General features: G+C 40.2%; 53 protein-coding genes and 2 pseudogenes (1 of these 55 running past the window's edge). 43 read left to right on the top strand and 12 right to left on the bottom strand.

Annotation, left to right across the window (positions count from 1 at the left end; translation table 11 throughout):
• Positions 1–372: 372 nt before the first annotated feature.
• The 7 genes from R2B72_RS10705 to dnaA all read right to left on the bottom strand — a co-directional run bounded on the left by R2B72_RS10705 (position 373) and on the right by dnaA (position 10,340).
• Positions 373–1,479 carry an HD-GYP domain-containing protein gene (locus tag R2B72_RS10705; protein WP_318616521.1) on the bottom strand — a complete coding sequence of 369 codons (1,107 nt, stop codon included), beginning with the start codon at positions 1,477–1,479 and terminating at the stop codon, positions 373–375.
• 116 nt (positions 1,480–1,595) lie between these two features.
• Positions 1,596–4,136, bottom strand: coding sequence for a DNA gyrase subunit A (gyrA, locus tag R2B72_RS10710; protein ID WP_318616522.1), 2,541 nt, complete (start codon positions 4,134–4,136; stop codon positions 1,596–1,598).
• A 30-nt stretch (positions 4,137–4,166) separates the two neighbouring features.
• Positions 4,167–6,089, bottom strand: a complete 1,923-nt coding sequence (gyrB, locus tag R2B72_RS10715; protein WP_318616677.1) for a DNA topoisomerase (ATP-hydrolyzing) subunit B — start codon at positions 6,087–6,089, stop codon at positions 4,167–4,169.
• 89 nt (positions 6,090–6,178) lie between these two features.
• Positions 6,179–7,303, bottom strand: a complete 1,125-nt coding sequence (recF, locus tag R2B72_RS10720; protein WP_318616523.1) for a DNA replication/repair protein RecF — start codon at positions 7,301–7,303, stop codon at positions 6,179–6,181.
• Positions 7,293–7,532 carry a S4 domain-containing protein YaaA gene (gene yaaA, locus R2B72_RS10725; protein WP_318616525.1) on the bottom strand — a complete coding sequence of 80 codons (240 nt, stop codon included), beginning with the start codon at positions 7,530–7,532 and terminating at the stop codon, positions 7,293–7,295. Before yaaA ends, recF begins: the two co-directional genes overlap by 11 nt.
• 156 nt (positions 7,533–7,688) lie before the next feature.
• Positions 7,689–8,825 carry a DNA polymerase III subunit beta gene (gene dnaN, locus R2B72_RS10730; protein ID WP_318616526.1) on the bottom strand — a complete coding sequence of 379 codons (1,137 nt, stop codon included), beginning with the start codon at positions 8,823–8,825 and terminating at the stop codon, positions 7,689–7,691.
• 165 nt (positions 8,826–8,990) lie between these two features.
• Positions 8,991–10,340, bottom strand: coding sequence for a chromosomal replication initiator protein DnaA (dnaA, locus tag R2B72_RS10735; protein WP_318616527.1), 1,350 nt, complete (start codon positions 10,338–10,340; stop codon positions 8,991–8,993).
• A 625-nt stretch (positions 10,341–10,965) separates the two neighbouring features.
• On the opposite strand from dnaA, the gene rpmH reads away from it, so the two are divergent.
• The 11 genes from rpmH (at position 10,966) to R2B72_RS10790 (ending at position 21,040) form a co-directional block, all read left to right on the top strand.
• A complete protein-coding gene (gene rpmH, locus R2B72_RS10740; RefSeq protein ID WP_239389984.1) occupies positions 10,966–11,100 on the top strand; it encodes a 50S ribosomal protein L34 in 135 nt (44 codons plus the stop codon).
• A gap of 67 nt (positions 11,101–11,167) precedes the next feature.
• A complete protein-coding gene (gene rnpA, locus R2B72_RS10745; RefSeq protein WP_318616528.1) occupies positions 11,168–11,512 on the top strand; it encodes a ribonuclease P protein component in 345 nt (114 codons plus the stop codon).
• 102 nt (positions 11,513–11,614) lie between these two features.
• Entirely contained in the window at positions 11,615–12,379 is a 765-nt protein-coding gene (yidC, locus tag R2B72_RS10750) for a membrane protein insertase YidC (protein ID WP_318616529.1), read from the top strand.
• Positions 12,376–13,131 (top strand): RNA-binding cell elongation regulator Jag/EloR, encoded by a 756-nt coding sequence (gene jag / locus R2B72_RS10755; protein ID WP_318616530.1) that lies wholly within the window; start codon positions 12,376–12,378, stop codon positions 13,129–13,131. Before yidC ends, jag begins: the two co-directional genes overlap by 4 nt.
• 196 nt (positions 13,132–13,327) lie before the next feature.
• Entirely contained in the window at positions 13,328–14,713 is a 1,386-nt protein-coding gene (gene mnmE, locus R2B72_RS10760) for a tRNA uridine-5-carboxymethylaminomethyl(34) synthesis GTPase MnmE (protein WP_318616531.1), read from the top strand.
• Between the two features lie 26 nt (positions 14,714–14,739).
• Complete coding sequence (mnmG, locus tag R2B72_RS10765; RefSeq protein ID WP_318616532.1) at positions 14,740–16,629, top strand: tRNA uridine-5-carboxymethylaminomethyl(34) synthesis enzyme MnmG; 1,890 nt, start codon at positions 14,740–14,742, stop codon at positions 16,627–16,629.
• Between the two features lie 44 nt (positions 16,630–16,673).
• Positions 16,674–17,390, top strand: coding sequence for a 16S rRNA (guanine(527)-N(7))-methyltransferase RsmG (gene rsmG, locus R2B72_RS10770; RefSeq protein ID WP_318616534.1), 717 nt, complete (start codon positions 16,674–16,676; stop codon positions 17,388–17,390).
• A gap of 277 nt (positions 17,391–17,667) precedes the next feature.
• A complete protein-coding gene (gene noc / locus R2B72_RS10775; RefSeq protein ID WP_318616535.1) occupies positions 17,668–18,543 on the top strand; it encodes a nucleoid occlusion protein in 876 nt (291 codons plus the stop codon).
• A 128-nt stretch (positions 18,544–18,671) separates the two neighbouring features.
• Complete coding sequence (locus R2B72_RS10780) at positions 18,672–19,433, top strand: AAA family ATPase (RefSeq protein ID WP_318616537.1); 762 nt, start codon at positions 18,672–18,674, stop codon at positions 19,431–19,433.
• A complete protein-coding gene (locus R2B72_RS10785) occupies positions 19,426–20,265 on the top strand; it encodes a ParB/RepB/Spo0J family partition protein (protein WP_318616538.1) in 840 nt (279 codons plus the stop codon). The genes R2B72_RS10780 and R2B72_RS10785 overlap by 8 nt, the downstream gene beginning before the upstream one ends.
• Positions 20,266–20,332: 67 nt before the next feature.
• Positions 20,333–21,040: a DUF554 domain-containing protein gene (locus R2B72_RS10790; RefSeq protein ID WP_318616539.1), complete on the top strand. Its 708-nt coding sequence runs from the start codon at positions 20,333–20,335 to the stop codon at positions 21,038–21,040.
• Here the strand turns inward: R2B72_RS10790 and yyaC are convergent.
• Positions 21,035–21,592 carry a spore protease YyaC gene (gene yyaC / locus R2B72_RS10795; RefSeq protein WP_318616540.1) on the bottom strand — a complete coding sequence of 186 codons (558 nt, stop codon included), beginning with the start codon at positions 21,590–21,592 and terminating at the stop codon, positions 21,035–21,037. The genes R2B72_RS10790 and yyaC overlap by 6 nt on opposite strands.
• Before the next feature lie 79 nt (positions 21,593–21,671).
• Between yyaC and R2B72_RS10800 the strand changes: the two genes are divergently transcribed.
• The 3 genes from R2B72_RS10800 (at position 21,672) to ychF (ending at position 23,950) form a co-directional block, all read left to right on the top strand.
• Positions 21,672–22,526 (top strand): mechanosensitive ion channel family protein, encoded by an 855-nt coding sequence (locus R2B72_RS10800; protein WP_318616541.1) that lies wholly within the window; start codon positions 21,672–21,674, stop codon positions 22,524–22,526.
• A 24-nt stretch (positions 22,527–22,550) separates the two neighbouring features.
• On the top strand, positions 22,551–22,748 hold the full coding sequence (locus R2B72_RS10805; protein WP_318616542.1) for a DUF951 domain-containing protein: 198 nt from the start codon (positions 22,551–22,553) through the stop codon (positions 22,746–22,748).
• A gap of 101 nt (positions 22,749–22,849) precedes the next feature.
• On the top strand, positions 22,850–23,950 hold the full coding sequence (gene ychF / locus R2B72_RS10810) for a redox-regulated ATPase YchF (protein WP_318616544.1): 1,101 nt from the start codon (positions 22,850–22,852) through the stop codon (positions 23,948–23,950).
• A 170-nt stretch (positions 23,951–24,120) separates the two neighbouring features.
• On the opposite strand, the gene R2B72_RS10815 is transcribed toward ychF, so the two are convergent.
• Positions 24,121–24,684, bottom strand: coding sequence for a DUF3267 domain-containing protein (locus R2B72_RS10815; RefSeq protein ID WP_318616545.1), 564 nt, complete (start codon positions 24,682–24,684; stop codon positions 24,121–24,123).
• A 144-nt stretch (positions 24,685–24,828) separates the two neighbouring features.
• Here R2B72_RS10815 and rpsF point away from each other — a divergent pair, with 144 nt between their 5' ends.
• From rpsF to rlmH, 16 genes are all read left to right on the top strand, one after another.
• Positions 24,829–25,116, top strand: a complete 288-nt coding sequence (gene rpsF, locus R2B72_RS10820; protein ID WP_318616547.1) for a 30S ribosomal protein S6 — start codon at positions 24,829–24,831, stop codon at positions 25,114–25,116.
• Between the two features lie 57 nt (positions 25,117–25,173).
• Positions 25,174–25,707 (top strand): single-stranded DNA-binding protein, encoded by a 534-nt coding sequence (ssb, locus tag R2B72_RS10825; RefSeq protein WP_318616548.1) that lies wholly within the window; start codon positions 25,174–25,176, stop codon positions 25,705–25,707.
• A 163-nt stretch (positions 25,708–25,870) separates the two neighbouring features.
• Positions 25,871–26,107 carry a 30S ribosomal protein S18 gene (rpsR, locus tag R2B72_RS10830; protein WP_318616549.1) on the top strand — a complete coding sequence of 79 codons (237 nt, stop codon included), beginning with the start codon at positions 25,871–25,873 and terminating at the stop codon, positions 26,105–26,107.
• Between the two features lie 208 nt (positions 26,108–26,315).
• Entirely contained in the window at positions 26,316–27,254 is a 939-nt protein-coding gene (locus tag R2B72_RS10835; RefSeq protein WP_318616550.1) for a YybS family protein, read from the top strand.
• A 12-nt stretch (positions 27,255–27,266) separates the two neighbouring features.
• Entirely contained in the window at positions 27,267–29,240 is a 1,974-nt protein-coding gene (locus R2B72_RS10840; protein ID WP_318616551.1) for a DHH family phosphoesterase, read from the top strand.
• On the top strand, positions 29,240–29,686 hold the full coding sequence (gene rplI / locus R2B72_RS10845) for a 50S ribosomal protein L9 (protein ID WP_318616552.1): 447 nt from the start codon (positions 29,240–29,242) through the stop codon (positions 29,684–29,686). Before R2B72_RS10840 ends, rplI begins: the two co-directional genes overlap by 1 nt.
• A gap of 19 nt (positions 29,687–29,705) precedes the next feature.
• Entirely contained in the window at positions 29,706–31,061 is a 1,356-nt protein-coding gene (dnaB, locus tag R2B72_RS10850; RefSeq protein WP_318616554.1) for a replicative DNA helicase, read from the top strand.
• 332 nt (positions 31,062–31,393) lie between these two features.
• Positions 31,394–32,866, top strand: a complete 1,473-nt coding sequence (locus R2B72_RS10855; RefSeq protein WP_318616556.1) for a peptidoglycan DD-metalloendopeptidase family protein — start codon at positions 31,394–31,396, stop codon at positions 32,864–32,866.
• A 291-nt stretch (positions 32,867–33,157) separates the two neighbouring features.
• The gene (yycF, locus tag R2B72_RS10860; RefSeq protein WP_318616558.1) at positions 33,158–33,868 is read left to right on the top strand and encodes a response regulator YycF; all 711 of its coding nucleotides are present in this window, start codon (positions 33,158–33,160) and stop codon (positions 33,866–33,868) included.
• Positions 33,869–33,873: 5 nt separating this feature from the next.
• Entirely contained in the window at positions 33,874–35,703 is a 1,830-nt protein-coding gene (walK, locus tag R2B72_RS10865; RefSeq protein WP_318616559.1) for a cell wall metabolism sensor histidine kinase WalK, read from the top strand.
• Positions 35,694–37,025 carry a YycH family regulatory protein gene (locus R2B72_RS10870; RefSeq protein WP_318616561.1) on the top strand — a complete coding sequence of 444 codons (1,332 nt, stop codon included), beginning with the start codon at positions 35,694–35,696 and terminating at the stop codon, positions 37,023–37,025. Before walK ends, R2B72_RS10870 begins: the two co-directional genes overlap by 10 nt.
• Positions 37,012–37,821: a two-component system regulatory protein YycI gene (locus R2B72_RS10875; protein ID WP_318616563.1), complete on the top strand. Its 810-nt coding sequence runs from the start codon at positions 37,012–37,014 to the stop codon at positions 37,819–37,821. Before R2B72_RS10870 ends, R2B72_RS10875 begins: the two co-directional genes overlap by 14 nt.
• A 12-nt stretch (positions 37,822–37,833) precedes the next feature.
• Positions 37,834–38,622, top strand: coding sequence for an MBL fold metallo-hydrolase (locus R2B72_RS10880; protein WP_318616564.1), 789 nt, complete (start codon positions 37,834–37,836; stop codon positions 38,620–38,622).
• Between the two features lie 103 nt (positions 38,623–38,725).
• On the top strand, positions 38,726–39,955 hold the full coding sequence (locus R2B72_RS10885; protein WP_318616565.1) for a S1C family serine protease: 1,230 nt from the start codon (positions 38,726–38,728) through the stop codon (positions 39,953–39,955).
• 160 nt (positions 39,956–40,115) lie between these two features.
• The gene (locus tag R2B72_RS10890) at positions 40,116–40,280 is read left to right on the top strand and encodes a CxxH/CxxC protein (RefSeq protein ID WP_318616566.1); all 165 of its coding nucleotides are present in this window, start codon (positions 40,116–40,118) and stop codon (positions 40,278–40,280) included.
• 79 nt (positions 40,281–40,359) lie between these two features.
• Positions 40,360–40,839: a 23S rRNA (pseudouridine(1915)-N(3))-methyltransferase RlmH gene (rlmH, locus tag R2B72_RS10895; protein WP_318616568.1), complete on the top strand. Its 480-nt coding sequence runs from the start codon at positions 40,360–40,362 to the stop codon at positions 40,837–40,839.
• 306 nt (positions 40,840–41,145) lie between these two features.
• Here rlmH and R2B72_RS10900 read toward each other — a convergent pair whose 3' ends face one another.
• Positions 41,146–42,327, bottom strand: coding sequence for a GGDEF domain-containing protein (locus tag R2B72_RS10900; protein WP_318616570.1), 1,182 nt, complete (start codon positions 42,325–42,327; stop codon positions 41,146–41,148).
• An 82-nt stretch (positions 42,328–42,409) separates the two neighbouring features.
• Between R2B72_RS10900 and R2B72_RS10905 the strand changes: the two are divergent.
• From R2B72_RS10905 to R2B72_RS10935, 7 genes and pseudogenes are all read left to right on the top strand, one after another.
• A pseudogene (locus R2B72_RS10905) lies at positions 42,410–43,195 on the top strand (AraC family transcriptional regulator); the annotation flags it as partial.
• Between the two features lie 349 nt (positions 43,196–43,544).
• Positions 43,545–45,089, top strand: a complete 1,545-nt coding sequence (locus tag R2B72_RS10910; protein WP_318616571.1) for a malate:quinone oxidoreductase — start codon at positions 43,545–43,547, stop codon at positions 45,087–45,089.
• Between the two features lie 243 nt (positions 45,090–45,332).
• The gene (locus R2B72_RS10915) at positions 45,333–46,352 is read left to right on the top strand and encodes a LacI family DNA-binding transcriptional regulator (protein ID WP_318616572.1); all 1,020 of its coding nucleotides are present in this window, start codon (positions 45,333–45,335) and stop codon (positions 46,350–46,352) included.
• A gap of 75 nt (positions 46,353–46,427) precedes the next feature.
• A complete protein-coding gene (locus R2B72_RS10920; protein WP_318616573.1) occupies positions 46,428–48,524 on the top strand; it encodes an amylo-alpha-1,6-glucosidase in 2,097 nt (698 codons plus the stop codon).
• A 51-nt stretch (positions 48,525–48,575) separates the two neighbouring features.
• The gene (locus R2B72_RS10925) at positions 48,576–49,835 is read left to right on the top strand and encodes an ABC transporter substrate-binding protein (protein WP_318616575.1); all 1,260 of its coding nucleotides are present in this window, start codon (positions 48,576–48,578) and stop codon (positions 49,833–49,835) included.
• 270 nt (positions 49,836–50,105) lie between these two features.
• A complete protein-coding gene (locus R2B72_RS10930; protein ID WP_318616678.1) occupies positions 50,106–50,966 on the top strand; it encodes a sugar ABC transporter permease in 861 nt (286 codons plus the stop codon).
• Positions 50,967–50,978: 12 nt separating this feature from the next.
• A complete protein-coding gene (locus tag R2B72_RS10935; protein ID WP_318616577.1) occupies positions 50,979–51,806 on the top strand; it encodes a carbohydrate ABC transporter permease in 828 nt (275 codons plus the stop codon).
• Positions 51,807–51,865: 59 nt separating this feature from the next.
• On the opposite strand, the pseudogene R2B72_RS10940 reads toward R2B72_RS10935, so the two are convergent.
• Positions 51,866–51,982, bottom strand: a pseudogene (locus R2B72_RS10940) (ECF transporter S component); the annotation flags it as partial.
• A 185-nt stretch (positions 51,983–52,167) separates the two neighbouring features.
• Between R2B72_RS10940 and R2B72_RS10945 the strand changes: the two are divergent.
• From R2B72_RS10945 to R2B72_RS10955, 3 genes are all read left to right on the top strand, one after another.
• Positions 52,168–52,617: an ATP-binding protein gene (locus R2B72_RS10945; RefSeq protein ID WP_318616579.1), complete on the top strand. Its 450-nt coding sequence runs from the start codon at positions 52,168–52,170 to the stop codon at positions 52,615–52,617.
• Positions 52,618–52,823: 206 nt separating this feature from the next.
• Entirely contained in the window at positions 52,824–53,204 is a 381-nt protein-coding gene (locus R2B72_RS10950) for a VOC family protein (protein WP_318616581.1), read from the top strand.
• A gap of 92 nt (positions 53,205–53,296) precedes the next feature.
• Complete coding sequence (locus R2B72_RS10955) at positions 53,297–53,779, top strand: methylated-DNA--[protein]-cysteine S-methyltransferase (protein WP_318616583.1); 483 nt, start codon at positions 53,297–53,299, stop codon at positions 53,777–53,779.
• 127 nt (positions 53,780–53,906) lie between these two features.
• On the opposite strand, the gene R2B72_RS10960 is transcribed toward R2B72_RS10955, so the two are convergent.
• A complete protein-coding gene (locus R2B72_RS10960) occupies positions 53,907–54,494 on the bottom strand; it encodes a GNAT family N-acetyltransferase (RefSeq protein WP_318616585.1) in 588 nt (195 codons plus the stop codon).
• Positions 54,495–54,618: 124 nt separating this feature from the next.
• Here R2B72_RS10960 and R2B72_RS10965 point away from each other — a divergent pair, with 124 nt between their 5' ends.
• The 3 genes from R2B72_RS10965 to R2B72_RS10975 all read left to right on the top strand — a co-directional run.
• On the top strand, positions 54,619–55,065 hold the full coding sequence (locus R2B72_RS10965) for a DUF4183 domain-containing protein (protein WP_318616586.1): 447 nt from the start codon (positions 54,619–54,621) through the stop codon (positions 55,063–55,065).
• Between the two features lie 90 nt (positions 55,066–55,155).
• The gene (locus R2B72_RS10970) at positions 55,156–55,476 is read left to right on the top strand and encodes a DUF4183 domain-containing protein (RefSeq protein WP_318616588.1); all 321 of its coding nucleotides are present in this window, start codon (positions 55,156–55,158) and stop codon (positions 55,474–55,476) included.
• A 282-nt stretch (positions 55,477–55,758) separates the two neighbouring features.
• On the top strand, positions 55,759–57,671 hold the 5' portion of the coding sequence (locus R2B72_RS10975; protein WP_318616589.1) for an EAL domain-containing protein. It continues 448 nt past the right edge of the window; 1,913 of the gene's 2,361 nt are visible here — the first part of the coding sequence; its start codon is at positions 55,759–55,761; its stop codon lies off the right edge, out of view.

Here is a 57,671-nt window from a genome sequence, read left to right on the forward strand (position 1 = left end):
ACTTAGAAACGTTTTGCTCGAATGCGTTAAGCACTCTCGCTATATTTCATTGACGTTTTGCTGTTCAGTTTTCAAGGTTCATGTTGATATTGTTTGTCGCTGTTATTTCGTAAGCAACTTTTATATCATATCAAGTTACGCTTCACATGTCAACAACTAATTTCAATTTCTTTTTTTGTTGTTTTCATTAATCTGTGGGGCAACGTTTATTACTATACCACCTCCTCTTTTAAAATGCAATACTTATTTCAAAATAACTTTCAATCTCCTACTAACCAATACAACTGTCGCCACGCGAAGCTTTTCTGACGACTTCACGTGGTAGTGACTGCTTTTTGAATACTCTATAGTAGGGATACTTTAAAGCAAGTTTTAAATCAATACTTTCTCTATGGCAATATGACGATTTGTAGTGAGGTCCAAAATCGTACCATCTACACTTTTCTTGATCATTGGACGTAATCTTGCATCACGATGAACAAACACTACTTCTCCTACCTCACCACTGGTCAATCGCACACGTGTTCCAATTGAAAGATTGCCTACTAGATCTAGTAATGCTTGCACAACCTTAATATCGAACTTTCCAAACTCTTCTTCCTTTATCATCTCAATCACTTTAAATGGGGATTCCTTTGCACGATGAATCCGTTCCGATGTCATTGCATGAAAAACATCTGCTACCGCAAGTACTTGTGAAAATACAGTAACTTGATCCATTTTGTCTCCACGCGGGTAGCCACTTCCATCAAGACGCTCGTGATGCTGTAAGATAGCTAGCTTCATTTCTTGGCGTAAAAGGGGGGTATCTTGGATCATCTGGTAGCTATACACTGTGTGTTTTTTCACTTCATTAAATTCATTTTTTGTAAGAAATGCCGCCTTTTCTGTAATGGATGGATCAATTTTGGCCATTCCACAGTCTGCCAAAACACCAGCAAGTCCAAGTTGTAGAACCTGCCCTTTCGGGAATCCCATCTGTGAACAAATAGCAGATGCTAATATCCCAACAGCAATTGAATGGTGAGACATATAGTCTTTAGGATCCGACATATCATTTAAAATGGTTAATACCCTTTTTTGATTGGAAAACTCCTCCAATAAAGGAATTGCTATCGAACGAACTTTTGCAATATCTGGTCGTATGCCTGACCGCCATCCAATAAATTCTTTTTTATAACTTTGGACTGCTCGGCCATACTGTATTTGTATGTCCAGTTGCTCCATCGGTATTTTGGCGAGAATATCATCTGGGTCTACTGGATTTTCTTGATTAACTTTATGTACTTGTTCTTTTTTCACAACAAGGCGTTCATGAATTTTAACCTTTTGCACACCAAAAACCTGCAAAATCTCTATATGCTCAAGTGAAACTTCAGTATCTTTTCTAACGATTGGATAGATTGTGTTTACGAAAATATCTTCACTTATTACAAGACCAGGACGTAAATCACTCGTTTTGATATATGTGTCTGTCATCAAGGCTCCCCACTTTCACCTCATAGTTCCCTTTATCATACTCTAAACATTTCAATTAAACGATAAAAAAAGTTATTGAAATGACTGACTCAGCCACTTCAATAACTTCTTCATGTTCAAGATTCGCTATCTTCGTCTTTTTCTACGATTGGCGACACTGTTAAATCTTCTTTAGCCTCCGAAAGAGTTTCACCTTCTAAGACTTGATTGTCGTCAAGCTCTTCATCGTCTTCTTTTTCTACTTTAGCAACAGTCGCAACAAGTTCGTCTTCACCTAATCGGATTAGACGTACTCCTTGTGTGCTTCGTCCGATAACAGAAATATCCTCGATATCCATACGGATTAAAATACCATGGATTGTGATTAACATAAGATCCTCTGTACCATCTACTGTCTTCATCGCCACAAGTAAACCGTTACGCTCAGTGACATTCAATGTTTTTAATCCGTAACCGCCACGCGATTGAATACGGTATTCCTCTTCAGGCGTACGTTTTCCGAAGCCTTTTTCTGTCACAACTAGAATTTCATCGCCCTCGTGCACGATATCCATGCCGATTGTAATGTCACCTTCGCGTAAACGAATACCACGTACGCCGCCAGCTACCCGTCCCATAGAGCGGATTTCTACTTCGTTGAATTTAATCAACATCCCATCTTTCGTACCGATGGCAATATTGTCTTCACCGTTCGTCATTTTGACTCCAATAAGTTCATCATCGCCACGTAGCGTTAGCGCAATCAAACCATTTGATCTGATATTAGCAAACTCTGTAACAGGTGTGCGTTTGACGATACCACTACGAGTCGCAAAGAATAAGTACTTATCTTCCTCAAACACTGCGACAGGAATCATTGCTGTTACTTTTTCATCTTTGTCTACACCTAGTAGGTTGATGATCGGTAATCCTTTGGCAGTCCGGCTGAATTCAGGCACTTGATAGCCTTTTGTCCGGAATACCCGCCCTCTACTCGTAAAGAATAGAATTGTATCATGCGTCGATGTATTCAAAAGATGCTCGACGAAGTCATCGTCATTCGTACCCATTCCTTGAATTCCACGACCACCTCGACGTTGGCTTCGGTAGGTATTAGCAGGCAGACGTTTAATATAACCGTTATGTGTAAGTGTCAATACTGAATTCTCGACTGGAATAAGATCTTCGTCCTCAATCATTTCAGCTCCGCCTAGCGTGATTTCCGTTCTGCGTTTATCTTCAAAACGGGTTTTCACTTCTAGTAATTCTTCACGAATAATTTCAAGCAGTTTCATTTCATCGGAAAGAATAGCGCGAAGTTCTGCCATTAAGAGCTGTAGTGCTTCATATTCACTTTCGATTTTGTCCCGCTCGAGTCCTGTCAAACGTTGGAGACGCATATCAAGGATAGCTTGCGCTTGACGGTCAGATAAATCAAATTGATCCATCAATCCTACTTTTGCTTCATCTGTTGTTTTAGATGCGCGAATAAGAGCGATGATTCTATCAATATTATCAAGTGCTATACGCAGTCCTTCCAAAATATGTGCACGATCTTCCGCTTTTTTCAGGTCATACTGTGTCCGTCTACGAATGACGACTTTTTGGTGCTCTAGGTAATGATATAAAATTTCTTTTAGTGCAAGAACTTTTGGCTGGCCATCGACGAGCGCAAGCATATTGACACCAAAGCTAGATTGCAATGCCGTCTGCTTGTATAAATTATTTAACAATACATTAGCATTAGCATCACGGCGCACTTCAATTACGATACGCATGCCTGTACGGTCTGATTCGTCTGCCAAATACGTGATACCATCGATTTTCTTATCTCGTACTAATTCTGCAATTTTTTCAATAAGTCGCGCCTTATTTACTTGGAACGGCAACTCACTAACAATAATGGTTTCTCTGCCATTTGATTTCTGTTCAATTTCAACTTTACCGCGAATAATGACAGAACCTTTTCCTGTTTCATAAGCTCTTCTTATTCCACTACGGCCAAGTATAATCCCTCCAGTAGGGAAATCAGGGCCTGGAATAATTTCCATCAATTCTTCTGTCGTCACGGCGGGATTATCCGCTAATGCTATAACGGCGTCAATCGTTTCTCCAAGATGATGCGGTGGAATATTTGTTGCCATTCCGACCGCTATACCTGTTGTCCCGTTGACAAGCAAATTTGGATAACGGCTTGGTAAAACAACCGGTTCTCTTTCCTGTTCATCATAGTTATTTTGATAATCGACAGTATCTTTATTAATATCCCGAAGAAGTTCCATTGCAATACGTGACATACGAGATTCTGTGTATCGCATCGCTGCTGCCCCGTCGCCATCAACGGAACCGAAATTGCCGTGACCGTCGACGAGCATATATCGATAGTTGAAATCCTGAGCCATCCGTACCATCGTCTCATATACAGCACTATCACCATGTGGGTGATACTTACCGATAACATCTCCGACGATACGTGCAGACTTCTTATGTGGTTTATCGGCGGTATTTCCAAGATCCTGCATTGCATACAAAATACGACGGTGCACTGGTTTCAAACCATCCCTTACGTCTGGGAGGGCACGTGAAACAATGACACTCATTGCATAGTCAAGGAATGAAGTTTTCATTTCCTTACTAATGTTGATGCCTTGGACACCACGTTTCGGCATATCTGCCATGTTGTTAGACTCCTTTCAGCTCAACGTTCCTCAAGTATCTATATTTGTAACATACATTGCATTGTCTTCGATGAATTTACGACGAGGTTCAACGTCGTCTCCCATTAGGTGTTGGAATGTTAAATCTGCATCAAAGGCATCTTCAAGTTCAACTTGCAGCAATGTACGCTGCTCTGGATCCATCGTCGTATCCCATAATTGTGTCGCATCCATCTCACCAAGACCTTTATAACGAGTAATGACAGGTTTTGGCGTAGGCGACATCCGACCTAGGATTTCTTCAAGTTCTTCTTCTTTATAGCAATATTCTTCAGTTTTCCCTTGTTTCACACGGTAAAGTGGCGGCTGGGCAATGTAGACGTAGCCAGCTTCAATAAGTGGTCGCATGAAACGGAAGAAGAAGGTTAGTAACAGTGTACGAATATGTGCACCATCGACATCCGCATCAGTCATAATGACAAGTTTGTGATAACGTGCCTTCGAAAGATCGAATTCTTCTCCTATCCCAGTCCCTAGTGCTGTAATCATTGCACGGATTTCTAAGTTACCTAAAATACGATCTAGTCGTGCCTTTTCGACATTCAAGATTTTTCCTCGAAGCGGAAGAATGGCTTGGAAATGGCGGTCGCGTCCCATTTTTGCTGAACCGCCCGCCGAGTCACCTTCAACGATATACAGCTCGCTTATCCCCGGATCACGTGATGAACAATCGGCTAATTTACCTGGCAAGCTAGAAACTTCGAGTACAGACTTACGACGTGTAAATTCACGCGCATTTTTTGCCGCAATACGTGCTCGTGCTGCCATGAGGCTTTTATCAATGATTTGACGCGCAGTCGTTGGATTTTCAAGTAAGAACCGTTGGAATCCTTCCGAGAACAGTGAATTCGTAATTGTGCTCACTTCAGAGTTTCCTAGTTTCGTCTTTGTTTGCCCTTCAAACTGTGGATTCGGGTGCTTGATGGAAATAATAGCCGTCAAACCTTCGCGAACGTCATCGCCTGATAAATTTGGGTCTGCTTCTTTTAGTGCTCCATTTTTTCGAGCGTAATCATTGATTACACGTGTAAGTGCGGTTTTGAAGCCCGACTCATGCGTACCGCCTTCATAGGTATTGATATTATTCGCAAATGAAAACAGATTTTCGGCATAGCCAGCATTATATTGCATAGCAATTTCGATTGAAATGCCATCTCTTTCACCTTCGATGAAAATTGGATCTTCATGGATCGGTTCTTTGTTTTTATTCAAATGTTCGACGTAGGACTTGATACCGCCCTCATAGTAATAAGTATCAGTGCGCGCTTCATCATCTCGCTCATCTGTAATCGTAATACGCAGGCCCCGATTTAGATAAGCAAGCTCACGCAAACGATGTGCCAGAATATCGTATTCATATACTGTTGTTTCAGTAAAAATTTCTGGATCGGCTTTAAAACGGATTCTTGTCCCCGTTTCGTCAGTCTCGCCAATTACGTTCAGTTCTTCTACCACATCACCACGTTCAAACTTAATGAAATGAACTTGACCATCAAGTTTGACAAATACTTCAGTCACTTCAGACAAAGCATTGACAACAGACGCACCTACACCGTGTAAGCCACCTGATACCTTATAGCCTCCACCACCGAATTTACCTCCAGCATGAAGCACAGTCATAATGACTTCCACAGCAGGACGCCCAGTAGATTCTTGGGTACCAACCGGAATTCCACGACCGTTATCGTCGACACTTATCCAGTTATCTTTTTCTATTGTTACTCCGATATGATCACAGTGTCCCGCAAGTGCCTCGTCAATACTATTATCAACGATTTCCCATACAAGATGGTGAAGTCCTCTCGAACTAGTTGTCCCGATATACATACCTGGACGTTTGCGGACAGCCTCGAGTCCCTCTAAGACTTGGATCTGATTCGCATCATAAGCTGTCTGCAACTCTTTCTCTTCCATTGCCAAACTGTTCACCATTCCTTTCTGAACGTCTAACATCTATCCATTTTCGTGCATTGTAAAAATTAATTAAGTGAAGATAACGGTAATCATTGTCCCTTTTTTTTAGCCACTACGCCTGCCGTTACTTCAAAGATATCTGCTTGTCGAATTGTGTCATGGTCAATCCCTGCCACGTTCGTCGTTGTAACAATCGTTTGAACTTGCCCTTGAATGGTATTCAAGAGGTGAGATTGCCGGTAATCATCAAGTTCAGACAGAACATCATCGAGAAGGAGGATAGGTGTTTCTCCGACTTCTTGCTTAACTAGCTCGATTTCGGCAAGTTTAAGGGACAGCGCCGTCGTCCGCTGCTGTCCCTGTGAACCATAAGTCTGAATATCATATCCGTTCACAAAAAAGTGAAGATCGTCACGATGTGGTCCAACCAATGTCATCCCACGTTCTAGCTCGCGACGCTTTACTTCAAGCAACTTTTGACCGAATATAGATTCCATTTGTTCAACAGTCTGTCCTGAATCAAACTCTTTTAGTGTTGCATAAGCGACTTCAAGTGATTCAATTCCACGAGAAATTCCATTGTGGATTGGTTCCGCCCATTGTTGTAAAAGTTGCATGAAGTAAAATCTTTTACGAATAATTTGTACAGCTACTTGAATATACTGCTCTGTATAAACATCAAACATGACATCATTAAGATCCAATTTCCCCCGATTGTTTTTCAAAATAGCATTACGCTGTTTCAGGATCTTTTGGAATGTTAACAGGTCATGTAAATAGGTTGGTGAAATTTGGCCAATTTCCATATCAAGAAATCGTCTGCGTACCTGAGGGCTCCCTTTTACAAGATTCAAATCCTCTGGTGCAAACATGACGACATTCAATTGACCAATGTACAAGCTTAGGCGGTTTTGTTCTAGATGATTGACTCGCGCTTTTTTGCCTTTTTTCGACAAGATTAATTCTAACGGCAGTCGTCCATACTTTCGTTGAATGTCTCCTTCTATTTTACCATATTCTTGGTCCCAGCGTATTAATTCACGATCATTCGATGTTCGATGGGATTTTGCCATTGAAAGTACATAAATGGCTTCCATCACGTTAGTCTTCCCTTGCGCATTTTCACCAATCAACACATTAATATGCGGAGAAAATGATAAATCGAGTGTTGCATAGTTCCGGTAATCAGTTAATGCAAGTCGTTCAATGTGCATCCGTTTGCTCAGTTAAAATGTCATGTATTTTATATCTGCCAACGCCAGGAACATTAACAACATCGCCATGACGAAGTTTTTTACCTCGGCGTTGCTCTGCTTCACCATTGACATAGACAGTATGTTCTTCTAAAAACCATTTAGCCATGCCTCCAGAACTGATTGCATCTGTCATTTTTAATAATTGACCGAGCGTTATGTACTCAGTATCGATCGTTAGGTTTTCCATTGGACCCCAACCCTTCGCAAATTAGTGTATCCCTCTATTTTAGCCGACTTTCGCTTGGATATCAATTACGCCAGAGTGTAATTGATATCCATACTTTGAAACCTTTGTTGAATAAAAATAAAAAGGATAGTCAAATGAGTGACTATCCTTCGAAGTTTAATATGTTCTGACTGGTAGAATCAGCTGCAAAATAGAATCATCATCCACTGATTTTAAAATGAAAGGTCGCATAGCTCCTGTAAATTGAATCGCTACATCTTGGCCATCAATTGCTTTCAATGCATCCATCATATATTTAGCGCTAAAGGAGATTTTAAGCTCTTCCCCTGTAATACTAATTGCCTCTACCAGTTCTTCAACCTTCCCTACTTCAGGTGAATTTGAAGAGATTTCAATAACTTTTCCTTCGTCTGTTGAAAATCGGACAATATTATTCCGTTCTTCACGAGCTAGAAGAGAGGCTCTGTCAATCGCTTGAAGAAGCAGACGTCCATTGACAGTTACTGTTGTTTTGTATTCAGAAGGAATCAAACGTGAAGTATCGGGATAATTGCCTTCTAGTAAACGCGAGTAAAATAGCACATTTCGAGTTTTGAACAATACTTGCTGATCTGCAATGACTATATCCACAAGTTCGCTATTATCAGGCAAAATCTTATTCAATTCTTGAAGACTTTTTCCGGGGATAACAACACTGAAAGGAACTTCTGGCATTTCTTCAGGCACTGTTAGTCTTCTCGCCAATCTGTGACTATCTGTAGCAACGCAAGAAAGTCCACCGTCTTTTGCTTCCCAATGAACGCCCGTCAATATGGGTCTTGTTTCTTGCTGGGACACAGCAAATACTGTTTCACGAATGACTGATTTCATCAGATCCGATGGTAATGAAAAGAGATACTCGTCTTTTACCTCGGGTAAGACTGGGTAATCCTCTGCATCTGATCCGATTAGATGGAATTCAGTTTTACCTGATTGAATATGCGTTTGAAGTCCATTGACAACTTCTATCGTTACATCATTTGTTGGGAGTTTTCGTACAATCTCACTAAAAACTTTTGCCTGTAATACAATACTTCCTTTTTCAAAAACACGTATGATTTGTTCTCCGTTTTCTTCGGCAGGAATAAACGTACAGATCGTAATATCAGAATCACTACCTGTCATTGTCATTCCTTTATCATCCACATCAATTTTTATACCCGTCAAAATTGGAATAGCAACTTTGTGACTGATTGCTTTCATTACATCACTTAATCCATCGATTAATCGATCTCTCATGATTTCAACTTTCATTCTATACCCTCGCTTATATAGTATTAATGTTTAATAAATTAGTAGTAATAGTAGTAGGGGCTGTGGAAATGTGGATAAGCCACTTATTCCTCGGCCTATTAAGGTTTTCCACATGTGCATAAACTGTTTATGAGCATGCATCCCTTATTCTATGTTATACACAGGTCATCCTCTACCAAGTGCATTACGTACATCTTGGATATCTTGTTGAAGTCCTTGATCGTCTTTCAGCATTTTGCTGATTTTTTCATGTGCATGAATCACAGTTGAATGATCTCGGCCACCAAATTCAGAACCGATTTTAGGTAATGAGGAATCCGTCAATTCTCGTGATAGATACATGGCAATTTGGCGTGGAAAAGCAATGGATCGTGTTCTTTTTTTTGCTGTAAAATCCTCTAATCGAATGTTGAAGTGCTCTCCAACAGCCTTTTGGATGTCGAGAATGGTTACGGTACGAGGTCGCGAATTTGGAATAATATCCTTTAACGCTTCGGCAGCAAGATCTGTATTCATATCTGTATTGACAAGGGATGAATAGGCAACGACACGTATAAGTGCGCCTTCAAGTTCACGTATGTTCGAGTCAATCTGGTTGGCAATGTATAGCATGACTTCGTTGGGGATATCAATAAGTCCATCTGCCTTGGCCTTTTTACGCAAGATGGCAATCCGAGTTTCTAGATCCGGAGGGGCTATGTCTGTAATAAGACCCCATTCAAAGCGCGATCTAAGTCGATCTTCAAGTGTTGGAATTTCTTTTGGTGGTCGGTCACTTGAAATGACAATCTGTTTTGATTCCTCATGAAGTGTATTGAATGTATGGAAGAATTCTTCTTGTGTTTGTTCTTTTCCAGCAAGGAATTGAATATCATCTATTAAAAGTACGTCTACGTTCCGATAACGATTCCGGAATTCGACAGCTTTGTTATCGCGGATTGAGTTGATGAATTCGTTCGTGAATTTTTCAGAAGAAAGATAAACTACTTTTGCTGATGGGTTTTGTTCGAGTACATAATGTCCAATTGCATGCATTAAGTGGGTCTTTCCAAGCCCAACCCCTCCGTAGATGAACAATGGGTTATAAGCTTTTGCAGGTGCTTCAGCTACTGCAAGTGATGCAGCATGGGCAAAACGATTTCCTGAACCAATTACGAATGTATCGAATGTGTATTTAGGATTGAGCATACCAGGTGCTGTTACCGCCGGAGCTGTTTCAATGGGCTTCACGGTTGGTTTAGGTACCATAAAATCATTTTCTACCATATCTTCTGGAACGACAAAATGAATGATTCGATCTTCACCAGTCAGTTCAGATAAGATGCCAGTAATCAGATGTACATAGTGAGTTTCAAGCCATTCTTTTGCGAATGAATTTGGTACGGCAATTGTGACGTTTTCTTCGCCATACGACATGAGTTTTGTCGATTTAAGCCAGGTTTCAAAACTAGGCCTTGAAATTTTCTGCTCAACTTTCGACAATACTTCGCTCCATAATTCTTCTAAGTGTTCCAATCTCTTGCCTCCTTTACAGTAAAAAATCCGTGATATCCGCTAGAGGCTTTATTTGCATTCAGGTAGTGTTTGAACACTTTCTGAATAAAAGGCTTCTTGCATGTATCACGTAATTTATAGAAATGGGGTCTTTTGCTGAATTCAAATAAAACCCGAGGATATGTATTATACACAGTTTCCACTCGTGTGGATAACAATTATACAAAAATGTTGAAAAAATTATCCACAACCTATCAACAAGTGTGGATAACAAAATCGCTATAAAATTATGTGCACAACAAAATCCATCTCATTGTATCAGGAATCGGAACGGATTACAAGGATTCTTCAGTCTTATCCACAAGGCTTACAAATGTGGATGAAACCTTTATCCACAGGCCTTAATATGTGAAAAACGTGTCGATAAGGTATGTGGATAAAAAAAGTTCCGTGAAATAGTATGCACACGGTCATCGCAAGAAATTTGACGAAGGTGTGGATAACTAATTAACATAAGCGTAACAACAAATGTATGTATCAATTTTTTGTTCAATAAAAAAAGGTTGACTTTTACTGTGAAATACCGATATACTATTCAAGACTGTCATGTAGTAAACAGACAATCACGCAGGAGGTGTCTTAAACAATGAAACGTACATTCCAACCAAATAAACGTAAACGTAGTAAAGTTCACGGCTTCCGTGCGAGAATGAGCACGAAAAGCGGACGTAGAGTTCTTGCAGCTCGTCGACGCAAAGGAAGAAAAGTGCTTTCAGCATAAGGCCACTGCCTCAGTGGTCTTTTTTTCTATTGAAAATCAAATTTAAGTGACGAAGTAGGTGTGTTTTATGAACAAACGTCAACGAATAAAGAAAAATGAAGAGTTCCAGCACGTTTTTAAAAAAGGAAAATCAGTCGCCAACCGGCAATTTGTTGTTTATTCATATAGGAAGGAACAGCAGCCGGAATTTCGAATTGGCCTTTCCGTTAGTAAGAAGGTTGGGAACGCAGTCACACGAAACCGTATTAAACGTTATTTAAGGCAGTCTTTCCTAGAAATGAAAGACGAATTACGGAATGATATGGATTATGTCATCATCGCCAGGCATCAGGCGGCCACACTTGATTTTCATGAAACCAAAAAAAGTTTGCAACATGTTTTACGTATCGCACGTGTACTAAAGAAGAAGTAGAAGGATACAATTTAAAATGATAAACTTGAAATAGCTTCAATAAAAAGGCGAATGGTATTTCATTTGCTTCCAAGGAAAAAGATATGATTTGGGGGAACCAATTTGAAAAAGAAGGTAGCGTTACTTTTAATGCTGACAGCATTATCGGTATTCCTAGCGGGATGTTCTGAATTCAATCAGCCAATCTCTGTAGACAGTGAAGGATTTTGGAACAAGTATATTGTTTGGCCGCTTGTGTCGTTAATAATAGTTTTCAAAGATTTACTGGGGACATATGGGTGGGGAATTGTTGCAGTTACAATCATCATTCGACTTGTCTTGCTTCCATTAATGATTAAACAAACGCAAAGTTCGAAGCGAATGCAAGAAGTTCAGCCGGAACTCAATGCATTGAAAGAAAAGTACAAGTCAAAAGATGCCGTTACGCAACAGAAGTATCGCGAAGAAATGCAAAAAGTAATGTCTGAACGAAAAATCAATCCAGCAGCGGGTTGTTTACCGGTTCTTATCCAAATGCCAATCCTTTTTGGCTTCTATCATGCCATCAGTCGTATGAATGTTACGTATGATATCGGTAAATTCCTATGGTTTGAACTTGCAGCACCAAGTATTACGCTTGCAGTAATTGCAGGACTTATGCAGTTCATCGTATTGCGGACAGGCCCGGCAATGGGGAATCCCCAAATGAAGGTAATGATGTATATCATGCCATTTATGATCATGATTTTCGGTTCATTCTTACCAGCTGCACTTGCACTGTATTGGGTAATCGGAAATATCATTTCAGTTATTCAAAATATCTTTATTTACAAACCATTTAAGAAAGAAGAAGTGGAGCCTGTAAAAGTAGGAGGGAAAAGAAAATGACAAGGATGACGCGAAGGGGAGCCACAGTTGAATTGGCGATCTCGTCAGCAGTAGCAGCACTCGGCGTTACACGTAACGAAGTTGAAGTTAAAGTGATCGATCAAGGGAGAAAAGGATTTCTTGGTTTTGGTGCAAAAGAAGCTGAAGTGACCGTAACGGTTATACATGTAGACGAACCTTCCGTCCTTGAAAAAATTGTCATACCCGAAGCGCCTATTATTGATTTGAAAGAAGAAATCGTTATCGAATCAACTATAGTGGCCCCGCAACAACAAGTACCAGTCGAAGAATTATCTGCTGAAGCGGCCATTAAAGAAACAGAAAATTATTTGCAACAGATTGCAATCGGTATGGGAATTGAAGATATTCAAGTCAGCCATGAAATCGACGGTAAATACGTCACTTTCCAATTGGAAAGTGCAAAAGCTGCACTTTTAATCGGAAAACGAGGGCAAACCTTGAATGCACTTCAACAACTAGCCCAGCTTGTTACAAATAAATCAGCCGATCAATTCAAAGTAGTTCGAGTCGATGTAGGCGATTATCGGGAACGTCGTGAACAATCACTAGAACAACTGGCCGATCGAATGGCTGATAAAGCTGTACGAACGGGACGAAAAGTACAACTGGAGCCAATGCCTTCTTACGAAAGAAAAGTAATCCATAATGCGTTGTCGAATCGCTTGGATATCGAAACGTATTCGGAAGGTAAAGATCCATTTAGATATCTCGTCATCGAATCCGTACGATGATATAATAATTTCTCGCGAAGACGTAGCTGTCTTTGCGAGTTTTTTATTTTAATGAAATAAAGTTGAAACTTATCCACATATTTAGGCTCCTCACGCTAGAAGGATTAGCCGTTTTGTGATACTATATTATGTTAGATAGTCATGTTCGAAAATGGTTTATCCACATGTGAATAACTAAGCTAGGAAGGTGAAGAATGTGCATTTTGATACAATAGCCGCGGTTTCAACTCCGATGGGGGAAGGCGCGATTGCCATCGTCAGACTCAGCGGAGACGAAGCTATTCAAATAGCAGATCGCATTTTCCGTTCTCCGTCAGGAAAAAAGTTAATTGAAGAACAATCACATACAATCCATTATGGTCATTTGGCAAATCCCTCCACAGGCGAGGTTGTTGAAGAGGTAATGGTTTCTCTTATGAAAGCACCAAAAACATTTACACGTGAAGACGTGATTGAAGTGAATTGTCATGGAGGCCTTGTCGCTGTTCAACGGGTGCTCCAACTAGTGTTAAAAGAAGGTGCCCGTCTTGCTGAACCGGGTGAGTTCACAAAACGTGCATTCCTTAATGGACGAATTGACTTGTCACAGGCGGAGGCAGTCATGGATTTGATCCGAGCGAAAACGGACCGTGCCATGAATGTTGCGCTGAACCAAATGGAAGGAAAACTTTCACGGTTAATTGGCGACTTACGACAAGCACTTCTTGAAACATTAGCGCAAGTCGAAGTGAATATCGATTATCCAGAGTATGATGATGTCGAAGAAGTAACAATCCCTCTCATGATTGAAAAAGGGACATGGGTAAAAAATGAAATTGATCAATTATTACGTACGTCATCCCAAGGAAAAATTCTTCGGGAAGGGCTATCTACCGTTATTGTGGGCAGACCGAATGTGGGTAAATCTTCGTTGCTAAATAGCCTCGTTCAAGAAAATAAAGCAATCGTAACTGACATAGCAGGGACGACGCGTGATATTATTGAAGAGTACGTCAATGTTCGAGGTGTTCCGCTTCGTCTTGTCGATACTGCTGGAATACGGGAAACCGAAGACATCGTGGAACGAATAGGTGTTGAGAGGTCAAGGCAAGTACTAAAGGAAGCCGATTTAATTTTACTTGTTTTAAATAGTTCTGAAGAGCTTTCTATAGAAGATGAGCGCCTTTTTGAAGCGATAGCGGGAATGGATGCCATTATTGTCGTTAATAAAACCGATCTTCCACAGAAAATTGATTTAGCGAAAGTGAAAGATCTCTCGGCTAATGGAAAGCTCGTTACTACATCCCTTTTGAAAGATGAAGGGATCGATGAATTAGAAGAAGCAATTGCTGGGCTCTTTTTCGAAGGAAATTTAGAGTCAGGGGATTTCACATATGTATCCAACGCAAGACATATCGCATTGCTACACAACGCGCGAGCAACTATTGAAGATGCAATAGGCGCAGCTGAAGCAGGTGTTCCAGTCGATATGATACAGATTGATGTCATACGGACATGGGAAATTCTCGGTGAAATTATCGGGGATACTGTCCAGGAAAGTTTAATTAACCAGTTGTTCGCACAATTTTGCCTCGGAAAATAACAAATAGAAAGAAGGAAGAGAAGAACATGCCACAATTCGAAGCAGGCACGTTCGATGTTATTGTCATTGGGGCCGGTCATGCCGGTGTTGAGGCGGCATTATCCGCTGCCAAAATGGGTGCATCGACGCTTGTACTAACAATGAATCTCGATATGATTGCTTTTATGCCTTGTAATCCTTCACTTGGCGGTCCTGCAAAAGGGATTGTCGTACGTGAAATTGATGCACTTGGCGGTGCAATGGGGAAAGTAATTGATAAAACACACATCCAAATGCGGATGTTGAATACAGGAAAAGGACCTGCTGTACGTGCACTTCGTGCGCAAGCCGATAAGGTCCTTTATCAACAAGAAATGAAACGTCTTCTCGAAGAACAGGACAATTTAACGCTCCATCAAGGAGTCGTGGAAGAATTAATTGTCGAAGATAATGAAGTAAAAGGTCTGATCACGCAAGTAGGGGCATTATACCGCGCCAAGACGGTGATTGTCACAACGGGTACATTCCTACGCGGAGAGGTTATTATCGGGGACTTGAAATATTCAAGTGGCCCGAATAATCAAATGCCTTCCATAAAACTGGCAGATAATATTCGAGAACTCGGATTCGAGATGGTGAGATTCAAAACAGGTACGCCACCACGCGTCAATAGTCGAACAATCGATTACAGTAAAACTGAAATCCAACCAGGTGATGATGTACCGCGTTCTTTCAGTTTTGAAACAACTGAATTCATTATGGATCAATTGCCATGCTGGCTCACGTATACATCGCCGAGAACACATGAAATTATTAACGAAAACCTTCATTTATCGCCGATGTATTCGGGGGTCATTAAAGGGAAAGGGCCTCGTTATTGCCCGTCTATTGAAGATAAAATTGTGCGTTTTGCCGATAAATCACGTCATCAGATTTTCCTTGAACCTGAAGGTCGAAATACCAAAGAAGTGTATGTCCAAGGATTATCAACAAGCTTACCTGAACATGTCCAAAGACAGCTGATTGAAAGTGTTCCAGGACTTGAAAAGGCTGAAATGATGCGTGCTGGTTATGCGATTGAATATGATGCAATCGTTCCAACACAATTATGGCCGACACTTGAAACAAAAAAGATTCGTAATTTATATACAGCAGGCCAATTGAATGGTACATCTGGTTATGAAGAGGCGGCAGCACAAGGAATCATGGCTGGGATTAACGCAGCTTCACGCGTTCTAGGGAAGGCGGAGTGCGTCCTAGGCCGTGCAGATGCATATATAGGTGTTTTGATTGATGACCTTGTCACAAAAGGTACAAGCGAGCCATACAGGCTTCTAACATCACGTGCAGAATACCGACTATTGCTACGCCACGATAATGCAGATTTACGCTTAACTGAAATAGGGTATGAACTTGGCATGATTAGTGAAGAACGACATGCAGCTTATCTTCTGAAGAAACAACATATCGAAGAAGAAATTGATAGATTACGCAAAATATCGATTAAACCTGACGAGCTTGTTCAGGGGATTATTCGTGAAACGGGTGGTACTGAACTAAGAGAACCGATGAAAGCTGCGGATCTTTTGAAGCGCCCGGAAATAAATTATAGCCAAATTGAACGGATTGTTCCTCCAACAGAAAAAAATTCTGAAGAAGTGGAAGAACAAGTCGAGATTTTTATTAAGTATGAAGGTTATATTGAAAAATCAATGCAGCAAGTAGAGAAAATGAAAAAGATGGAGAACAAGAAAATACCAGAGAATATTGATTACAATGCAATATCTGGTATCGCGACGGAGGCAAAAAGTCAGTTGAATGAAGTTAGACCTTTGTCCATCGCGCAAGCATCTCGAATATCCGGCGTTAACCCGGCTGACATTTCAATTCTTCTCGTCTATATCGAACAAGGGAAGATTGCCAAAATTTCGGGATAAGTAATGATGGTCTTACGCTTTTCTTTTACAAGGGGGATATTTAATTGAATGAAGAGCAATTTGTACAAGCATTGAAGGAACAAGGCATCGAATTGAATGAAACGCAAATAGCGCAATTTGCTAAGTATTTTGAGCTACTTGTAGAGTGGAATGAAAAAATGAACTTAACGGCTATCACAGATGCACCGTCAGTTTATTTGAAACATTTCTACGACTCAATTTCTGCTGCTTTTTACATTGATTTTAATGGACGAAAAACAATCTGCGATGTCGGAGCTGGAGCCGGTTTTCCAAGTATTCCTTTGAAAATTTGCTTCCCTGACCTCGATGTAACCATAGTCGATTCATTAAATAAGCGGATTGGATTTTTGGGGACATTGGCAGAGGAGCTTCAACTTACAAATGTGAATTTTGTCCATGCGAGAGCAGAAGATTTCGGACAGAACCCATTGTATCGTGAAAATTTTGATATGGTTACTGCGCGCGCGGTTGCACGCCTGTCAGTACTCGCTGAATTATGTGTGCCTCTCGTTAAATTAGGTGGAATCTTTATTTCCATGAAAGGCGCCGCTGCGGACGATGAACTTTCAGATGCCAAAAAATCACTTGCCATTCTCGGCGCACTTATCAAGGAAGAACACTCATTCAAGCTACCAGTTGAAAACAGTGAACGAAATATCTTTGTTTTTGATAAAGAAAAGAAAACGCCTAAAAAGTATCCACGTAAACCAGGTGTTCCAAATAAAACACCGATACAATAAATTACGCCTTGGCGTAATTTAGTCTGGATTTTTTTCAAGCTTGGGGCCTACAGGAAGTAGGTCATGCAGTCGTTGCGACAGGATGTCGCGTACTTAGACTGCCTTCTTAAGCTCCACTAAAAAATCCATGACATACGCCGGGGGCTTTATCAGGGAGGAATTGAACTGCATTGCTTCCTGATAACCTGTTTCACGTGGAACATAATCAAAAAGGATAAATTATCCCTATGATGAAGCAATCAAAATAGGGAGTAGTCTTGAAAAGGTGGTGCCGGGAATGAAAAGTCCTTTTTCACGTTTTTTTGGAGGTGGAGATAAAGAAATAGCAATGGCTATGGAGATAGATCCACTAGTAAGCGAAGGTAATCATCAAGAGAAAATCGAACAAGTGAAAATAGAATCTATAAAACCGAATAAATATCAGCCGCGCACAATTTTTTCAGAAGAGAAGATTGAAGAACTTGCTCGGACCATTCACATCCATGGTGTTATTCAACCGATTGTGATCCGAAAGATTGACGACGCGTATGAAATTATCGCTGGAGAACGAAGATATCGTGCGATGAAAAAACTCGGATGGTCAGAAGTTCCAGCAATCATTCGGGAGCTTGACGATAAAGAAACAGCATCGATTGCGCTTATCGAAAACTTACAACGTGAAGAATTGACTGCAATTGAAGAAGCATTTGCTTATGAAAAGCTCATTGAACTTCATTCATTAACACAAGAAGCGTTGGCGCAAAGACTTGGAAAAGGTCAATCGACTGTTGCAAATAAGTTGAGATTATTGAAGCTGCCAGAAGAAATTAAAACTGCTATCTTAACGAAGGAGCTGTCAGAGCGACATGCACGTGCGCTAATTCCTTTAAAAGAAAGTGATTTGCAGCTACGACTCTATAAAGAAATTATCGAGCAACAATTGAATGTCAAACAGCTTGAAGCTAGAATTCAACAATTGTTAAATCCTGAAGAGGAAAAAGAAAAAAGAAAAGCCCCGAGGAGAAAGTCAGTCAGTAAAGATGTCCGCATCGCAGTTAATACGATTAGACAATCACTAGTTCTTGTAACAAAGAGTGGAATTGATTTGAAAACTGAAGAAGAAGATTCCGAAGACTTTTACACAATTACGGTAAAAATTCCAAAGAAAAAATGATAAAAAACTCTTGCTTACTAAAAGCAGGAGTTTTTTTACTACACTTTTCCCCACTTGCAATGGTTTTTTTGATAAACTAGTAGTTAGAATAGATTGAAACTTAAAGAGCAGGAAAGCGGGTGCAGACTTTGGGGAGAATTATAGCGATTGCCAACCAAAAGGGAGGCGTCGGAAAAACGACAACATCCGTAAATTTAAGTGCTTGTCTTGCACATATAGGGAAGAAAGTCTTGTTGATTGATACTGATCCACAAGGTAATGCGACAAGCGGGGTAGGTGTGAACAAAGGAGAAGTTCAGAAATGTATTTATGATATTTTAATTGATGATGTTGATATTAAAGACGTCATCCGTTCAACGAAAGTGGAGAATCTAGATATTATACCTGCTACTATTTCATTGGCGGGAGCGGAAATTGAACTAGTATCCACCATTTCAAGAGAAGTACGGATGAAACACGCCATACAGGAAGCTAAGGATTTGTATGACTATATCATCATCGATTGTCCACCTTCCCTTGGATTATTAACGATCAACGCATTAACGGCGTCAGATTCAATTATTATTCCCGTTCAGTGCGAGTATTATGCACTTGAAGGGTTGAGCCAATTATTAAGTACAGTACGACTCGTTCAAAAACATTTGAATGAAGGCCTAATGATTGACGGCGTTTTACTGACAATGTTTGATGCACGGACAAATTTAGGTATACAAGTAATAGATGAAGTGAAAAAGTATTTTCAAGACAAAGTGTACAAAACAATCATTCCACGAAATGTACGGTTGAGTGAAGCACCGAGTCATGGGGAACCTATTATTATTTATGATTCAAGATCCCGTGGAGCGGAAGTATATTTAGAGCTGGCGAAGGAAGTGGTACACAATGGCTAAAGGCCTTGGAAAAGGTTTAAATGCTTTATTCCCTGGGGAGTCGCTGACGAAAGCAGAGTCAGTGGAACAAATTCATGTGAAAAGTATTAAAGCAAATCCGTATCAACCGAGAAAAGTATTTGATGACAATGCCATACAAGAATTAAGTGCATCAATTAAAGAACATGGCATTCTTCAACCAATTATTTTGAGGAAAACAGGTTCTACATATGAAATCGTTGTAGGTGAAAGACGTTTTCGGGCAGCTAAACTAGCGGGTCTTGAAGAAGTACCGGCAATCATTCGGGTATTAACGGATGAAGAAACAATGGAGTGGGCAATTCTTGAAAACTTGCAAAGGGAAGATTTGACGCCTATTGAAGAAGCGGAAGCCTATCACAGCCTCATGGATAATCTTGGACTTACTCAAGAACAGCTGGCTTTTCGATTAGGTAAGAGTAGACCGCATATTGCAAACCATGTACGTTTGCTTTCTTTACCCGAGAAAATCAGGAATTACATTTCTGAAAGTAAATTATCGATGGGGCATGGACGTACATTGCTTGGTCTTCGAAAAAAAGAACAAATACCTCTTGTGGCAGAACAAGTCTTAAAAGAAGGACTTAATGTTCGACAACTTGAAAAACTTGTCCAAAAACTGAATGATGATGTTCCACGTGAAACAAAAACAGAGAAGAAACAAGATCTATTTTTAGCTGAACGCGAATCAAATTTACGTGATTATTTCGGAACAAATGTAACCATTAAAAAGACCAAAAGTAAGGGGAAAATAGAAATAGAATTTTTCTCTGAAGACGACCTTGAACGTATACTTGAATTATTGAACGAGTAAGTACATACCTATTTTGCGAAGTGTGCAAAATAGGTATTATTTTTAAGTTAATGAATGGAAGTGGAGTATGGTTTTATTCGGGACAATTGCAAATGCTCTTTTAATAATTATGGGAGCATTCATAGGAAGGTTTTTACATAACATACCGGAGCGGATGAAAGAGACGGTCATGTATGGAATAGGGTTAGCAGTCGCTGTAATTGGCATACAAATGACATTTGAAAGTACACAAATTTTGATTGTTATTATTAGTATTGTCCTTGGTGCAGTCGCTGGCGAATGGATGGATCTTGATGCCAAAATAAATCATCTTGGACAGTGGATGGAAAGTAAAATGCCTAAAAATAAAAAAGGCCCTGGTATTGCACAGGGATTTGTTACAGCGACATTGATATTTGTCGTAGGATCAATGGCGATTATTGGAGCAATAGATAGTGGATTGAGAAATGATCATGATGTGCTCCTTTTGAAAGGGATTATTGATGGTTTCACATCGATTATTTTGAGTTCTACATTAGGAATAGGCGTAGCTTTCGCTGCTGTCCCAGTATTTCTTTATCAAGGAATTATCACGTTATTTTCAACACAAATTAGCCGTTTTGTATCGGATGAATTACTTAACTTCTTCATTTCGGAAATGACGGCGACAGGCGGATTAATGATTTTGGCTATTGGGTTGAATTTGATTGGTTTAACAAAAATTAGAGTTGCCAATTTAATTCCGGGTATTGTCGTAGTTGGAGTAATTGTCACAATAGTTCATGTTCTCTCATGACTTGTGACGACTATAAGCTAGTTGAAGCGCTCTAGCAACAATACGGCTCATTTCGAATGAAAGATGGAGCCGCGTGCTTTGCAAGACCGCATGTTCCATGAAGCCAGCAATATTCACGACGCCTTTAATAGACAAGTCACCAACAGGGGGAAGCTCTTTGCCGACTGCCTTGCCGGGATGGATAGGGCCGCTATGGAGAATGAGCTGACCGATGGAAGTTCCTTGACCGAGGCAGGCATCAATAGCAACGATGAAAGCAGAAGGGTTGTCCAGCTGCGTTTGGTTAATATGTTGTTGAAGATTAAGAGCATGTAATGGGTTTTCCAGCGTCCCGATTACAGGGAAAGGGAATAAAGGAGATTCAGAAAGAAGAGAACCAGCTAATGGCCCTAATGCATCTCCTGTGGATCGATCCGTTCCAATACAGAAAAAAATGATTTCATGTGTATCAAATGGAATGTGTTGCAGGAATAATGAACTTAGTTTCCAAACTGCACCTGTTTCCTTATAGTGGATCCTGTAATTGCACGTTGAAGAAAGAGTAGCTTTCATGTAAAAACTCCATTTCCTTTTTATAAACTAGTCTATGCTTGTGAACAATTAATTATACAGAGGGGAGGCGGTTTTTAAGTTGGAAGGGGTTTTGGATAAGGCTAGGAGATTATTATTTAGTGAAGAGACGTGGACGGGTTTAGGCATGATTGCAGTAAAAATTATGTTTATCGTCGTACTATCAGCTGTAGTTATCAAAATAGGGAAAGTTATTATTCGTCGTATTTTCCAGGTGAAATTGAAAAGTCCTTTACGCCGCTCAGAACGACGTGACACTACATTGCTAAAGTTGTTAGAAAACACATTATCATATGTTGTTTATTTTTCGGCCATTCTTGCAGTTTTAGAGGAATTCTCAATTGACGTGAAGGGGCTTCTTGCAGGAGCCGGGGTGCTTGGGTTAGCTGTTGGATTTGGTGCGCAAAGTCTTGTGAAGGATGTGATCACTGGTTTTTTCATCATATTTGAAGATCAATTTTCGGTAGGCGATTATGTGAAAATAGGCGTTGCGGAGGGTATTGTCGAAGAGATTGGATTGCGTACGACGAAAATCAAAAGTTTCACTGGAGAAGTTCATATATTGCCGAATGGAACGATTAGCCAAGTCGTTAATTATTCGATGAAAAATTCGTTGGCAATTGTTGATGTGACAATACCTTTCGATGTCGGTATGGATAAAGCCGAAAGTCTAATTGAGCAATTTCTAGCACGATTGCCGAAGGTGGACAATGATTTTATTCACGCACCAAAGTTATTGGGTGCGCATGATTTTAAGGAATCAGAAGTGATTGTACGCATCATTGCGGAAACGAAACCAATGCGGCATTATGATTGTGCAAGAATCATTAGTGTGGGGTTGAAAAATCATTTTGAAGAGCAAGGTATTGAAATACCCTATCCGACATTGGTAACGAAATCATTTGCAAATCTTTAAATGAGAAAGGATTGTGTAGTTTTTATGGAAGCTAAAGACTATGGCTTAAACGATGTTGTAGAAATGAAAAAGCAACATCCATGTGGAACAAATGCTTGGAAGATTATTAGAATGGGCGCAGATATTCGTATTAAATGTGTTGGTTGTGGACACAGTGTCATGATTCCACGCAATGAATTTTCGAAGAAGATGAAAAAGGTATTGGTAAAGGCGGAATCATAATCGTTAATGGACAACTAGACCTGCTGTCCTTATAATGGAAGAGTTGCATATAGCATGTATGAGTGAATGAGCGGACATATAAATGAGAGGTTGTGGAACAAATGGGATTAACAGCTGGAATCGTCGGTCTACCTAACGTAGGTAAATCTACATTGTTCAATGCGATTACAAAAGCAGGGGCAGAGGCGGCGAACTATCCGTTCTGTACGATTGATCCAAATGTGGGCATCGTTGAAGTACCTGATGAAAGACTAGATAAACTGACAGAACTTGTTACACCGAAAAAAACTGTACCGACGGCATTTGAATTTACGGACATTGCAGGAATTGTTGAAGGAGCAAGTAAAGGCGAAGGACTAGGAAATAAGTTCCTTATGCATATTCGCGAAGTAGATGCCATTTGCCAAGTTGTTCGTTGTTTCGTTGACGAAAATATTACGCATGTATCTGGTCAAGTCAATCCGATCAAAGACATTGAAGTCATCAATCTTGAATTGATACTTGCAGATTTGGAAAGCGTTGAAAAACGATTGGCACGTGTTTCTAAAATGGTGAAACAGAAAGATAAAGTTGCACTTGCAGAGGAACCAATCTTAATCAAATTAAAAGAAGCATTTGAAAATGATAAACCTGCTCGTTCTGTTGAGTTTACTGACGAGGAATTTGTTCTTGCAAAAGGGATGAATCTGCTGACGATTAAACCGATGCTGTATGTAGCGAATGTTTCAGAAGATGAAGTGGCGGATTCTGATAGTAATGAGAATGTGAAAGCTGTTCGTGAATTTGCGGCAAAAGACAATGCGCAAGTGATTGTTGTTTGTGCAAAAATAGAAGAAGAAATGGCTGAACTTGAAGATGAAGAAAAAGCGATGTTCCTTGAAGAATTAGGTATCAAAGAATCTGGTCTCGATCAACTCATCAAGGCTTCTTATAAACTTCTAGGCTTTGCAACGTACTTCACTGCAGGCGTACAAGAAGTACGAGCATGGACATTCCGTAAAGGGATGAAAGCACCACAATGTGCAGGAATCATTCATACGGATTTCGAACGCGGTTTCATCCGTGCTGAAACTGTGGCGTATGAAGATCTTGTTGCTACAGGTTCAATGGCTGCAGCAAAAGAAGCAGGGAAAGTACGTCTTGAAGGAAAAGAATATGTCGTTAAAGATGGCGACGTTATGCTATTCCGCTTTAACGTCTAACTTGATTCAGCAAACCCCTGCCGAATCAAAGCCTTCGGCGGAAGTCACAGATTTTTAGGGGAGCTTTTCGAGTGAGCTTGAATAAATCTGGACGCAATTACGCCAAGGTGTAATTGAATAAATACAAAAGCCACACTGGAATTGAATCCAAGTGTGGCTTTTGCGTATACTTATTTATCTAATGTATCGGTTGCAAAGACATATAATTGTGGTAGCTCAGGATCATCCTTTACTAACCAATCATCAGGTAGCTTACGCAACTCTTTGTACATCGCAAAATCTCCAGCCGCTCCACCTATTAAAAGGGCAGACAAGCCAATCAACAGTCCATTGCCAATCGCAAGCCCGATAATGGCTGGCATTACACCAGTCATCCAAAAAGGGAGTAGTAGCGCTTTACGTATCGCATGGTTTGTCATGAGTTTATCGGTTGTGGCATAGGCAACTCCCAACTTTAAATTGATACCGACAATCATACTTTTCCACGGTACGTTCCCAAAAAGGCGAAAGCCAAGTAGATGGAATAACTCATGTAACACAATGAGTACGATATACCCGATGATAAACCATATAACTGACCATATCGAAATTGAAAAAGAAAATTGTTGTTCAATCACGATATGTGCAGCCCATAATAGTAAAAGCGTTCCAATCGTAATGAGTAAACTAGTCTTGGCAACTTTCGGCAAATCAATCAAAATTATTTTGTCGGGTTCAGGAAGTTCATTCAACAAAATCACCTCTTTTGTAAAGTATACAATAAAATAGTTGAAAAATTATTAAAGTCGTGCTAATATATACTGATGTGAGTAATAGTATTACTTACTCCTTGCCCGCTGCAATCAGCAGGGCCAATGTCCATAAGGAGGTGACTGAAGATGAGAAAGTACGAAATCATGTATATCATCCGCCCAACGGTAGAAGATGAAGCGAAAAAAGCGTTGATCGAACGTTTTGACGGTATCCTAACTTCTAATGGTGCGGAAATCATCGAGTCGAAAGAGTGGGGCAAGCGCCGTCTTGCTTACGAAATCGACGACTTGCGTGAAGGTTTCTACCAGCTTGTAAAAGCAAACGCTGGTACTCAAGCAATCGATGAATTTACACGTCTTGCGAACATCAACGAAGATATCCTTCGTCATATGACTGTTCGTATCGACGGCTAATCTATATATAACCGTTACAGGTGAAACTTACAAAATGATGAGGGAGGTTGAATTCTGATGATTAACCGTGTCGTTTTAGTTGGCCGACTGACGAAAGACCCTGAACTTAAGTATACACAAACTGGTGTAGCAGTTACTCGTTTTACCCTTGCGGTGAATAGAACATTCTCGAGCCAATCGGGTGAGCGTGAAGCTGATTTCATCAACTGTGTAACTTGGAGAAAGCAGGCGGAGAACACTGCGAACTTTTTAAGGAAAGGCAGCCTAGCCGGAATTGAAGGTCGTATTCAGACAAGCAGTTTCGACGGTCAGGATGGAAAACGTGTTTTCATGACGGAAGTTGTGGCAGACAGCGTCCAATTCCTTGAGCCTCGCAATGCATCCACTGCCGATAGGTCCGGAGCTGGTTATGGAGCACCAAGCCACAACCAAGGCGTTCAGCAGAACGAGCAACCGTACTATCAGAATCAGCAGCCGACTCAGCAATATCAACAACAACCAAATCAACAGAACTATACACGTACTGATAACGATCCGTTTTCGACAGGCGGAGGTCCGATTGAAGTATCGGATGACGACCTGCCGTTCTAAGATCGACTGTGCATAGTTACTATTACGAGGGTTTCGAGAAGCAAGCAGTGCTAGGAAGCGAGTGAGTGAAGACCGGAGCGTGCTTAGGCACGTGAGGATCTGAGTGATTGAAGCTGACAACGCAATGCGCCGCTTATCGGAAGCCGAGAAGGAGGGAAATAATATGGCACCACGTCGTGGAGGTAAAAGACGCCGTAAGGTTTGTTATTTTACATCAAACAATATTACAAACATCGACTATAAAGATACTGACCTGCTTAAGAAATTCGTTTCTGAGCGTGGGAAAATCTTGCCTCGTCGTGTAACAGGTACAAGCGCGAAGTATCAGCGTAAACTGACACTTGCAATTAAACGCTCACGTATCATGGCACTTCTTCCATTCAGTTCGGAAGAAAGATAATTTCATTCATATAGACCGCCTTGTCAGACCGGAATAACCGGTACCAGGGCGGTCTTTTTATTCAAATAATGAGGGTACATACGTTCTATTTTTGGTTAAAATATAGTAATCATGATACAATTAAGGGGACTATCCGCCGATAAGGAATTCGAGGGTAAATAGGTAGGTAAAACAAGTCGTCCAACGAAAGACCGGAGGAATCTATATTATGCAAGACAATGCCAGAAAAATTACGTATGGAGCCATGATGATTGCGCTGTTTGCAATCTTACTCGCTGTTTCACTTTACGCACCTCTTCTTGGGAATGTCACAATGTTTTTTATCCCATTGCCGATTATTTTGTACAGATTACGCTACGATCGTACATCGTCGCTTCTCGTAACTGCGACAGGTGTTATGCTGTCATTGCTCATCGGAGGAATTTTACTCGTCCCGTTTGCCTTGATTCATGGATTACTTGGTTTTGTTGTAGGAGAAACAGTTAAGACTGGTAAAACCAAATTGTATTCGCTGATGGCGACAGGCCTTACTCTGCTGATAACAGGTATGATGATGTATGTGGCAGCTGTTTTTGCCTTCAATTTTAATGCCATCGATGAGTTATTTAAAGTAATCGATGAAGTGCGAGTACAGATGTCATCATTTATGGGGAAAGTCGGAGGGCTTCCTGATAATTATAACGAGATGATGGATTCGCAAATTGAATTTTATCAAACAGCAATCCCATCTATGTTTATCATCAGTGTCTTCGTACTGGCATTCATCTATATCACTTTGAACCTTGAAGTTGCCAGCCGATTAGGCAATGCGGTTCCAAAGTTCCCTCCTTTCCGTGAGATGAAATTACCAGTGATGACGGTGATTCTTTATGGAGTTGTACTTCTGTTGTCACTGTTCGTAGCAACAGAACCAGGAACAAATTTTTATCTCATTTCCATCAATGCAACGATGATCTTAAGATTTCTGTTTTTACTGCAAGGAATTTCATTAATCCATCACTATATGCATGAAATGAAATTACCGAAAGTAGTGACGGTCGTTGCAACCGGTTTTGCATTGCTATTGAGTCCGATAACAACAATGCTAGGGATATTGGATGCAGGCATGAATATACGTGCTTGGATTCGAAAAGACAAGGTGAAGTAAGGGGATGGGGCAATGACGTCGTTTTTTAGAAAAAGGGCAATCCGTTATCCATTGTCGGCATTGTCGGTCCTCGGTGTAATGGCAGCAGTACTCCTTTTATTATCCAAGTCTTGGGTAGGACTTCTTTTTGCCATTCTGTTTGTGATAGCAGTTGGAATTGCGTGGAAGTTAGAAGAACAAACGTACGTTGAAACAGAAAAGCATATCGAGACACTGTCGTACAGGATGAAGAAAGTCGGGGAAGAAGCACTCCTTGAATTACCCATTGGCATCTTGCTCATCAACGACAAAAATATTGTTGAGTGGGCCAATCCATACGTGGTCAAGATATTTGATGGAGAATCCCTTATTGGGAAAGAGCTATTTGATTTGTCCAAGCAGTTTAATGCCATTGTGAAAAGTGAAAGTCCAGAGCACTCCGTTTTGACGGTCGGCGAACGGTCCTATAATGTTTTTTACAAAGCAGAAGAGCGGCTTATCTATTTGTTTGATATTACTGGGCAAATAGAGATAGAATCACTTTACTATGCAGATCGCACAGTTCTCGCCAATATTCTTGTCGATAATTATGATGAACTTGCACAAGCCATGGATGATCAGACAAGAAGCCAGCTTAATTCTCTTGTGACATTACTCATCAATAATTGGGGGACGGAAAACGGAATTTATGTAAAGAGGATATCTTCCGACCGCTTTCTTGCCGTGTTCAATGAAGAAATATTAGCAGGTCTGGAAAAAAATAAATTCTCGATTTTGGATAGTATTCGCGAAACAACCGCCAAACAAAGTACAGCACTGACACTTAGTATCGGCGTTGGGATGGGGTCTCCATCACTCATAGAGCTGGGAGAGCTTGCACAGTCAAGCTTAGATCTAGTTCTTGGGCGTGGTGGTGACCAAGTTGCTATTAAGCGTACGGATGGTAAGTTGAAATTTTATGGCGGCAAAACAAACCCTGTCGAAAAAAGAACAAGAGTCCGGGCAAGGGTTATCTCTCATGCTTTACGCGATCTAATCCAGGGCAGTGATAAAGTGTTTATCATGGGGCATAAAATGCCAGACATGGATGCAATCGGTGCGGCAATTGGTGTTCGGAAAATGGCCCGGATGAATAATATTGAAGGTTATGTCATCGTCAATTTTAATGAATTGGACGGTAGTGTAACACGGTTGATGGATGAAATTGAACGTAATACAGCTCTTTTTAGTCAGTTTATCAATCCGGAAGATGCCTTATCGATGATTACGGAGAAGTCACTTGTTATCATCGTTGATACACATAAACCGAGTTTGGTTATTGATGAACGGATTCTTGACAAGGCGGAGAAGGTCGTTGTGATTGACCATCATAGACGTGGAGAGGAATTCATCAATAACACAATGCTTGTCTATATGGAGCCTTATGCATCTTCCACTGCTGAACTGATTACAGAATTGATTGAATACCAACCGAAACATGAGAAGCTGACGATGCTTGAATCGACGGCATTACTTGCAGGTATTATTGTGGATACGAAAAGTTTCACGCTTCGGACAGGGGCTCGAACGTTTGAAGCTGCATCGTATTTACGGACAAATGGTGCGGATACAATCCTGGTTCAAAAGCTGTTAAAAGAAGACATCAACACATATATTGCCCGTGCGAAATTGATTGAGACAGTCGAGCTGTCTGATAAGGGAATTGCCATTGCAAAAGGGCAAGATCAAGTCGTCTATGGTACGGTTTTGATAGCTCAAACTGCCGATATTTTACTGACGATGCAAGGAATTGTTGCTTCATTTGTCATTGCAAACCGTGCAGATGGTAAAATAGGAATAAGTGCACGTTCTCTTGGAGAATTGAACGTTCAACTTATTATGGAGGAGCTTGGCGGCGGCGGCCATTTGACGAATGCTGCTTGTCAGCTAGAAGTTGAATCGGTTGAAAAGGCCGAAGAAATGCTGAAGTCCGTCATAGAGATGAAAATGGAGAGGGGAAATTCATAATGAAGGTAATTTTTTTGAAAGACGTTAAAGGTAAAGGTAAAAAAGGTGAAGTGAAAGAAGTATCCGTAGGCTACGCACAAAACTTCTTACTGAAAAACAACATGGCAATTGAAGCAACTCCAGGAAACCTTAGCAAATTAGAAGGCCAGCAAAAGCGGGTCGAGAAGGATGCTGCTGAAGAACTGGCGGAGGCAAAAGTGTTGAAAGAACAGATTGAAAAAATAACGGTTGAAATGAAGGCAAAATCTGGTGAAGGCGGTCGACTATTCGGCTCCATTACAACAAAACAAATTGCCGACGCGTTACAGAAAAGTGAAAGCATTAAAGTAGATCGACGTAAGATGGAGTTACCAGACGCAATACGTGCGCTTGGCTTTACGAATGTTCCGATTAGAATACACCAGGATGTAACAGCAACGCTTAAAGTACATGTAACGGAAGAATGACAAGGAGAGCGATGGCAAGATGGACCAGATGATCGATCGTATCCCACCCCATAATAATGAAGCGGAGCAGTCAGTCATTGGAGCAATTTTCCTTGAACCGCAGGCACTTATTACGGCGGCAGAGCTTCTGATTCCAGAGGATTTCTACCGGATGGCACATCAGAAGATTTTCGAAACGATGATCATCCTTAGTGATAAAGGACAAGCAATTGATGTTGTCACGGTTACGGAAGAATTATCAGCAAAAAAAGAGTTGGAAGATGTCGGTGGGATTTCGTATTTGATGGAGATTGCCAACTCAGTCCCGACGGCAGCTAATATTGTACACTATGCACGTATTGTGGAAGAGAAAGCGTTGCTTAGACGTCTCATTCGAGTAGCTACATCTATTGTTGAAGATGGTTATGCACGGGAAGATGAAGTCGAGGCCTTGTTATCCGAAGCCGAAAAGAAGATGATGGAAGTATCCAATCGGAAAAACGCAGGTGACTTCCGACATATTAAGGACGTGCTCGTTGAAACGTACGATAACATCGAACTTCTTCATACGCGTAAGGGAGATGTCACGGGTATTCCGACAGGATTTACTGATTTAGATAAAATGACGGCTGGTTTTCAGCGCAATGATTTGATCATTCTTGCTGCTCGTCCTTCTGTCGGTAAGACCGCGTTTGCGTTGAACGTAGCGCAAAATGTTGCCACAAAAACAGATGAGAATGTCGCCATCTTCAGTTTGGAGATGGGAGCAGAGCAGTTGGTCATGCGGATGCTTTGTGCAGAGGGCAACATCGATGCGCAAGTGATGCGAACAGGAGCGTTAGAAGCGGAAGATTGGCGTAAACTGACGATGGCAATGGGGAGCTTGTCAAATGCCGGTATTTTTATCGATGATTCTTCGGGGATCCGAGTCAATGAAATCCGCTCTAAATGCCGTCGTTTACAGCAGGAACATGGGCTAGGGATGATTATAATAGATTATTTACAGCTCATTTCAGGTAGTGGACGTGCTGGTGAAAACAGGCAACAGGAAGTATCGGAAATTTCTCGTTCGTTGAAGGGACTTGCTAGGGAATTAAAAGTACCTGTCATTGCATTATCCCAGCTTTCTCGTGGGGTTGAGCAACGTCAAGACAAACGTCCGATGATGTCCGACCTTCGGGAATCGGGGAGTATTGAGCAAGATGCGGATATCGTATCTTTCCTTTATCGGGAAGATTATTATGATAAAGAAACAGAAAATCAAAATATCATTGAAATTATTATTGCTAAGCAGCGGAATGGTCCGACGGGCACGGTCTCACTTGCATTTGCAAAGGAATATAATAAATTTGTGAACATTGACTGGAGTCAGCACGAATCAGCTGCAGCTTATTAAAAATAGGCATCCTGTCTTCCTGAAATTTCGGGAAGACAGGATGCCTTTCTAATTAGCAAATCGATATAATGACAAAAGTGGCAGGTAAATGGGTCGATAAATGTATAAACGAGGGAGTGATAGACGAATAACTCGTCAGAAAAGAAACTAATTTGATAATTTGACTGGAAATATGGAATATAATTGGATGGTATTATACATTCCCGTTACAAAGGACTATAAAGCTATAAGTACTGGAGATAATATGTTAAATTAGAGGAGCGTGTAAATTATACAGTGCAAATAATGACCATTATCGGTCTTCCAGTTGAGATACGGAAGGAGTTTCATATATGTTATTCAAGAAAGATAAACAGGACGAAACAGAAAGAACATTGTCTATTTTTGAACGTCCTTTTAGAAAAGTCCTGGCAATTTTGATTAGCACGATGATGTTAGCAGGGCTTGGTATGAATGAAGGTTTTGCAATTTCAGATGAACATACGGGTCTCTTGACCATATTCCATATTTATTCAGATGGAGAATATGTAGGTGTCTTATCTGATGAAAAGAAACTAGAACAATTGAAAGCAGAGGAACTACAAAAGGCGGCCTCCGAATTTGAGAATCTCCCGCTCACAATAGCAACAGATTTGTCAGTTATTCCAGAACGAGTATTCACGGCGGAAGTTGACGATGAAATCGTCCTTGAAAAGCTTCACGACATGCTATCCGTAGAAGCTGAGGCAGTCAGTATTATCATCGATGGAGAACCGGCATTCTACGTCAACGATATGGCTGCATATGATGAAGTGATTCGAAAGCTGAAGTTGCAATCTGTTACTGAGAAGGAGCTTAACGAATTCGAAGCTCGCACAAAGTCTTCTGAATCTATACCCGCTCTAAAGGACAATGAAACACGGATTGCCAATATTCTTATGAGTAGTGAGATACAGCCGGTAGCCGATAAAACGGCTCCAAACGAAGTAAGAACAGTTGAAGAAGCAGTGGTCCTACTGAATAAAGGGACACTTGAACAAAAGAACTATATTGTCAAATCGGGAGATGTTCTTGGAACGATTGCGGCTGCACACGATATGACAACTGCTAAGCTGTTAGAATTAAATCCAGGTTTAACAGTAGATACGGTTCTTCAACTTGAAGATGAACTAAATGTTACGGTTATTGAACCATACGTCGAAGTTGAAGTTCATTACGAAACAAGACAAAAAGAAGTCATTCCACACAAAGTACGAACTGAAGAAGATAGTTCTGTTTATAAAGGCGAAAAGAAAGTGACACAAGAAGGTAAGGACGGAGAGAAGGATGTTACTAGACTCATTCGCAAACGTAACGGTAAAACTTTGGGTAGTTCTGTAATAGAAGAAGAAATTCTTGTGGAAGCAACTGATGCAGTAACAGTTGTTGGGACAAAGGTGATGCCTTCAAGAGGAACAGGCTCGTTTGTTTGGCCTACTGTTGGAGGATACGTGTCTAGTCAGATGGGAACACGTTGGGGAAGAACCCACCAAGGAATTGATATCGCACGACCATCCGCGCGTACAATCAAGGCTGCGGATAACGGAGTCGTGACGGCTGCTGGCTGGCAGGGGGCATATGGTAATCGAATTGTCATTACACATAACAATGGCTATGAAACACTCTATGCCCATCTGTCATCCATCGATGTGAAAGTTGGACAAACCGTCCCACAAGGAACAGCGATAGGTATCATGGGATCCACAGGTCGCTCTACAGGTGTTCACCTTCACTTTGAAGTCATGAAGAGTGGTGCGAATATCAATCCAATGAGCGTATTAAGATAAATAGGTAATGGGGACGGTGCACAATGTTGTACCGTCTCTTTTTATCTGAATTCAGCGGAAGTCCAAGCTCCGGCGGATGTCGCGGATTTTTTCTAGCGAGCTCGAAAAAAATCCGGACGCAATCACGCTGGGGCATGATTGATTCACAATTACTTATGAACTATTTCCCGGGAAATAGGTAGTATGGGTTTTAAAGTAGAACGTGCGAATCAAAGGGAACCATGATAGAGTAAAAGGACATGAATTGCGCTATTAAAAGGGCCTTAAACATAATATATGAGGAGATGTACTATGCAAAATAAAACAATCCTAATTGTTGATGATGAAAAACCAATTGCAGATATTTTGGAGTTTAATTTAAAAAAAGAAGGATTCACAGTTTTCTGTGCCTATGATGGGGAAGAGGCACTTGAAAAGGTGGAGGAAGTTAAGCCGGACCTTATGCTACTTGATATTATGTTGCCTAAAAGGGATGGTATGGAAGTATGTCGAGAAGTTCGAAAGAAGTATGATTTTCCAATCATTATGTTAACTGCGAAGGACTCAGAAATTGATAAAGTTCTTGGTCTTGAGTTGGGAGCCGATGACTATGTAACAAAGCCTTTTGGTACAAGAGAACTCATCGCACGTGTAAAAGCAAACCTACGCAGGCATATGAAATCAGTGTCGGAAGAGCAGGAAGAGACTACAAATAATATTAAAGTAGGCCATTTAATTATCCAGCCAGATGCTTATCTCGTACAAAAAAGAGATGAAACGATTGAGTTGACACATCGGGAATTTGAACTTCTTCATTATCTTGCAAAGCATATTGGGCAAGTAATGACGCGTGAGCATCTCTTGCAAACTGTATGGGGCTATGATTATTTTGGAGATGTGCGAACAGTCGACGTGACGATTCGTCGTTTACGCGAAAAAATCGAAGATACACCAAGTCACCCAGCATGGATTGTAACAAGACGTGGAGTGGGCTATTATTTACGGGATCCGGAACAGGAGTAATTGTGATGCAGAAGGTTGGCTTTTTTCGCTCCATTCACGTTAAATTTGTACTAATTTATGTGATGCTTATTTTACTTGCGATGCAAATCATCGGGATTTACTTCGCAAGTAAACTTGAACAGACGTTGAAAACAAACTTTACAACCTCGATTGAAGATCGGATGAATCTAGTCGAATTCAGTGTGCGTGAGGAAATGATGAAAGAAAGATCCACGGACGATCCGACGCCCGAGCAGAGTCTTCGGACTGTCCTTTTGGGCTTTGCATCTACGTCAGAAGATATTAACGAAATTAGAGTTATTAATTCGCGGTCCCGTATCCTAGCAAGTTCTGTTCTAGATAATCAGACGATGGTAGGACAGCGTTCCATGGATGATCTCGTGAAAAAATCAATCACGTCAGAATTAGCTCAAGAAAATATTCGTCTCGATCAAAAAACGAGAAAACGCATATGGGTTCTTGCAAAGCCGATAATGGTCGGCGGCGAAGTGATCGGTACGCTTTATCTCGAATCAAATATTGAAAAGGTCTTTACACAAATCGATGAGATTAATGAAATTTTAGCGGTTGGGACTGCTGTTTCATTGTCGATTACCATTATCATCGGTATTTTCATTGCACAGACGATGACGAGACCGATATCCGATATGCGGCGCCAGGCACAGGCCATGGCGAAAGGGAATTTTTCGCGCAAAGTACATGTCTATGGTAATGATGAATTAGGCCAGCTGGCGATTGCCTTTAACCATCTAACAAATCAGCTACAAGAGTCCCAGTCAACGACGGAAAGTGAGCGTCGAAAGCTAGCCTCAGTGCTTGAGAATATGACAGATGGTGTCATTGCGACAGACCGAAAAGGCCGTGTGAGTCTCATTAATGACGCGGCACTTGTCATGCTTAAAATGACTCGAGATATTGTTTTAAATCGACCGATATCTAGCATACTTGGACTTGAACAGGAGTATGCATTTGAAGATTTGATTCAAATAAAGGATTCTATTGCATTGGATTTTAGTACAGAACAGCAATCTTATATTTTACGGGCTAATTTTTCCATCACGCAAAGAGAGACAGGCTTTGTAAATGGGCTTATTGTTGTTTTACACGATAATACAGAGCAAGAGAAGATTGATATGGAAAGACGTGAGTTCGTGTCAAATGTGTCCCATGAATTGCGTACGCCTCTGACGACGATGCGTAGTTATTTGGAGGCACTTGCTGATGGAGCCTGGAAGAACGAGGAGATTGCGCCGTCCTTCCTCCATGTTACGCAAACAGAAACAGAGCGAATGATCAGGCTCGTGAATGATTTACTGAAGTTATCGAGGATGGATAGCAGAAATTACGATTTGAATAGCGAGTGGGTCGAATTCAATGATTTTTTCAATTCGATTATTGATCGCTTTGAGTTTTCAAAAACACATGAGGGCGATTTTAAGCGGCTACTTCCATCGGCAGATTTGTTTGTTGAAATCGACACAGATAAAATGACACAGGTTATTGATAATATTATTTCTAATGCGCTGAAATATTCACCGGATGGCGGCGATATTCGTTTTGGTGTAACGATGTCTGATCACTTTATTAAAGTGATGGTTTCGGACGATGGGATGGGAATTCCACAAGCGAATGTCAAGCGGATATTTGATAGATTTTATCGTGCTGATCGCGCAAGGTCGCGTGCAATGGGTGGTACAGGTTTAGGTCTAGCAATTGCTCGTGAGATGGTTATCGCGCATGGAGGGGATATATGGGCGGAGAGTGAAGAAGGAAAAGGAACAACTATTTTCTTCACGTTGCCGTTTGAACTTCAAGAGGACGGTGAGTGGGATTGAAATATATTGAAACGGTTAAATCGATCATTTTGCTCTTACTCGTCACGTTAAGTATCGTCTTTACGTTTGCAATCTGGTCGTATACCCCTAGCTATGAAACATCTGAGGACTTGCCGACTGTTGATATTTCCATTGCGAAAAGAATGTCAATTGATGAGCTTATTAAACCTTACAAGATTATCTTCAATTTTGAAGAGGGTTTGACAGGAACGCTTGCCCCTACGGATATCGATTATGTATTAAATGGATTAAAAAAATGGAGAATTTCAGAATTTACGCTTGTAGATAATAACTTTACTGCTAAAAAATTAGATGTCCTGATGAGGACGCCTAATCAATTTACATTGTATTTTCATGGTGAAGTACCTCTTCCAGTCTATAATACTGTGTTAAATGGTGTGGATCCTAAAATGACTGTGCCAGAAACGACTTTTGATCGACTTATTGTTGATTGGAATCCGACTAGCAAATCGATGAATATTAGCTTTGTAAGCAGGGGGAATCAATTATTATATAGAGCCAAAGCGAAGGTAGATGATTATCCAAGCGTCCATCGTTCTCTTTTGACATGGGGAAGGAATCTTGGGCAGTATGCCGATAGTAATCCTGGCCACTTGCCATTTATTGCAGTAGCGGCAGAGCCTGTGGAAACAATACGTAATATGTATTACCAAAGGGAGATCAACCCATCCCGTTTCCGTGATGCACTTTTTAGTAATCCAAATGCTGTGCGACGAAGTCAATCTGGATTGAATAAAGAGGAGTACCAAGACGACCATGCATTGATGAGTATTGACACGGAGAAGAAGACGTTGAAATACGTTGTGCCGGCTCCAGAAAGTCAGGAACTTGCCGTTGCTTCGGAGTTGTTATTCAATACAATCGACTTTGTCAATGAACATGGTGGCTGGACAGATGGATTTAGATATACAAGTATGAGTCCAAAATCCCGCTACGTAAAGTTCCAATTGTTCCTACACGGACTTCCCGTTTATGGAGATACAAACTCAACTGAAATGACGCAAGTATGGGGAAATAATCGAATATTAAGCTATGCTAGGCCATACTATACACTCGATTTACCATTTCCTGAAACAGATGTCGAGCTTTTGCCGTCTGGCGTTGAAATTACGGAGATGCTGAAAAACTCAGAAGCGCTGGATTTTAGTGCGATTGAGGAACTGACAATTGGTTATTTTATGAGGCATGATTTAGAACGTAGATTATTCATCATGGAACCGTCTTGGTTTTATCTAACGAAAGGCACTTGGGTCCGTGTTTCACCAGAGCAATTGGGAGGTGGAATCATTGGATTGGAATAAGACAAAGACTATTTTTATTATCGTATTTTCCATATTAAACGTATTTCTTTACAAACTTTATCTGGACCGGGTGATGGAAACACAAAATGTGCAAGTAATGGGGAAAACATCGATTGAGGAATCGCTTGGACTGGATAATATAACATTTACGGGGTTGCCACCGGCGACAAAGGATTCTTCCTATGTCTCTGCAAAAATCGTGACATTCACGAAGGAACAGACCAAGAATTTGGAGAATCAAACGATAGATATTTTGAATGGTACTTACCTACAGTCCGAAATGGACATTCCAATCAGTGTACGGAATGGTAAGGGAGAGTATGCTTTTACTGAATTCCTATCCAAGTACGTACGAAATGGTATGGAGTATGTCCTATGGAAAGTGAATGAGGAGGAACAACAAGCCTTATTCTTTCAGAAAGTAAATAATCGTCCAATCTATTTCAGCCCAGATGCTATGTTAGTCATTCATTGGGACGAGGAAGGGAAAGTGACGAATTACGAACAGAGGATGTTTGGTGAATTTGTTGATTTTAATCGTAAAAAAGACCTTTTGTCACCTATTGAAGCCATCGGTTCATTGTCTTCGCGTGGGCATTTGAGTCCAAATTCGAAAATAGTAGGTATGAAGCTTGGCTACTCAACTCTTGTTCAACTAACGGAAACACAAGTGTTTGCTCCGACATGGCATGTTCGTGTAGAATTGAAGGATGGTAAAATGGAAGATCACTTCATCCATGCAGTAGAGGGTAAAGTTATAGAGTTCCAGGAACCAGTGGACGATGATCATGAATGAGAGGTTTTTGTAATGCGTTTTAGTGTGCTCGCGAGCGGTAGTAGCGGCAATGCAATCTATATAGAGAATGATAAACATACTTTTCTTGTCGATGCAGGTTTTAGTGCCAAGAAGATGGACAGTTTAGTAGCAGGTATTGATCGTTCGATGAAACAGGTGGACGGTATTTTTGTTACACATGAACATAGTGACCATATTAAAGGCATTGGCGTTGTTGCGAGGAAATACGGTATTCCCATTTATGCGAATGAAAAGACTTGGCAGGCGATGGATGGTCTTGTGGGGAATATTCCGTTGGATCAACGCTTTCAGTTTGATATGGAAACAGTAAAATCGTTTGGCTCACTGGATGTTCAATCATTTGGTGTGTCGCATGATGCAGCAGATCCGATGTTTTATATTTTTCATGAAAATGGTCGTAAACTTGTCGTGATTACGGATACAGGTTATGTCAGTGATCGCATGAAGGGGTTTATCCGCGGAGCAGATTCTTTTGTGTTTGAAAGTAATCATGATGTCAGTATGTTGCAAATGGGACGTTATCCATGGTCGGTTAAGCGCAGAATCCTCAGCGATGTTGGTCATGTGTCGAATGAAGATGCGGCGGTTGCCATGAGTGAGGTCGTTGAACAGAAGGATACGCGTATTTACTTATCGCATTTAAGTAAAGATAATAATATGAAGGACCTCGCGAGAATGAGCGTTTCGCAGACGTTGGAGACGTGCGGCATCCGAACAGGTGAGTTTGTGCATTTGTATGATACAGATGCGGATAAGCCAACCGAGCTTGTGACGGTATAAAAAGAAAACCTTGCCTATTGGTGAGGTTTTTTGTTGTTAGTGAATTTGAAAACGATAAAATGGGGTAAAGTTAACTAAAGAGGTGTTTGAAAGGGAGAGGTATATGGATGAATTTAATCGGCCTTCTGATCAAGAAGAGTCTAAACCGCAATATGAAATGAGGTCGGAATATAAGCCACCAGCTCCTAAGCGAAAAGGTAGCTTTTTTCCGAGTTTGTTCGGGGCCGTCATTGGCGGTTTTGGTGTTTGGTTGCTAATGACAACTGTAGCGGGAGCACCGGAGAAAGTTCAAGTTGAATCGAATACAGACGTGAAGCAAACGGAACAAATTTCGGTTGAGGTGACGACTGATTTGACCGAAGTTATTGATGAAGTCATTGATTCAGTTGTTGGTGTGGCGAATTTACAAACTGTCCATGACTTTTGGTCAACAACAGAAACGTCAAAGGAAGCAGGCACAGGATCAGGTGTCATTTACAAGAAACAAGATGGTAAAGCATACATTGTCACAAATCATCACGTTGTAGAGGGTGCGCAAGAGCTTGAAATTACATTTGATGATGGTACAAAGACGGCTGGAAAGCTAGTTGGCAGTGACATATGGACGGACCTTGCTGTGATTGAAATTGATGCTAAACATGTCCAGACAGTCGCTACATTTGGGGATTCGGATGTGTTGAAGCGTGGTGAAACAGTTATCGCTATCGGCAATCCATTAGGCCTTGGTTTTTCAGGGTCCGTAACTGTTGGTGTTGTATCGGGGAAAGACCGTTCAATCCCAATTGATTTCGATGAAAACGGTGCAATTGATTGGTATGCAGATGTACTGCAAACCGATGCAGCCATTAACCCGGGGAACTCTGGTGGAGCACTTATCAATATGGCTGGTCAGCTCATCGGCATTAATTCGATGAAAATATCGGAAGCAACAGTTGAAGGGATTGGTCTAGCCATTCCCATTAACCTTGCGATTCCCATTATTGATCATCTTGAAACGACAGGAACTGTGAATCGACCGACAATGGGTGTTTCGCTTATTGACCTTAGAAATATCCCTGAACAACAGCAACGAGGCGTACTGGGGGTACCAGATAATGTGACAGACGGAGTTGTCATCACTGATGTTATCCTCAATTCTCCTGCGCAGCAGGCGGGGGTCCAAAAATACGATGTGATTGTCGAGATGGATGGTGAAAAAATCGAAGATATGGTCAGCTTGCGCAAACATCTGTATAATGCGAAGCAAGTGGGCGATACAATGCAGATGAAAGTATACAGAGAAGGTCGGTTGCTTGAAGTTGAAATGGTCTTAAAAGACGGTAACTCATTCTAATATTACACACAAGTTACAAAGAAATCTTATCCACAGTGGGTAGAATAGCTAGCTGATGGCTATTCTGCCTACTTTTTTAATGTTTTCACGCTTTGTGGATAAATCTAAAAATTTGTGAATAACTTTGTGAACAATAAAAGAGAAGAAAGTAGGGAAGAATATGAAAATTTATAGCTGCGAAACCCATATAAATCACGCACTTGACGTTTTTGTCGCGGAGCAAGAAAAGTTTCCAATCATGGAAGCGCTGTCTGAAGAAGAAAAGTTATCCACAAAGTGTACCTATTGTGAAGAGGCGGCATTATATATTGTGGCGAACGAATAGTCGGACACAAGATGTAGATAACTATTGTGGATATGTGTATAAGTATTGTTTATAACATTTAAAAAAGGGTGGACAACTTGTGAATATTACAATTGTGACTGTGGGAAAACTAAAAGAAAAGTATTTGAAAATGGGCATTGAAGAGTTTTCAAAACGACTCGGCGCCTACGCAAAAATCGATTTGGTCGAAGTGGCAGATGAAAAAGCACCAGAATCATTAAGCGATGCGGATATGGAAATCGTCAAGAAAAAGGAAGCGGAGCGCATCTTAGCAAAAGTCGGCTCGGATGCTTACGTGATTGCACTTGCAATCGAAGGAAAAATGAAGACATCAGAGGAGTTAGCGGCGGGGATTGAGTCGCTGATGACGTATGGACGGAGCAAAGTTGTGTTTGTAATTGGCGGTTCGCTTGGGCTGCATGACAGTGTGTTGAAACGGGCAGATGAGTTATTGTCGTTTTCGAAAATGACTTTTCCGCATCAGATGATGAAATTGATTTTGCTAGAGCAGGTATATCGGGCTTTTAGGATTATGAAAAATGAACCGTACCATAAATGAGTAAGGAACTATGTATGATGAAATTAAGAATTTTTCCAACTACGCTCGGTGCTTGGGGGATTTCCTTCAAGAGAAATTGAACATCTTTTAAAATGAAATATAGTATTGAAAGAATTAAACATTAAAGCGGATAACTTATCTAACAATGAGTTATCCGCTTCTTTTTCTGTTTAATCGCTATTTAAAGGTGGTGAGAAGCTGGTACTAAGAGTAGCTTCTATGATTGTGGTATATATGAAAGGGAGATTTTCCTTAAGAATAGGAAAAAAGCTCTCCAATGATGATTATTTTATTTTGAATTCCCGATTATGAAACAGCATTATGTACGCCTATGTGACTTCGAAAAACACAATTACGACCGTTACCTTTTGCCTTGTAAAGGGCCTCGTCACAAGTAGTGTATAGTGTTTCCAATTGCATATGCTGATCTGGAATAACGGTGAGGGCACCCAAACTGATGGTATATGTCATCGGCAGATCACGGCTGAAAGAACCATTCAGCGACTGTATGATTTGCTCGGCAACCTCATTTGAATCGGTTTCGTCCTTTCCAAGCATCAAGACTCCAAACTCATCGCCTCCATAACGTACTAACAAATCTTCTTGCCCTAAATGCTGCTTAATTCGTGTAGTAAGGTCTTGCAGTACTTGGTCTCCAACGTGATGACCATAAGTATCATTAATTGTTTTAAAGTTGTCTATATCAAAAAGCAAATAAGATAGAGGCTGTCCCTTTTTAGAGTAATCAGTGAGATACTGATTCGCCTTTTCTGTAAAGATTCTTCGGTTCAACGTGCCAGTTAAATCATCATAACTGGCTAAACGGATTAGCTCGTGGTCTGCTTTTTCTTTCATTAATAGGACAAATCCTAAATTCCCTAAATTCGTAACAAGATAAATAGACAGCAAGAAAATCAATTGATAAAGTCCAGGAGTATATAAGCTTGTCCAAACTGTAGTTGTTAGTAGGGCAGTCACTCCTCTGACCAAAGTAGCCGCGATCACAAGAAGATATAGACTCCCAATGATTCTCATAAGAAATGTGGTAGTTTTTCCTAGAACCATCCCATAAACAGGGATTAAGAATAACGCAATTACAAAGGAAGAATATGCAATTCGTATATTTTCTTCGTTATAAAAGAGAACAATGAGTTGAAAACCGATAATGCTGAGTAGAGTCAAAACAAGATATATTATCTTGGTCTTTAGGCGAAGGGTATTTTGAAGACTCAATAATGCTATAATTTCTAAGGACGTTCCAATAAATAGCATCGAGTTAGCAAAAGAGATGGATAGAAAGTCGGGAATTTCCCCGCGAAAAACCATACAAAACCATGCTATGGTCTGAGAGCATTTTGCTAATAAAAAGGTTTTGACTGTTAAACCCTTTGTATGATTATGCCCATAAGCTCCAATAAGGATTAAAGTAAATAAGTAGCCTATACCAAGCAATAGAATAATTGTTTTCGTATCCAAAAATAAATTCATAATGAGTCACCTACTCGTAAGGGAATGTTCAGTCTCTATGATTATAGCAGAAGTAGGGAACTCAATATACAATGCACTCCGAGGAGAATTTCAACTAAATAAGTTGCCTGTACAGTCATTTTTTAAACTTACTATTGATTAAAGCGAGGATGGGGGTAGGGTGTATATGTCTAGAAAAAATGAGGTAGAACAGTTACAAAATGTGAAGGGAGAACTGTTTGACAAAGATGTACTTAACGTATTGAATGGTCAAGCTATGTATGAAGAGTTTACAGCAGAAAAACTGATGGGAGATTCTGATTATGTCCCGTTTAATGAAGCGATGTGTGTACATGCGACTACGGCACAAATTTTTGACAACGAGTTTATTCAAACAAGGGCATCAGGACATCATGAGTCAATAGAAAACTATATAGAAAAAGTTGTTGCTCCCTTAGATAATATTTCTAGGAAGGAATATAAATATATCGTTCTATGGTTTGGTGAAGACATGTTTTGTCAGATGAACCTTCTTACAATTCTTGCCTACCTTGAGCAGTCCGGATACAAAGGAAAAGTATACTTAAATAGCTTTAGAGAGGATGAATTTAAAGTCAGCCAAACGGAGCTTCATTTAGGGGATTATTTTTCTGTATATAAAGAGGTATTGATAAACCATAGAAAGCCATCGAATGAATTACTCCCAGTAATGTATCAGGCAATAGATATATTTTTAGATATGTTACAAGAAAATAATGAAGTAGTAAAATATATATCCAAAAATAAAGATCTTTCAACGGCAGAATTAGTGAATAGGTTATTTGATCTTTTCCCCATAATAGGATACGGAGATTCGCAATATATAGAGCTTATTAATAGAACTAAGTGAACTCAAATTACTTTTTTAATATAAAAACTTTACTTAGCTGCATCACGAATAGGCAAAAAAGGAATACAGGGAAAATATTATATTTAAATATTAATTTAGTTAAAGCAAAGCTGTAACCCTTGTAATAACTGGGGTTATGGCTTTCTTGTTTATGTCTTTGCAGCTTTGTGAGTGGGCTTCCTTCCCTTTACCATCTTTCAAATAGATGAAAACTACTATATAATAGGTATAATCTATAGTGAATTGTATTACATTTTGTGATTGTTATAATTGAGACAGAAGATATGTGACGCCTAAGCAGGAGCGCCTACATCCTTTCTGCAAATCTTAAAGTATAAGGATGATAAAAATGAGCAACAGCAAAAAGAAAACAGATGTTATCTTAATTGGTGCCGGAATCATGAGTGCGACTTTAGGGACAATGCTGAAGGAATTGGTACCGGAATGGAACATTAAAGTGTTTGAGAAGCTTGCAAGCGCAGGCGAAGAAAGCTCTAACGAATGGAACAATGCGGGAACAGGGCATGCAGCACTGTGCGAGCTTAACTATACGAATGAAAAACCAGACGGATCCGTAGATATTAGCAAAGCGATAAATATTAATGAACAGTTTCAAGTTTCCATGCAGTTTTGGTCGTATCTTGTAAATCGCCAGCTGATACACAATCCACAGGATTTTATCATGCCATTGCCTCACATGAGTATGGTACAAGGTGAAGAGAATGTAACGTTTTTAAAGAAACGTTTTGAAGCGATGTCAAAAAACCCTTTATTCAAAGGGATGGAGTTCTCCCAAAATCCGGAAAAGCTGATGGAATGGATTCCATTGATTATGCAAGGACGTTCATCAAATGAAGCGATAGCGGCAACTAAAATTGACTCTGGAACGGATGTTAACTTTGGTGCTTTAACGCGTATGCTATTTGACCACTTAAAGACTAAAAATGTCGATATCCACTACAAGCATAGCGTTGATGGTATTAAACATACGGACGACGGTTCGTGGGAATTGAAAGTGAAGAATGTTGATAGTGGAAATGTAGAACAACATACCGCGAAATTCGTCTTTATTGGAGGCGGGGGCGGTAGCTTACATTTACTGCAAAAGTCTGGTATTCCTGAAGGGAAACATATCGGCGGATTCCCGGTGAGTGGCATATTCATGGTGTGTAATAACCCTGAAGTTGTCGCGCAGCATCATGCAAAAGTATATGGCAAAGCTGCAGTGGGTGCTCCGCCGATGTCTGTTCCGCATCTGGATACAAGATTTATCGACAATAAAAAGTCGTTACTCTTTGGACCATTTGCCGGCTTCTCACCAAAGTTTTTAAAAACAGGCTCTATGCTCGACTTAGTCACTTCTGTTAAACCGAATAATGTCTTGACGATGTTAGCGGCGGGAGCAAAGGAAATGTCTTTGACAAAGTACCTGATTCAGCAAGTGCTATTATCGAAGGAACAGCGCATGAAAGAGTTACAGGAATTTATCCCGAACGCTAAAATCGATGAGTGGGATTTTGTAGTGGCAGGCCAACGTGTACAAGTGATCAAGGACACGGAGGCAGGCGGTAAAGGAACACTTCAATTTGGTACAGAAGTGATTACTTCCGAAGACGGCTCAATCGCAGCATTGCTAGGCGCTTCTCCAGGCGCTTCGACAGCCGTTCACGTGATGATTGAAGTCATTAAAAAATGCTTCCCACAACATATGGACGAGTGGGAACCAAAACTTAAGGAAATGGTTCCGTCTTATGGTATGTCACTCATGGACAACCCAGAGCTTTTGGATGAAGTTCATACTTCAACTGCGCAGACGCTTGGTCTGAGTGAAGAATTTCCAGAGCCTAGTAGTTCATTGGAGATAGAAGTTGAAGAATTGAATGAGGAAGTTTAAGTAATTAACCAGTTCCAGGTGCTCAACGGATTTTGAACCGTTTGAGTACCTGGAACTTTTTTAGTACACGCATTTTTCTTTTTCCCGTAATTAATAAACGGGATTTTTTCAGCGCAATATAAGAAGGATTCATATACTTTGTTGTTGGAAATTAAATATTTAAAAAACATTGAAAAATGTTTTGAGTTGTAATAGAATGTAATCAAGATATAAATCCAAAACGTTTCGGAGGAAATCAATTCATTGACAACTATTAAAGATATAGCCAAGGCAGCCGGAGTTTCAGTGACGACAGTTTCTAGAGGATTGAACGGTTACTCTGATGTAAGTGAAAAGACAAGGGAAAAGATTGTTAGGATAGCAAAGGAACTTAATTACAGTCCGAATACGCTTGCGCGTAGCTTAGTGATGAATAAGTCTAAGACGTTTGGTCTGCTAGTTTCAGGTTTGAACCAGTCTAGTGCTAAGGATAATATTACCTTTGGTATTTTAGCTGGGATTAATAAGTTTGTCGGAGAGTCCGGATACGACATAGTACTTTTCAGCACAACTTCGACAAAGCAAAGAGAAAAGACATATACTCAATTGTGTAAAGAAAGAAGAGTCGATGGTGCAATTATTCAAGGTATTAGAACGGATGACCCTTATTTAAAAGAGGTAGTCGAAAGTGATATTCCTTGTGTACTCATTGACATTCCGCTTACTACGCCTTCAGTTGGTTATGTGACAACAGATAATATCCTTGGAGCTAAGAAAGCAGTTCAGCATTTGATCCATATGGGCCATACGAGGATAGGTTTCATTAATGGGCATGGCTTTGCATTTGTCAGCCAGCAACGCTTGATAGGATACGAAGAGGCACTGAAGGAAGCAACTATACCAATCAATCAGGAGTGGATTGGTAATGGTGAATTTTGTGAAGTGGCAGCGGAGCGAGTAGCATTGAAATTGTTAGAAGATCATCCAGAAATAACGGCTGTTTTTTGTGCAAGTGATCTTATGGCTTTGGGTGTATTAAAGGCCGCACGAAAGCTTGGGATGGATGTACCGAATGAGTTGTCGATTGTTGGGTTTGACGATATTATTTTGGCGTCATATGTAACCCCTTCATTAACATCGATTGCACAGGATACCTTCCAAATTGGTTACGAAGCGGCAAAGTTATTGCTCTCTATACTTGAAAATGAAGCAGGGTCCCATGTGGTTTCATTGGGCACTGAACTAAAGGTTCGTGAATCTACGAAACCGCCCAGACAACAATGAATAACAGAAAGAACACTTTCTGTATCAAAAAACCGAAACGTTTCGGATAACATTTAACAACATTAGGAGGCCATCATGGAATATCGCGTAATAAAGGAAAATGATCTTTTTTTCCTCACTGATACAAAAGGAAATATCCCAGAAAACCATTATTATGGCTTGGGGTTGTATACAAAAGATACCCGCTTTTTAAGTAAGCTTGATTTAAAAATAAACGGTGAAGAGCCAATACTATTATCTTCTGATGCAGCAGAAAACTATATGGCGAAGGTATTGCTTACTAATCCACATATGGAAAACGAAGAGGGCTTAATCTTATGGCGTGAGTCGGTAGAAATTGAACGAACAAGATTTATTTATAATGATGTTTTATACGAATCGATTAAAGTTAAAAACTATTTCCCGAAAGCCGTTTCTTTTACGATCAGCATGCATATGGATGTTGATTTCGCTGACATGTTCGTCGTCAGAGGATTCCAGACGGGGAACATTGGGCATAGAACGGGGCAAATGAAAGGAAATCGTTCTTTTGCCTATCATTACATCGGGGCGGATGAGGTCAAACGGTCGACCAAGGTATCTTGGGATAAGGATGCTGAAAATGTGTCTGATCAAGGAGACATCACATTCAAGTTTCATTTGGGCCACGAAGAAGAAGAGACATTCACACTCACTATTCATCCGCAAATCGGCGAGACTGGTGACAAAAAAATAATGGCACGTGACCAAGCTGTTAAGTTGTTGGAAAGTTCATATGCACAATGGAGTGAAAAGATTACAAAGGTAGAAACCGACTACCAGCCGCTTCAACGCCTTGTAGATCGTGGAATTGGAGATTTACGAGTACTGTTGACTGACTTGGGCTATGGTCAGTTTCCGGTAGCTGGGCTTCCGTGGTTCGCAGTGCCATTTGGCAGAGACAGCCTGATTGCGGCATTGCAAATGCTACCGTTTTATCCGGAAGTAGCTAAAGGAACCTTATTAACCTTGGCTGCAAAACAAGGAAAAAAAATTGATCCTTTCCGGGATGAACAGCCTGGTAAGATTATGCACGAAATTCGTTTTGGTGAACTTGCTGAGACAGGCCAAATTCCATTTTCTCCTTATTACGGTACTGTCGATGCTACCCCTTTATTTCTTGTACTGCTAACGGAATATGTGAAGTGGACTGGGAATTTTGAAATTGTAAAACAACTGCAAGACAATATTGAAGCAGCGTTAAATTGGATTGATCAATACGGAGATCGCGATGGAGACGGTTTTGTTGAGTATTATCAAGAGGCCAGCAAAGGCATTGCGAATCAGGGCTGGAAGGATTCGAGCGATTCGATTGTGCATCGAAACGGCAATTATGCTGAGGCTCCTATCGCATTAAGTGAAGTTCAGGGATACGTCTACCAAGCGAAAATAGGGATAGCAAGTTTATACGAACAGCATGGCAACGATGATAAGGCTTTAAAGCTACGCACTGAAGCTGAACAACTAAAAGCAAGATTTGAGCAAGCATTTTGGATGAATGACACACAATTTTATGCGATTGCTCTTGATAAAGAGAAGGAGCAAGTGGGTACGATTACTTCTAATCCAGGTCATGTTCTTTTCTCTGGCATGTTAAGCGAAGAACGGGCAGGTGCTGTAGTAGAAACATTAGTGTCTACTAAAATGTTCTCTGGTTACGGCATCCGCACGATGGCTGAGGGGGAATCGGGATATAATCCGATGAGCTATCACGACGGTAGCATTTGGCCCCATGATAATAGCATGATTCTGTTTGGTATGAGTAAGCTTGGTTATAAAAAGGATGTCAATGTAGTCATTGAAGGACTTGTAAAGGCTGCTGGTGCATTTGAATATGATAGACTGCCTGAATTATTTTGCGGATACGGTGAGGAAAGAGGCGAACCAGTGAAATACCCGGTTGCATGTTCCCCGCAAGCTTGGGCTGCCGGAACACCGCTTGTATTTATTCAATCATTATTGGGACTGTTTCCAAATAGCCTGCAAAAAGAGATTCATTTGACACCGAATCTTTTAGAAAATATGAACCTGTTAAAGGTGGAGGATATTTCAATCGGAAGTGGACTCCTGTCTGTTAAGGTCAATCGTAATGAGGAAAATATCCATTTAGAGATTGTGAAAAATACAACTGGATATGAAGTCGTTACACATTAACTTGGTTTTACCACTCTTAAAGAGGATTTTAATAGGAAAGGGGTAAAGAAAATGTCTAAAAAGAAATGGGTCGCAGCAATCGGAATTTCAGCTTTATTAGTTGGAGGTGTACTTTCGGGATGTTCAAAGGATTCAGAAGAGCAAATGGGGAAAGTTGATGAAGGGAAGCAAGTAGAAGTAACGCTTGCAGGCTGGGGGTCTTCACCTGAAGAAGCTGAATTATTAAGTCAAGTATTAAAAGACTTTGAAGAAAAACATCCGAATATTAAAGTTAAGCATGAAGTGATCGCGGATCAGTATATGGATGTTGTAAAAACCCGTTTAATTGGGGGAGAAGGTCCAGATGTATTTTATCTTGATGCGGTAGAGGCACCGGCTTTAATTGAAACAGGTGTAGTCGAACCACTAAATGATTATGTAAAAGACGATTTTGATTTAGACGACTTTGAGAAACCATTAATTGAAGCATTCCAAAAAGATGGAACGTATTATGGTTTCCCAAAAGGTTATTCAACTCTTGCATTATTTTATAATAAAAAAATGTTTGCAGATGCTGGAGTAGAAGTGCCAACTACATGGGATGAACTGCGTGAAGTATCTGGGAAGCTAACAGATGGAACAAATGTTTACGGATTCGGGCAAAATCCTGAATTGGCCCGCACGTATTTTATTGCAGAATCATTCGGTGGAAAAGTAGTAGAGGACAATAAAGCTAATTTTGCAGATTCAAAAGTGGTTGAGGCATTGCAACCATATGTTGATCAGCACTTGGTAGAGAAAACAGCAGCTCAGCCTTCGGATGTTGGGGCGGACTGGACAGGAGAAATGTTTGGTCAAGGGAAAGCAGCAATGGTAATTGAAGGTAACTGGGCAATCCCTTATTTAGATAGCACATTCCCAGGAATCGACTACGGAATGGCAGAAATTCCAACCATTAATGGTAAAAAAGGAACAATGGCATTTACTGTTGCTTATGTGATGAATGCAGCGTCAGAAAAGAAAGAAGCTGCTTGGGAATTGATATCTTACTTAACAGGCAAAGAAGGAATGGAAACATGGACGAGTAAAGGCTTCGAATTACCTTCTCGTAAGTCTGTAGCTGAAAACCTTGGTTACGATAAAGATGAGTTGCGCGGTGCACTTGTGGCTGGAGCTCCATATGCAACAGTGTGGTCAAACGGAACAAACTTACCTATCATCTTTAATAATTTCAATAATCAATTTGTAAGCGCTTATTTAGGGCAATCCAATCTTGCCGATGCATTGAAGGAAGCCCAGGATACAGCAAATAAGGAAATAGAGAAACAATAATAAACAAGTGAGGAGAGGGGGATTTCCTTCTCCTTAGTGTTGTATTTCCAGCTCCAGAGATTAGCTTTTTGAGGTCATAAGCTGAATCATTCCAGAAATCAGCGATGCTGGTCAGGTATCTATGTTTTATTTGTTAGAACTCGTTTTGTTGATGCAAAAGATAGATTTTTCATCAACAGAACGAGTTCTAGCAACAATTCTTGGAACCTTTGCAAAAGGGAGTTGAACAAGTTGAAAAATAGTTTATTAAAAAGAACAGTTAGAGAATCTATGCAAGGCTATCTATTTTTAATGCCTGCATTATTCGTATTAGTAGTCTTTCTTGTAGGCCCTATTTTTTATGCGATTTTTCTGTCCTTCCATAAAGTGCAGTTATTAGGAACGACAAGTTTTGATTTTGTTGCATTTAAAAACTATATTAATATATTTGATGATCTTAGAGCTAAGATTGCGCTGTTGAATACTGCTAAATATGTATTGATTGTAGTCCCTTGCCAAACACTTTTAGCCCTAGTATTAGCAGCAACTCTAAATGCCGGAATGAAAGGTGAGAAGTTTTTTAGGATTGTTTATTTTTTACCAACACTGACATCTTCCGCGGTACTAACGTTAATCTTTATGTGGATGTATAACCAAAATGGACTTATTAATAAAGTATTGGATTTTGTCGGTCTTCCAACGTACAACTGGATAAATGATCCGGAAATTGCGTTATATGCAATCATGGCTATGAATATTTGGTCTACTGCACCGTTTTTTATGGTCATCTATTTAGCAGCCCTACAAAATATACCGGAATCGCTTTATGAAGCAGCTGAGCTGGACGGGGCAAATGCTATTCAAAAGTTTCTCTATGTAACAGTTCCACAATTGCGACCTGTGACTTCATTTGTCGTCATTATGGGCTTGGTGGGGACATTTCAATTATTTGATCAATCCTATATTTTCTCGGCAGGCTCCGGGGGCCCAAATAACTCAACATTAACGGTTGTACTATTAATATATCAATATGCATTTAAAAATATGGGAACTATGGGTTATGCAGCGGCTCTTGCTTTTGCGTTAGCGGTTATTATTCTGATTGCAACATTGATTCAACGGAAGTTTTCTAAAGAAGAGTCTCTTTACTAGGGAGGGAACAGCGTGAAGAAAAAATTAACAGTTGGCAAAGCGTTTTTATATGGCATATTAATTGTCTACGCGGTCATAACAGTCATTCCATTTTTATGGGCACTCTCTTCATCGTTTAAGAATTTAGATGAAATTGTGAGTGGTACAATTAACTTCATACCGAAGCAATTCACCTTTAATAATTACAAAGTGATTTTTGTTCAGCAAGAACTGTTCCCACGCTGGTTGTTTAATAGCGTTTTTATTGCAACTAGCGTTACTTTGCTAAATATGATTTTTAATTCCATGGCAGGTTATGCATTGGCACGCCTTCAATTTCCAGGGAAGCGAACAATTTTTGTGATTGTCCTTGCTGTCTTGATGATCCCTATGCAAGTAACGATGATTCCAAACTATTTAATATTAAAATCGCTTGGCTGGCTGAACTCTTATCAAGGAATGATTATTCCAACGATGATTAATGCGACCTTTATCTTCATGATGAGGCAGTTTTTTGTGAACTTCCCTAAGGAGCTTGAAGAAGCAGCCGAATTGGACGGATTGAGCAAGATTGGAACTTTCTTTCGAATTGTCCTTCCACTTGCGAAACCCGCTTTAGCAGCACAAGCGATTTTCGTGTTTATGGGGTCGTGGAATGATTTTATGAGACCTTTGATCATTCTATCGAGCCCGGAGCTATTTACATTACCAATTGGTCTTAATACATTTAAAGGCCAGTACATTAGCTATTGGAATTACATCATGGCGGCGTCAATGGTGTTCACATTGCCGATTTTGCTTATCTATACATTCTTTAGCCGCTATTTCATCAAAGGTGTCTCTTTTTCCGGAGGAAAGTAAAAACCTAAAGATGCTAGGTACTCGCTGAATTCGAGTGCCTAGCATCTTTTTATTCGAAATTATTTAAAAAACGAAATCTTTTTTAATACAATCGCAGCCGGAATGGCTACACAGATACCGACGACATTTTGAACGATGTTTCCGGGAATAGAGGCTACTGGCACAATCCATCCATAAAATGATTCGGTAAACAGTCTAAACGGAATAAGCATATAACTATAGTAAGATGCAGTTCTTACAAACATATTTGTAATAGGGGACGATCGTTTTTTTTGTAGAGTAATTTTTTTACTTGCTATTATTGGCTAAACGTATTTGCGTGGAAAGATAGATAACTATGGAGAGAAAGGAGTGTATGCGCATGAAAAGTAAAAGTGAAATCATGGAGATCATTCATCAATTGGATGATCACATTGCAGATGATTTTGAAGCGCAGGATTTAGACTTTAAACAATGGAATTTTAGTTCTAAGGAAGAAAATATTCATAAAATGATTAAATACGCTGTTTGTATGGCCAATGGTGGCGGTGGCAGCGTTGTTTTTGGTGTGGTCGACAAAGTGCAAGGAATGGAAAATGTATTAATGGGCATTCCGTTTGATATAGATATTCGGGAATTGGAGAAAAGAATATATGACAATACGGAACCCCATATAATGCCTTCATTTGATGAAATATTTTATAATGATCATTCAATCAGGCTACTAGTCATGAATGTTTTACAGGAAACACCACCGTATGCAACAGCAGATGGTACTGCAACAATTCGGAAGGGAAAAGAGTGTCTACCATATAGTACCCGTAAAAGTTAGCCTCTCGCATTTGAGAGGTTTTTTTGTTCAAATGGACTTGGTGTTTTCTATTCCGAAAAGATTACTATGAAGGGAAGTAGAGTATGTTTGTCGAAATGAATACGAATGACTTCATTACTCATTGTTGGGCAAACTACCACCAGAGTGGCAAGGCTGCTAAAATGAAAATAAGCTTACGAAAAAACTGCTGACAGGGAGAGAACAACATGATTACAAAAATCGGTCAAATTATGCTATATGTTAATAACCAGGATGAGACAGTGAAGTTTTGGACAGAAAAAGTAGGATTTAGCGTTATTTCGGAAGAGGATAACGGCCAAGGCATGAAATGGATTGAAATCGCGCCAACGAAGGATTCGGAAACGACTATCATCCTTCACAATAAAGAACTTATTGCTAAAATGCAGCCGGAATTAAACCTTCAAACACCTTCTCTACTGTTGTTCTCGGATAATTTGGATGCTTTATACAAAGATCTTTCGGACAAGCAGGTCACGGTTGGAGAGCTAGTCACGATGCCTTCAGGTAGAGTATTTAACTTTGCAGATAATGAAGGAAATTACTTTGCGGTTTTAGAAAGAAAGTAAATATAATCAAATAAAAGTGCTAGGTACTCATCAGATTTTGAATGATTTGAGTATCTGGCACTTTTTGAAATTGAAATAAGTGGGGGCTTAACATGCATACATTAGATTACAAATCGCCAATTGGTGTAATAGAAATAGTGGGTTCAGAGGAAGCAGTAAATTCCATCCTATTTGTTGAGCGAGACGAAGTCGTCAATGTCGTAGATGATAAAACAACGAAAGTTGTAGTGGACTGCTTTAATCAATTGGACGAATACTTTAAAGGGGAGCGTCATGTATTTACATTCCCTTATCACTATGAAGGCACAGCATTTCAACAAACAGTTTGGGATGCTTTGACAACCATTCCCTACGCTGAAACAGGGTCATATAAGGATATTGCTGTTTCCATTAACAACGAAAAAGCCGTCAGGGCAGTAGGAACGGCCAATGGTAAGAATAAATTAAGTATCGTCATTCCTTGCCATCGAATTATCGGTGCAGACGGAAAGTTGACGGGCTATGCAGGCGGTTTGTGGAGGAAGGAATGGCTGCTTGAGCATGAGAGGACTTTTCAAAAGGAAGTCCGATTGTAATGGCATAATGATCGCAAAAACGACTAAGAAAATACTTTTAGTCGTTTTTGTGTTGGATGAATGGTTGATAAAGAAGTAGTTGCTGTAGAACAAACCTATTTTGCCCAAAAGGCTCGTAAACAAAAGTCTATTTCCTATACTCGCCCATCAACCCTTCAATACGCTGCTTCACTTCCAGCCATTCCTCTTGTACAACACTATACATAACCGTATGCCGTACCTTTCCATTTGGCCGAATCATATGGTTACGTAAAATACCTTCTTTCTTAGCACCAATCCGTTCAATGGCTTTTTGCGATTGGATATTTTCATGGCCCGTTTTAATTTGCACGCGTTGGAACTGGAGCTGCTCAAAGCAGTAGGATAGCAGCAAATATTTGCATTCTGTATTGACGTTTGTACGCCAGACGGATGGATGCAGCCAGGTATGACCGAGTTCCAAGCGTTTATGTGCAGTGGCAATGTCGAAAAAACGCGTTGAGCCAACGATTTCATTAGTTGCTCGAAGGACGATGACAAAAGGATATTCCGTCCCTGCATCTCGATTCACTAGCGCCTGTTCAATATAGGCGTCTACATCCTTTCGCGTTTGTAAAGATTGTGACATATGCGACCAAATGCGCTCGTCCCGACAACAAGCATAGATTCCCTCACCATCTTCCTTTGTCATTGGCCGTAACAGTACAGCCTCTCCAATCAATTGAATATTTTCCATTGCTTATCCCTCCTTTGTTCCATAATACATTCTTATACTAATATATACTTATTAAAACAAGGGGTAAATAACCAACCTGCTAACAGATTGCTACCATACAATAGGATTAGGGGGTGATAACAGTATGAAAAAATGTAACAATCAAAATAAAATAATGAAAATGAATAAAATCGACATATGTAGGATTCAGACGAAATTTTGGCCTGCGATAAAAATTAGTTCTGCTTGCATTGGTGTTCCTCCGATAAATCCGCCAACAAATTTTCCTGAAATTAACATTATACCAACCGTCAAAAGGTATTTTTATGTTGCATCAGCTAATATGAATTTGACGAACGGAACCACGATTCTTTCCACTCAATTTTATAACGATGATGGGAGCCAAACAAAGGAATTTATGAGCTTCAGTCCAAATGGATATGCTAATCTTTACATCAACGCAGTCATTCAAGAGGGGGCAATGTATGCAGTGAATACTAGCACCTTAACGATTAGCCCATCTAATTCGATCATTTATAGGGGAACTCCAATTATTCTTGAGTTGTTGACATTTACAGCTGAAATACGTTGATAAAATTAATTTAGATTAGTAGAGGGACAGCCCTGTCACTTCATCGAATCTTTGCATTTACTACAATGTAGATGAAAGGAGGTGAACCTAATGGCGCTTTCCCTTATTAATATTCACGTGAATGTCTCAAGTTCTTCGACACGATTTTTTAATGTATTGGCAGCACCTTTAGCCGTCACGGATGGTACTACTATTGCTGCAACCGCTTTTTTGGATGATAGCGGTACTGCTGCAACTGCTTTTCCGGTCGTAACGAATGGCTACTATAATTTCTATTTAAACGGTGTGCTACAAGAGGGCGATTCGTATGCAATTTCTGGAACAGAATTGACTTTTAACACTGTTACGGGAAGTATTTCTGCTGGAACTCCTTTGGTTATTGAGGCTGTTGAGTTAGTAACAATCGTTTAACGAACAGGTTGGGACAAGTAGCCCTTTACTATAAGCCTAGTTATTATACTTACAGTAAAGGGCTTCCTAAATGTTGTAATTTAAGCAATCTCAATAATTCCATCTTTAAAACAAAAACTCGTCAAATGCCTCAGCTACTCTCTAGATTGATTTCTTTATCTTACCAACAATGCTATACATATTGTTTTATTTCTTATGATTTTGCCGAATCAGCAGGAAAAAAGTCGATGCAACACGAATTATAAATATATAGACGAGTCAAATGTGTGAAGGAGAGGGTCAATGAAACTGGGCATCAATGGTAAGGTTGTTGTTGCAATGTTTCTCGTTGTTTTGTCAACAATGTTGACGATTGCTATCTACTCTTACTCCATGACCAAAGATATATTGATAGACCAAGTGGAACGAGAGCTATCGGAAAAAAATAGAAATGTAGGCAATACGGTTTCTTCTGTATTCGAACAAAAAGGTGAAATCGTTCGCCAGCTTGCATCTATCCCAGTCATTGAAAGCTTTATGAGTGCCAATGAAAAAAGAGAAGATGTACGTTTAAATAAAGATTATGATTGGATTCAAAAAGCATTAATGCGTGCAAAAGAAAACAATGAAGATGTGAATATGATTTGGCTTGCTCATACGGAGAATAGCTACTTTGTTGCAGACCATGATTATGTTTCGGATGGGTTATATCTGATCGAAGAACGTCCCTGGTTTAAAAAGGCTTTAAAAAATGAAAAGTTCTCATTTTCGTCCCCTTACATTGACTACAATACAAATCAATTAACGATTAGCATAACATATCCGGTCATAGTGGAAGAAGAAAAACTGGGTTATCTAGGTGTGGATATTCACCTAGCTGGCCTAGCTGACTTAATTAAGCCGTTTGAGAGGGATGGGCAAAAATTAGTTTTAGTTTCTAACCAAGGAGATATTTTATATGACCCTGATGACATGTGGGCAATCTTTCAGAAGGCACAATTAGAAGAACAAGAGGTGGCCAAACTTCAAAAAGGTGAGGAAAGCTATTATGCCTCGGTTCGTCATTTGGACGGGCTCGGTTGGGAAATAGGTGTGTATGTACCGGAAGATACCTTGTTAAAACCACTTGTTACATATGAGCGGTCAATTATTGGAGCTTGGGTTATTACAATCATTATTTTGCTGGCAACGTTATCAGTGGTTTTACATTACTTATTGAAAGATATTCCATTCATCGTCCGTCAGATAAATAAAATAAAGCACGGAGATCTTAGCGTTAAAATAGGCTTTAAACGGAAAGACGAGGTCGGTGAAATTGCAAGGGCTGTAGAACAAATGGCACTGCAAATAAAAAGTCAAATGGATGAAATGGATTACCAAGCGAGCCATGATTCACTAACGGGTTTGGCAAATCGTCATTCAATTGAAAGAGTAATAGACAAATGGATTGATGAAATAGACGTGATTGATGAAATTATGGCAGTTGTCTTCCTTGACTTAGATCAATTTAAACATATCAATGATTCAAAAGGACATGCCTATGGTGATGAATTACTCACTGAAGTGGGTAAAAGATTACGTGAATGGTTACCTGAAAACAGTTTTTTTGGTCGGTTTGGAGGCGATGAATTCGTTATTGTCATTCGGGCTAAAAAAGTAGCCGTACACCAAATCCATGATTCCTTGCAGCAAATTCACGAATCCTTTACAAATCCATTCTTATTATTGGGGCAAAATGTTTATATTACAGCTTCCATCGGTGTCTCCATCTATCCTACTGATGCGCAATCGATAGGGGAATTGTTTATAGACGCTGATACAGCTTTATATCATGCAAAAGAACATGGCCGCAACCGCATCCACTTCTTTGATAGCAATATGAAGGACCATATTGAAAAAGGGCTTAAATTAAAAGATGGTTTAAGGGAAGCGCTGTTGTGTGGGGAGTTTTTCTTACATTATCAGCCTCAGTTGGACATGGGAGTTGGAAAGCAGACTAGTGTTGAAGCGCTAATCAGGTGGAAGCACCCAGAATTAGGGATGGTTTCACCAGCAGATTTTATCCCTTTAGCGGAAAAGACAGGTCAAATTATTGCCATTGGAGACTGGGTACTAGATGCTAGTTTACAAATGATAAAACGAGCGACCAAGCAAGGGGTAAACATACAGCATGTAGCTGTAAATGTAAGTGCTATTCAATTGCGCGAAGCAGACTT

The sequence above is a fragment of the Sporosarcina sp. YIM B06819 genome (assembly GCF_033485175.1).
GTDB lineage: Bacteria > Bacillota > Bacilli > Bacillales_A > Planococcaceae > Sporosarcina.

What these genes read in the sequence shown, in the direction of transcription:
- R2B72_RS10705 (WP_318616521.1), bottom strand. Translation starts at nt 1,479, where the DNA reads ATGACAGACACATATATCAAAACGAGTGATTTACGTCCTGGTCTTGTA.
- gyrA (WP_318616522.1), bottom strand. Translation starts at nt 4,136, where the DNA reads ATGGCAGATATGCCGAAACGTGGTGTCCAAGGCATCAACATTAGTAAG.
- gyrB (WP_318616677.1), bottom strand. Translation starts at nt 6,089, where the DNA reads ATGGAAGAGAAAGAGTTGCAGACAGCTTATGATGCGAATCAGATCCAA.
- recF (WP_318616523.1), bottom strand. Translation starts at nt 7,303, where the DNA reads ATGCACATTGAACGACTTGCATTAACTGATTACCGGAACTATGCAACA.
- yaaA (WP_318616525.1), bottom strand. Translation starts at nt 7,532, where the DNA reads ATGGAAAACCTAACGATCGATACTGAGTACATAACGCTCGGTCAATTA.
- dnaN (WP_318616526.1), bottom strand. Translation starts at nt 8,825, where the DNA reads ATGAAAGTTGAAATCATGAGAGATCGATTAATCGATGGATTAAGTGAT.
- rpmH (WP_239389984.1), top strand. Translation starts at nt 10,966, where the DNA reads ATGAAACGTACATTCCAACCAAATAAACGTAAACGTAGTAAAGTTCAC.
- rnpA (WP_318616528.1), top strand. Translation starts at nt 11,168, where the DNA reads ATGAACAAACGTCAACGAATAAAGAAAAATGAAGAGTTCCAGCACGTT.
- jag (WP_318616530.1), top strand. Translation starts at nt 12,376, where the DNA reads ATGACAAGGATGACGCGAAGGGGAGCCACAGTTGAATTGGCGATCTCG.
- mnmG (WP_318616532.1), top strand. Translation starts at nt 14,740, where the DNA reads ATGCCACAATTCGAAGCAGGCACGTTCGATGTTATTGTCATTGGGGCC.
- noc (WP_318616535.1), top strand. Translation starts at nt 17,668, where the DNA reads ATGAAAAGTCCTTTTTCACGTTTTTTTGGAGGTGGAGATAAAGAAATA.
- R2B72_RS10785 (WP_318616538.1), top strand. Translation starts at nt 19,426, where the DNA reads ATGGCTAAAGGCCTTGGAAAAGGTTTAAATGCTTTATTCCCTGGGGAG.
- R2B72_RS10790 (WP_318616539.1), top strand. Translation starts at nt 20,333, where the DNA reads ATGGTTTTATTCGGGACAATTGCAAATGCTCTTTTAATAATTATGGGA.
- yyaC (WP_318616540.1), bottom strand. Translation starts at nt 21,592, where the DNA reads ATGAAAGCTACTCTTTCTTCAACGTGCAATTACAGGATCCACTATAAG.
- R2B72_RS10805 (WP_318616542.1), top strand. Translation starts at nt 22,551, where the DNA reads ATGGAAGCTAAAGACTATGGCTTAAACGATGTTGTAGAAATGAAAAAG.
- ychF (WP_318616544.1), top strand. Translation starts at nt 22,850, where the DNA reads ATGGGATTAACAGCTGGAATCGTCGGTCTACCTAACGTAGGTAAATCT.
- rpsF (WP_318616547.1), top strand. Translation starts at nt 24,829, where the DNA reads ATGAGAAAGTACGAAATCATGTATATCATCCGCCCAACGGTAGAAGAT.
- ssb (WP_318616548.1), top strand. Translation starts at nt 25,174, where the DNA reads ATGATTAACCGTGTCGTTTTAGTTGGCCGACTGACGAAAGACCCTGAA.
- rpsR (WP_318616549.1), top strand. Translation starts at nt 25,871, where the DNA reads ATGGCACCACGTCGTGGAGGTAAAAGACGCCGTAAGGTTTGTTATTTT.
- R2B72_RS10835 (WP_318616550.1), top strand. Translation starts at nt 26,316, where the DNA reads ATGCAAGACAATGCCAGAAAAATTACGTATGGAGCCATGATGATTGCG.
- R2B72_RS10840 (WP_318616551.1), top strand. Translation starts at nt 27,267, where the DNA reads ATGACGTCGTTTTTTAGAAAAAGGGCAATCCGTTATCCATTGTCGGCA.
- rplI (WP_318616552.1), top strand. Translation starts at nt 29,240, where the DNA reads ATGAAGGTAATTTTTTTGAAAGACGTTAAAGGTAAAGGTAAAAAAGGT.
- dnaB (WP_318616554.1), top strand. Translation starts at nt 29,706, where the DNA reads ATGGACCAGATGATCGATCGTATCCCACCCCATAATAATGAAGCGGAG.
- R2B72_RS10855 (WP_318616556.1), top strand. Translation starts at nt 31,394, where the DNA reads ATGTTATTCAAGAAAGATAAACAGGACGAAACAGAAAGAACATTGTCT.
- yycF (WP_318616558.1), top strand. Translation starts at nt 33,158, where the DNA reads ATGCAAAATAAAACAATCCTAATTGTTGATGATGAAAAACCAATTGCA.
- walK (WP_318616559.1), top strand. Translation starts at nt 33,874, where the DNA reads ATGCAGAAGGTTGGCTTTTTTCGCTCCATTCACGTTAAATTTGTACTA.
- R2B72_RS10880 (WP_318616564.1), top strand. Translation starts at nt 37,834, where the DNA reads ATGCGTTTTAGTGTGCTCGCGAGCGGTAGTAGCGGCAATGCAATCTAT.
- R2B72_RS10885 (WP_318616565.1), top strand. Translation starts at nt 38,726, where the DNA reads ATGGATGAATTTAATCGGCCTTCTGATCAAGAAGAGTCTAAACCGCAA.
- R2B72_RS10890 (WP_318616566.1), top strand. Translation starts at nt 40,116, where the DNA reads ATGAAAATTTATAGCTGCGAAACCCATATAAATCACGCACTTGACGTT.
- R2B72_RS10900 (WP_318616570.1), bottom strand. Translation starts at nt 42,327, where the DNA reads ATGAATTTATTTTTGGATACGAAAACAATTATTCTATTGCTTGGTATA.
- R2B72_RS10910 (WP_318616571.1), top strand. Translation starts at nt 43,545, where the DNA reads ATGAGCAACAGCAAAAAGAAAACAGATGTTATCTTAATTGGTGCCGGA.
- R2B72_RS10920 (WP_318616573.1), top strand. Translation starts at nt 46,428, where the DNA reads ATGGAATATCGCGTAATAAAGGAAAATGATCTTTTTTTCCTCACTGAT.
- R2B72_RS10925 (WP_318616575.1), top strand. Translation starts at nt 48,576, where the DNA reads ATGTCTAAAAAGAAATGGGTCGCAGCAATCGGAATTTCAGCTTTATTA.
- R2B72_RS10930 (WP_318616678.1), top strand. Translation starts at nt 50,106, where the DNA reads ATGCAAGGCTATCTATTTTTAATGCCTGCATTATTCGTATTAGTAGTC.
- R2B72_RS10945 (WP_318616579.1), top strand. Translation starts at nt 52,168, where the DNA reads ATGAAAAGTAAAAGTGAAATCATGGAGATCATTCATCAATTGGATGAT.
- R2B72_RS10950 (WP_318616581.1), top strand. Translation starts at nt 52,824, where the DNA reads ATGATTACAAAAATCGGTCAAATTATGCTATATGTTAATAACCAGGAT.
- R2B72_RS10955 (WP_318616583.1), top strand. Translation starts at nt 53,297, where the DNA reads ATGCATACATTAGATTACAAATCGCCAATTGGTGTAATAGAAATAGTG.
- R2B72_RS10960 (WP_318616585.1), bottom strand. Translation starts at nt 54,494, where the DNA reads ATGGAAAATATTCAATTGATTGGAGAGGCTGTACTGTTACGGCCAATG.
- R2B72_RS10965 (WP_318616586.1), top strand. Translation starts at nt 54,619, where the DNA reads ATGAAAAAATGTAACAATCAAAATAAAATAATGAAAATGAATAAAATC.
- R2B72_RS10970 (WP_318616588.1), top strand. Translation starts at nt 55,156, where the DNA reads ATGGCGCTTTCCCTTATTAATATTCACGTGAATGTCTCAAGTTCTTCG.